Source organism: Dietzia aerolata, assembly GCF_014144865.1.
Classification (GTDB): domain Bacteria; phylum Actinomycetota; class Actinomycetes; order Mycobacteriales; family Mycobacteriaceae; genus Dietzia; species Dietzia aerolata.
Genome location: NZ_JAALDM010000222.1, coordinates 1 through 57,671 on the forward strand (window position 1 = coordinate 1; position 57,671 = coordinate 57,671).

A 57,671-nucleotide genomic window follows, 5' to 3' on the forward strand; every position below is an offset into this window, starting at 1 on the left:
CCGAACACCCACCCGCCGGTCAGCGGGAACAGCAGCCGACGCCGCAGCGCTCGCCGTCGCGGGTGCGGCCGAGCGCCGGCACCGCCCCGGGTCGTGGCTGCGCGGTGCCTGTCTCGATCTCCTCGATCAAGTCCACGACCATCCGCGCGAACTCCGCGCTGGGGCCGGGCGTCGCGCACCTGGTCACGGTCACTCCGAGCTCGCGGACCTCGTCCACCAGCTCGGTGTCGAGGTCCCAGATCACCTCGACGTGGTCGGAGATAAAACCAATGGGGACTACGACGACATCGGTGATGCCCCGTTCCTCTGCGAGGGCGCTGACATGGTCCACGACATCGGGTTCGAGCCACGGCACACTCGGCGGACCCGAACGCGACTGCCACACCACGTCGTAGTCCCCCACACCGGCGGCCTCGGCGACGAGACGCGACGCCTCATGCACTTGACGGCTGTAGAGGTGCCCGCCGAGGTCGGGTGGACCGGCTGCCGCATCAGCGGCGTCGGGGACGGAATGCGCGGTGAAGACCACCCGGGCACCCGGAGCGGCGGCGTCGACCGCCGTACGTAGGTCGGCGGCGAAGCGCTCCACGAACAACGGGTGGTCATAGAACTGGCGCAGGCGCAGCATCGCCGGTGCGTCGGCGACCTGATCCCGGACGCGCGCGATGTCCTCGTTGTACTGCGCACAGCCCGAGTAGCCGCCCCAGGCCGAGGTGGCGAAGACGGCCGCGGTGCGGACGCCGTCGGCCACCATCTGACGCACGGTGTCCTCGGCCATCGGCGTCCAGTTCCGGTTGCCGAAGTACACGGGCAGATCGCGACCACGCCCGGCCAGCTCTGCTCTGACGTTGGCGATTATCTCGCGGTTGAGGTCGTTGATGGGACTGCGGCCACCGAGGTGGCGGTAATGGGTCGCGACCTCCTCCAGCCGCTCCCTCGGGATGCCCCGACCACGGGTGACGTTCTCCAGGAACGGGATAACGTCCTCCTGCCCCTCGGGTCCGCCGAAGGACAGCACCAGAAGTGCATCCACCGGGCTGTCGGTGGAAGTCTGGTCGGACACGTCAGCTCCCCTGTTCGCTGAAGGACACCGTGCCGGCGCCACCGTCTGCGTAGATCACGGTGCCGGTGGTGGCGGTCATGAGATCCGAGAGCAGTGCCACCGCGGTGGTCGCCACCGACGTCGGGTCGTCGACGTCCCAGCCGAGCGGAGCGCGGCGATCCCATTCGGCCTGCATCTGATCGAGCTCACCACCGGGGCCGAGGGCGTCGCCGGCGATCGCCTTGGCGGCCAGCGTCTTGATCGGTCCGGCCGCGATGAGATTGGACCGCACCTGGTCCGGGCCGAGCTCCCGCGCCACGTAGCGGTTGACCGACTCGAGGGCGTTCTTGGCCACCGACATCCAGTTGTAGAACGGCATCGAGAACCGGGGGTCGAAATCCAGCCCGATGATCGAGGCACCCTCGTTCAGCAGCGGCCGGGCGGCCTTGGCGAGCGAGGCGTACGAGTAGGCGGAGACCTCCAACGCCACCGCGACGTCCTTCCACGGTGCATCGAGGAAGGGGTCGCCGAGGCAGCTCGGCGGGGCGAAGCCGATCGAATGGACGACGCCGTCCAGCGAATCCGTGTGCTCACGCACCCGGTCGGCCAGTGCTGCGAGGTCTTCCTCGCTCTGGACGTCGAGTTCGATCACCGGCGGACGCTCGGGCAGACGCTTGGCGATCGCCTTGACCAGTGAGGGTCGGCCGAACGCGGTGAGGATGACCTTCGCCCCGTGGAGCTGGCAATGCTTGGCGATGTGGAAGGCGATCGAGGCGTCGGTGATGACACCGGTGATGAGGATCGTCTTGCCCGCCAGAAGGCCGGAGCCCGTCGATTCCGTGGTGGTGTCGGTGCTGTTCTGGTTCATGTCAGTGTCCCATTCCCATTCCGCCGTCGACCGGGATCACGGCCCCGGAGATGTAGCCGGCATCGTCACCGGCGAGGAAGCTCACGGCCCCGGCCACGTCGGCGGACGAGCCCTTGCGTCCGAGCGGGATGGCCGCCACCGCCAGTTCCTGCGTTTTCTCGTCGAGCCCTGCCGTCATGTCGGTGTCGATGAATCCGGGCGCCACGACGTTCGAGGTGATGTTGCGCGACCCGAGTTCGCGGGTCAACGATCTCGCCATACCGATCAATCCGGCCTTCGAGGACGCGTAGTTGATCTGCCCGGCGGTGCCCGATTGTCCGACCACCGATCCGATGAATATCATCCGACCGAACTTCGCTCGGAGCATGCCGCGTGACGCGCGCTTGGCTACCCGGAACGCCCCGGCGAGGTTGGCCTCGACCACGCGGGTGAACTGCTCGTCTTTCATGCGCATCAGCAGGGTGTCGTCGGTGATTCCCGCGTTGGAAACCACCACTTCGACGGGACCGAACTCTTCCTCGACGGCGGCGAATGCCGCGTCCACGGACTCGGGATCAGTGACGTCGCACACAACTCCGAACAATCCTTCCGGGGCGCCGGAGCCGCGGTGGGTGACCGCCACTCGGTGTCCGTCCGCCAGGAGTCGTTCGGCGACAGCCTTGCCGATCCCGCGGTTGCCGCCGGTGACGAGGACTGTTCGTGGGGTGGTGTCGCGCCTGCTCTCGGAAGACATGCGCCCAGCCTAGCGAGCGGCCCCGCGGGTCCCGAGAACACCTGTGGGGTGTCGCCGACGATCGACGTCAGGGGATGCGTCGGTGGGCGGCTAGGGAGCCGGCGGCGGCCAGCATCGCCAGGAGGGATCCGATGATCAACCACGGACGGGAGGCGTCGGCCTTCTTCCATTCGTAGCCGATCTGCTCCTCGAGCGTGCGGTAGACCGAGTCCAGTTCCTCGAGGCTGGAGGCGGTGAAGAAGTCCCCTCCGGACAGTTCGGCGATCGTCTTGAGCGAGGCGTCGTCGACCGGCACCGGCTGAGGCTGGCCCTGGATGTCGACGGTGCCGTACGTTGTTCCGAACGAGATGGTGGACACCGGTATCCCGGCCTCGGCTGCGCGCTCGGCCGCGGTGAAGGCACCGCGCTCCTCGGTCGGGTCGGACGGCACGGTTTCCTTGCCGTCCGACAACAGGACGATGCGAGCCGGCGGCGCCTGGTCGGGGCCGCCGAGGCTGTCGGTGAACGTGGTGATCGCCTGGGTGGCGGTGTAGATCGCCTCGCCCGTGGCGGTGCGCTCGTCCAGTTTCAACCGGTCCACCGCGCGTACAACGGGGCCGCGGTCGGTGGTGGGTGCCACGAGCATCGATGCGGTGCCGGCGTAGGAGACCAGCCCCAGGTTGACGCCGGGGGTGAGGTTGTTGGCGAAGGTCGTCGCGGCCTGTTGCGCCGCCTCGAGGCGCGACGGTGCGACGTCGGTGGCCTCCATGGAGAGAGACACGTCGACGACGAGCATCACCGTGGCCCGGTTTCGGGGTACCTTCTGCTCTTTCTGCGGCCCGGCCAGGGCGATCACGAGGCAGACCATCGACACGAGGAGGAGCACTGCGGGCACATGCGTGAACCAACGCTTGCGCCCGGTGTCCATTGATCGGAGGACGCCGAAATTGCCGAACCGCACCGTCCGCCGCTTCTTGGACCGCAGGGCGATGACGTAGCCGACGGCTATCGCCACCGGCACCAGGAGCAGGAGAAGCCACAGCGGGTGTTGGAATTCGGACAGGCTCATCGGTTCACCTCCGCGGCCGGGTCGTCGTCGGGCAGGTCACGCTCGAGGTTCTCCCCGGTGGGTAACCCTCCCTGTCGCCGAACGCCGACGAAGTCGATCACGTCCCGGATCCAGTCGCGGTCGGTGCGCAATGCCAGGACGGGGGCGCCACTACGGCGCAGCGCGGTATGGACCACCGCGCGGTGGTCGGCGGCGGCGCGGCGGTAGTCCGCGGCCAGGGCGTCGTCGACCTCCAACTCGAGGACCTCGCCCGTCGCCGGATCCTGCAGCAGCGCTGCGCCGACGGTGGGCAGTGCGATGTCGAGCGGGTCGGCGACATGGACGGCCAGGAACTCGTGGCGGGTGCCGAGGACCCGCAGGGGTCGTTCCCAGTTCACCTCGGAGAGGAAATCTGAGATCACCACGACGAGGCCGTGTCGTTTGGCGGCGTTGCGGACGGCCCGGAGACAGTCGACGAGCGCTCCACCCGGAGCGACCTCGGACGTGGAATGCGCTACTTCTTCGAGCAGTCTGCGAACGTGGTCCCGGCCCCCGGTTGCGCGTAGCACCCGGGGTCGACCATTGCCGGTGATGACCATTCCCACGCGGCTACCACCGCTGGCGGAGAGGAACCCGACGGTCGCGACCGCTGCTTCCACCAGCCGGCGCTTGACCCCGTACCGCCCCTGGACGTCGAGGGATGGGGACAGGTCGACCACGAGCCAGGTCTCGAGTTCACGGTCAGCGATGGTCTGCCGGATATGCGGAACTGTCGTTCGTGCGGTGACGGACCAGTCCATCGTGCGGACGTCATCGCCGGGCTCGTACGCCCGGGCCTCCCCGGGTTCGGTGCCGGGCCCGGGGAGCAGCCCTCGGTGGTCACCGTTGAGAACTCCGTCGAGCCTGCGGGTGACGAGGAGTTCGAGTTGGTTGAGGGCGGCCCGGGATGGTGCGTCGACCGGATCGTCGCGCCGCTCCTCCCCCGCAGCGGTCACTGCGACGGGCCGGCCTGGGCCGGGACCGCGCTGATCTGCGGCAGCGGGACCGCCTCGAGGACCCGGCGGACCACGGTGTCGGCGGTGACCTCGTCAGCGAGGGCGTCGTAGGTCAGGACGAGGCGGTGACGCAGCACCGACGGAAGGACGTCGACGACATCCTGCGGCACCACGTAGTCGCGCCCCCGGACGAGAGCCAGGGCGCGCGCCGCGGTGACGGTACCGAGAGTGGCGCGCGGCGAGGCGCCGTAGGCCAGCCAGGTGGCCACGTCCTGCAGACCGTGCCGGGCGGGCTCGCGGGTCGCGACGGTCACGCGCACGACGTAGTCGACGAGGGCGTGGTGGACGAAGACCTCGCGGACCGCGCTCTGAAGACGCTGGAGCGCGTCCACCCCGAGGATCTGCGTGGGCTCCGGCGGGGTCGACCCCATCCGGTAGACGATCTCCCGCTCCTCTTCCGGGCTCGGGTAGTCGACCACGAGCTTGAACAGGAAGCGATCTCGCTGGGCCTCGGGGAGCTGGTAGACGCCTTCACTCTCGATCGGGTTCTGTGTGGCCATAACCAGGAATGGCGACGGCATCGGGAACGTCTGGCCGCCGATCGACACATGCCCCTCGGCCATGACCTCCAGCAGTGCCGACTGGACCTTGGCCGGTGCACGGTTGATCTCGTCTGCGAGCACGAAGTTGGCCAGGATGGGCCCGAGTTCGACCTCGAACTCCTCGCGTCCCTGACGGTAGATCCGAGTACCCACGATGTCGGCGGGGACGAGATCAGGGGTGAACTGGAGTCGATGGAAGCTACCGCCGACGACCTTGGCGAACGTCTCGACCGTGAGGGTCTTGGCGACGCCGGGCACGCCCTCGAGCAGGATGTGTCCGCGCGACAGGAGCCCGACAAGGATCATCTCGATGAGCCGGTCCTGGCCCACGACGACCTTCTTGACCTCGTACACGGCCCGTTCCAGGAGTCGTGCATCCTCCGCAGTGGATGGCGCGCTTGTGCCGGCGGGCGTGCCCTGAGAGGTCAGAGGGGCGGAGTGGGGATCGCTCACCGCGACGAGCTCCTTCGCGTGGTCGGGATTCCCGGGCAACCGTCGTTGGCGTACTCGGGCGGACTGGGGACGACAGTACCGGGATACCTACGAAACCGGCCCGACCACCGTCGGTGACGGTGGTCGGGCACCCGAGCACGGGAGCCCGGTGCCCGAGTGTACGAAGTCGATCGGATGGGGCATCGGAATCGGGGCGGGCGAATCAGACGAGACGCACCGCGTACGGCATGATCCCCGCCATCCGCACGGGCGAGATCTTGACGACATCACCCGACTGCGGCGCCTCGACCATTTTGCCGTCGCCTAGGTAGAGGGCGACGTGACCCGGCCAGAACAGCATGTCGCCACGCTTGCGATTGGCGACCGGCACTTGGGTGCCCTCCTGGTACTGGTAGCCCGTGTAGTGCGGAAGTGCCTTGCCGATGCCCGCGAAGGCGTAGATCATCAGCCCTGAGCAGTCGAAGCCGATCTTGTTGTAGTCGCCATAGCTGTCGGCCACACCGCCGTCACGGATGCCCCTGGTCGGACCGTTGGCGTCGCCGCCTCCCCACGCGTACGGCACGCCGAGCTGCGAGATCGCGCGGTTGACGACCGTCTCGACCTTTGCCGAGTTGGACGGGGTCCCGGAGTCGGCGCCGCCCCCACCCTGGCCCGGTGCTGCCGGCGCTGCGGGTCCGTCGGCCAGCGAGCCGAAATCGGCGGCAGCGATGGCGTCGCTGAATTGCTGGATGATCGCTTCGGTGTCGCCGTTGATCCCGGCGTCAACCGCAGCTCCGACGCTGCCTGCATCGATATTTCCGGCGATCGCGTCTGTCACGTCGCCCGTTGAGCCGGTGTAGTTTCTGATCGCGCCGAGGTCGAGGTGCGAGGGCAACGCAGACGCGATGTCGGCCGCCTGTTGTCCCGCCTCCGGGTTATCGGCGAGTGCGCGCACGGCTTCGGAGCGCATCGCCTCGTTGTCGACGGTGATCTCCGGTTCGTCACCCACACCCGGACCTGCCGGGGTCGCCCCGGCGGCAGCGAGCGCAGTCTTCTGCTCCTGCAACTCGCGGGTGAGCTCCTCGACTTCAGTCTCGAGCGAGGCGACCTCGGCCGACACGGTCGCGATCTCGGCTTCGGCACCATCCCGACGCGCAGATGCGTCCGAGTAGCGCTGCTCTGCGGTCTCGCGGGCCCCGAGCGCAGCGTTCTCCCGGTCCGTGGCGGCCTCGGCGGCGGCCGTCATGTCGCCCACGACGCTGCGTTGGTCGGCGGCGGCGCGCTTCAGATATTCCTGGCGGAGTCCTGCGTCCGCGGGCCCTCCCGGGTCGAGGAGCGCCGACGCGGCACCCGGGGCGGTGCCCTGGCGATGCAGCAGCCGGGAGTAGTCCTCGAGGGTCCCGCGCGCCGAATCCGCGTCGGTCTCCGCCTGCTGGCGTTCCCGGGCGGTCCGGTCGACGTCGGCGATCGCGCGGTCGAGTTCGATCCGTGCCAACTGAAGGTCGACGAGAGTCTTGTTCACCTCATCCCGTGCGACGGCGATCCCCTCGCGCTTGGCATCGAGGCGGGCGGTGGCATCCGCCACAGCGCGAATGAGGCCGCTGATGTCATCTGGTGCGACCTGCGCGGTGTCCTGTGCCGCGGCTATCGGGACCTGGACAACGGCTGAGCCGGTGGCCATAACGATGGCCGCGGCGAGAGCGGCACGCCCGGGCGCTCGGCCGAGGCTTCTACGATTGCGCACCCCACGGGTGCGGCGCGACGAATGGTCGGGCTCCACGTTTCACCTTCCGCTGACCGCATCCAGATGCGGCATCTCGCACGGCGCCGACAAGGCGCCGTGTGGCCGAGCCGGTGGAGGAACTCTCGTGATGCCTTCCCCTGCGCCACTAGAGCCTCAATCCTGCACGACAGAACCGTTGGTTCCTTAAGCACCGTAGGTCACAAATGGCACATGTGAAACATTGGGAGGCAAAATACACTGCTGTAACTTGTGTTACCGCAGGAGCGGCGGCGTGTCGCGATCGCGGCCGGACGCCGTCTGGGGACCCGCGTTCGTTGCCGGAAGCGCGGCATGTGCCGCACGTTCAGGGGTGGACGCACGATTCGACGGTGCGTGCGGAGTGTGAGGTCGGACGGATCGCCCGGGAATCAGCCCTGTCGGCGTCGGCGGAGAAGGAAGATGAAGGCGACGACGGCCACGACTGCCAGCGCGAGGGTGATCGCGGTCAATGCGCCCCACGGCGGACCGGGAGCCGTCACCTTGTTGACGAAGACGGTGGCGGAGGTGACGGGGTCGAATTCTTCCCAGGCGTCGTCCTGGCCGGCCTCGAGGCGGTGGCGCGGGATCGTGTCGCTGGAGCTGCCCACGAACACCGGCGTGCGGACGAAAATAGTGCCCTCGTACTCCTCGTTGAGGAGGGTGGCGACATCACGGGCGTCGGTATAGACGGCCGCTGGGGCTTCGGTGTAGACGATCTTGAGGTCCAGTCCACGGTCGGCGGCGTCTGAGACCACCGAACGAAGGCCGTCGACGAACTGTTCCGGCGCGGCGACCCCGTCGTCCGCCAGGTCGTCGACGACCGCCTGGTAGTCGAGCCAGGTCGGGACCTCGCCCAGTTGCAACGACATCAAGGGCTCGTCCTGGTAGGCGAGCGTCGTCACGGAGTCATCTGGGGCGTCCACGTCGGACATCGTGCCACCTCGTCATCGCCGACCGGGAACATACGCGCCGGACGGCGCGGGATCGGCTCCCCCATCCCCACTTTCGGGCGTGCCGGATACTAAACAGAACGGACGTACTGGTAAATTGGCGAACGCAAACGAGGGACAGGGTCCACAATGGATTCTGTGTCCGACCCGGCGTCGCCGTAGCACGACACGCGGTGACTTCGGGAGGGATGACTAACCGACATTCACACCACGAGTGGAGCTGACGTGACAGCAAGCATTGACAGCTTTGGCGCCAAGGGGACCCTTGAGGTCGGCGGCGAGGCTTACGAGATCTACCGCCTTTCGGCGGTCAAGGGAGCCGAGAAGCTCCCCTACTCCCTCAAGGTCCTCACGGAGAACCTGCTCCGTACCGAGGACGGCGCCAACGTCACCAAGGCGCACATCGACGCCCTGGCCAACTGGGATCCCAATGCCGAGCCCGACACCGAGATCCAGTTCACGCCGGCGCGCGTGATCATGCAGGACTTCACCGGAGTTCCCTGCATTGTCGACCTGGCCACCATGCGCGAGGCCGTCGCGACCCTCGGTGGCGACCCGAACAAAGTCAACCCGCTGGCGCCCGCCGAGATGGTCATCGACCACTCGGTCATCATCGAGTCCTTCGGTGGTCCGGACTCCTTCGAGAAGAACGTCGAGATCGAGTACCAGCGCAACGAGGAGCGTTACCAGTTCCTCCGTTGGGGCCAGGGCGCGTTCGACGACTTCAAGGTCGTCCCCCCGGGCACCGGCATCGTCCACCAGGTCAACATCGAGTACCTGGCCCGAAGCGTGATGGTCCGTAACGGTCAGGCCTACCCCGACACCTGTGTCGGTACCGACTCGCACACCACCATGGAGAACGGTCTCGGCGTGCTCGGCTGGGGCGTCGGCGGCATCGAGGCCGAGGCCGCGATGCTCGGCCAGCCCATCTCGATGCTCATCCCGCGCGTCGTGGGCTTCAAGCTCACCGGCTCCATCCAGCCGGGTGTGACCGCGACCGACGTCGTGCTCACCATCACCGAGATGCTTCGTCAGCACGGTGTGGTCGGCAAGTTCGTCGAGTTCTACGGTGCCGGCGTCGCCGCCGTGCCGCTGGCCAACCGCGCCACCATCGGCAACATGAGCCCCGAGTTCGGCTCGACCTGTGCCATGTTCCCGATCGATGGCGAGACCATCGATTACCTGCGACTGACCGGCCGCGACGAGGAGCAGCTCGCTCTGGTCGAGGCCTACGCCAAGGAGCAGGGGATGTGGCTCGACCCGGAGGGCCCCGAGCCGAGCTTCTCCGAGTACCTCGAGTTGGACCTCGGTGACGTCGTCCCGTCGATCGCCGGCCCCAAGCGTCCGCAGGATCGCATCGAGCTCGCCGACGCCAAGAGCGCCTTCCGTAAGGACATCCACAACTACGTCCACAACGGCAGCGGCGACGACGGCGTTCGCGACATGGTCGCCGAGGGTGGCGCCACCCCGCCGGTGCCGCATGGTGCGAAGCTCGCCTTCGCCGAGGAGGGTGCGATTGTCGCCGACGCCTCCGCCAGTGCCGAGGGCCGCCCGTCCCTGCCAGTCGCGGTCGAGTCGCGCGGCGAAGGCATGATCCTCGACCACGGCATCGTGACGATCGCCTCGATCACCTCCTGCACGAACACGTCCAACCCGTCGGTCATGATCGGCGCGGGTCTGCTCGCCCGTAAGGCCGCGGAGAAGGGACTCAAGGCCAAGCCGTGGGTCAAGACCTCCATGGCCCCGGGCTCGCAGGTCGTCACCGAGTACTACGAGCGCGCCGGCCTGTGGCCGGACCTGGAGGCCCTCGGCTTCTACCTCGTGGGCTACGGCTGCACCACGTGCATCGGCAACTCCGGTCCGCTGCCGGAGGAGATCTCCTCCGCCATCCAGGAGTACGACCTCACCGCCACCGCGGTGCTGTCCGGTAACCGCAACTTCGAGGGCCGGATCAACCAGGACGTCAAGATGAACTACCTGGCGTCCCCGCCGCTGGTCATCGCCTACGCGATCGCCGGCACGATGGACTTCGACTTCGAGAACGACGCGCTCGGCCAGGACCAGGACGGCAACGACGTCTTCCTCAAGGACATCTGGCCCTCCGGCGAGGAGATCGAGTCCACGATCAAGGCCTCCATCTCCTCCAAGGAGTACAAGGAGAAGTATGCCGACGTGTTCGCCGGTGACGACCGCTGGCGTGGTCTGAGCACCCCGGACGGCAAGACGTTCGAGTGGGACGACAAGTCCACCTACGTGCGCAAGGCGCCGTACTTCGACGGCATGGAGATGGAGCCGGCCCCGGTCGCCGACGTCAAGGGCGCCCGCGTCCTGGCCAAGCTCGGTGACTCGGTCACCACCGACCACATCTCGCCGGCCTCGACCATCAAGCCGGGCACCCCGGCGGCGCAGTACCTCGACGCCAACGGTGTGGAGCGCAAGGACTACAACTCGTTCGGCTCGCGTCGCGGCAACCACGAGGTGATGATCCGCGGTACGTTCGCCAACATCCGCCTGCAGAACCAGTTGCTGGACGGTGTGTCGGGCGGCTACACCCGCGACTTCACCCAGGAGGGTGCACCGCAGGCGTTCATCTACGACGCCGCGCAGAACTACGCTGCGCAGAACACGCCGCTCGTCGTCATCGCTGGCAAGGAGTACGGCACCGGCTCCTCGCGTGACTGGGCCGCCAAGGGCACCCGACTGCTGGGTGTCAAGGCCGTCATCGCCGAGTCGTTTGAGCGCATCCACCGCTCCAACCTCATCGGCATGGGCGTCATCCCGCTGCAGTTCCCCGAGGGCGAGTCCCACGAGACCCTCGGTCTGGACGGGACCGAGTCCTTCGATATCACCGGTATCGAGGAGCTCAACAACGGCACCACCCCGAAGACGGTCAAGGTCGTCGCCACCAAGCAGGACGGTGGCACCGTGGAGTTCGATGCCACCGTGCGTATCGATACCCCCGGCGAGGCGGACTACTACCGCAACGACGGCATCCTGCAGTTCGTGCTGCGCAACATGATCAAGGGCTGATCCCCTAATCACATCGACGGCGGTGTGCGGTTCCCCTGCTCCCTGCGGGGCAACCGCGCACCGCCGAGGTGTATCCGGACGAAAGGGTTGACGGATGCCCAGGGTCAGCCAAGACCACATGGATGCCCGGCGCTACCAAATTCTCACGGGGACACGTGACTGCTTTGCCGAGTACGGCTTCGAGGGCGCAACTGTTCGTAGGCTCGAGGAAGCAACCGGTCTGAGTCGCGGCGCGATCTTCCACCACTTCGACGACAAGGATGCGCTTTTCCTGGCGTTGGCACACGAGGACGCCGCTGCGATGGCGCAGACCGTCTCCGAACAAGGTCTCGTGCAGGTGATGCGGGAGATCCTCGCGGATCCACAGGAGTTCTCCTGGCTCGGAACCCGACTGGAGATCGCTCGTCGGATCCGAACGGATCCAGCGTTCCGTGAGCGGTGGACTGATCGACAGACCGAACTCGACGAGGCCGTGATCGCGCGTGTACGAGAGCAGCAGGAGTCTGGTCGCATGCGGACCGATATCCCAGAAGATGTCCTCCGCGTGTACCTGAACATCGTCCTGGACGGACTCATCACGCACCTGGCCACCGGACGCGGTACCGAACACGTCAATGCGATGCTCGATCTGGTGGAGGCATCGCTACGCACCGCGTAAATGCATTCCGGGCCCATCTCTGCGAGATGGGCCCGGATGTCTCTGTGACCGGTAGCCGTTACCCGGCTGTTTCCGTTAGGGGCAGTGGACGGTGAAGTTCCATTCAGTGCCTGGTTCGTTGGCCACGACTTCGACCTGAACCGCGGTGGAGGCCCCCGGCGGTACGTGGATGTCCACCCACTTGTCACCGTGGGTGCTCCGATAGTGATCGGCGAAGATTTCCCGTCCCTCGTAGCGGACGGTGATGGTGTCCGGAATGCGGTATGTCTCATACCGCAAACGGAAGAAAGTGGGCCCGGGTCGTCCTAGCTCGATTCGACGATGAACCCCGCCATATCCGCCAGCGTCACTGGTCTCATTGCAGTGCTCGAGGGGCGCACCAATCGCATTGAACTGACGCCAGACATCCTCGATGGTGGCCTCGCCCGCGATTGCGCGAAGACACGTCTGAACGAAATCGTGCATACCCCCCGGGATGCCTGCGATCACCGCGAACGCTCCGTTGTCCAGTCCACTGGACATCGCGTCGACCATCTGCGTCGCTGTCATGTCGCCCTCGGCCACCCCCGAGAGGCTTCCGAGTAGAGCGGCGATGTTGCCTAGATTGCCGTCCCCTCCCTGCAGTTCAACGCTCGTGTCGAGCAGCGTCATGCTCGTATCGAGTGAAATACCTTCTTCGTCCTGAGCCTGTGCCGGAGCACCGACCATGGTGAGCGCCAGGGCGGACGCCGCGCCGACCGCGATGGTCCTTGCTGCGATGATCTTCATCTTCTTCATGTTGAGTGACCTCGTTCCCCTCTACGGACTAGTCGGCCGAAACAATTGTTCACATTCGATCGTATGAAGACAGTGTGGGAATCCGCTGTCGCCCGAACGCATGATTTGGTCCGAGTAGGTTGGCCACATGACTTCTCCAGCACCACAGGTTCCAGCTGTCTCCCTGTCCGACGGTCGAGTGATACCGCAGCTCGGATTCGGCACGTTTCGCGTCCCGCCGGAAGATGCCGAAAGGGTCGTCTCAGACGCGCTCGAAGCTGGCTACCGCCATCTGGACACCGCGCAGATGTACGGAAACGAAGAAGGCGTGGGCCGAGCCATCGCCTCGTCAGGTATCCCCGGCGACGAACTCTGGGTGACGACGAAACTCAACAACACGTTTCACGACCGCGATGCCGCACTGGCGGCTACTGAGCGTTCCCTTGCGGCGCTGGGTGGGCGGATCGACCTCTACCTCGTCCACTGGCCGCTGGCGATGTACGCAGATGTCGCCCGCGTCTGGGCGGTCATGGAAGAAATTCACGCTGAAATGGAAGTGGGGTCCATCGGAGTGTCGAACTTCACCGCAGCGAATCTCGATCGGCTTGCCGAGGCCGGCGGGCCGACCCCCGTTGTGAACCAGATCGAATCGAACCCCTACTTCGTCAACGACGACCTTCGCAGTAACTGCAACGACAAGGGCATCGCCGTCGAGGCATGGAGCCCCCTCGCCCAGGGGAAGGTGTTCGACGATCCACAATTAATTGCACTGGCGGATCAGATCGGGCGGACGGTGTCACAGGTCGTTCTTCGCTGGACTGTGCAGCGCGGCGACATCGTTTTTCCCAAGTCGTCCAAACCGGCACGCATGCGCGACAACCTCGAGGTATTCGATTTCGAGTTGACCGACGAACAGATGGCCGCGATCTCTGCTCTGCATGACGGAACCCGCTCCGGCCCGGATCCGGATCTGTTCGATCGACGCGGGTGAATCCTGCGTCGTGTCTGCGGGACGAAGGTCGACGCCGTCCACGATCACCGTGTCGCGGCCAGGCAGTCGAGCCGGTGTCTGCCAAGTGGACCGGGTCCGGGCGAAATAAGGTGAACGCACGACCTTCCTGGTCCGAGGGGACCTAGAGTCTGGCCATGTCCACCATCGATGCGGCGGATGGGTCCGATCACGCGACACCCGACCGCTCTACGACTGCGCCCGTGTTGGCCTCGTATGCGGCGGGCAGTCTGGGAACGGGTGCGTTCGGCACACTCCCGGGCCTGGTGCTCGCCTACTACCTGACCGATTCGATCGGGGTCACCGCAGCGCTCGCGTCGATCCTGGTGCTGGTCCCCAAGGTGATCGACGTCCTCGCCTATCCGCTCATCGGCGCCCTGTCCGACCGTGCCTCCCATCGCACCGGATACCGAACCGGGTTGATGCTTCTCGGTGCGCTGGCGCTACCGCTGCTGTTCGTCGCCACTTTCTCTGCGCCCACGGACTGGAGCACCGGCGCAGCCGGAATCTGGGTCATGGGCTTCTTCCTGGCGGCGTCCCTGGCGTACTCGTGCTTCCAGGTGCCATATCTGGCCCTGCCTGCCGAACTCACCGACAATGCCGATCGCCGTGTGACGCTGCTGGCCTGGAGAGTGGCCGTATTGGCCGCGGCGATCCTCGTCTCCGGTGGCGGCGGGCCCGCCCTGCGAGACGCTGCGGGTGGCGGAGCCCGCGGCTATGTGGTGATGGCGGTAGGTGTCGCGGCGCTGATGCTCGTCGGGATGCTGTGGTCCACCTACATTGCCGGGCGTCGAACGATCCTGCGGGCCGATGCCCCGGTCGGGAGTCTTCTCGACCAGTATCGCGACGGCATCGACGCACTGCGCGTGACCCGCCCCTTCCGACTGCTGGTGCTGGTTTTCTGTCTCCAGGCGGTGGCGACCGCGGTGATGCTTGCCGGAGGCCAGTACGTCGCGACCTATGTTCTGAGGAACGAGGCCGCGCTGACCGGTCTGTTCCTGGCGTTGGTCGGCCCGGCACTGGTGGTGATGCCACTGTGGACCCGGCTGGCGCACACGCAGGGGAAGGTGAGGGCGCTCGCGGCCGCCACCACCCTGTTCACGGTCGCGGCACTGCTGCTGATCCCCGCCGGAGTCGCGCCCGGGGCGTGGGTGCATATCCCCGTTGCGATGGCGGGCGTCGCCTATGCGGGAATGCAGGCTCTACCGATGTCGATGCTGCCTGACACGACAGACCTCGACCGGGTTGTCGGGGGACGACGACGAAGTGGCGCGATGAGCGGATTGTGGACGGCCTCGGAGACCGGCGCGATGGCCCTCGGCCCGGTGGTGGTCCTCGCTCTGTTGGCCATCGGCGGGTTCCGCTCCGGCGGGGTTTCCGACCAGCCCGGCTCGGCGGTATGGGCGATCGTCCTCGCGTTCTCATTGGTGCCGGCGTTGCTGGCCGGGGCGAGCCTGCTCGTGGTGCGCGGCCTGGGTGCTTCCTATCCCCGATGGACGGAGAGAACATGACAGTCGATCCACTGACGACGCGGATTCTCGACCGCGGGGAGCACGCCCTGGCGAGGCTCGCGGCGATGCGGGAGGCAGATCCACCCACCACCGGAGGGAGAGTCCTGTCGTACGTGTACGACTCCGGATTGTCCGAACTCGACCAGCTCGCCATGCGGGCGGCTCGTCTCGCCCACGGTGTGAACGGACTGGACCCGACGGTGTTCGCCTCAGTGGCGCAGATCCACGGAGGGATCATCTCCCGGACCCGATCGATCCTCGGTGCCGGTGCCGGTGCCGGTGCCAGCGCTGGAGTTGGGGCCCAAGCCGTGGCCGGTGTCGACGCCGGAACCGCGGTAGACGGCGACGTATTCGGCAGCGTCACCTCCGGCGGAACGGAGAGCTGCATCCTGGCGTGCCTCGCCGCACGGGAAGTCCGTGGCCGCTCCCCCGGCGACGGTGGGACGATCGTCGCACCGGTGAGCGCGCATGCCGCGTTCCGCAAAGCCGCGCACCTGCTCGGCCTGCGGTTCGACGGTGTCGAGGTGGATCCGGTCACAGGTCGGGTGGCCGCAGCCGACCTCCTCGCCGCGGTCGATGAGAACACCGTCCTGGTGGTGTGCTCTGCACCGTCCTACCCGACCGGGGTGATCGACCCGGTCGCCGAGGTAGCGGCGGGACTCGAGGCGGGGCACGACCCGCGAATCGGCCTGCACGTGGATGCCTGCCTGGGTGGATTGGTACTGCCCTTCTGGCCGGACACTCCCGCCGGGCCGACGATGCCGGAGTGGGATCTGCGCGTGGCCAGGGTCACCAGCATCTCGGCCGACCTGCACAAGTACGGGTTCGCGCCCAAGGGGACGTCGGTGCTGCTCTCCCGGGGGCGGACACGACATCGTGCCGCGTGGTTCGCCACCGTCGACTGGCCCGGCTATCCCGTGGTCAACCCCACCCTCGCCGGATCCAAACCGCTCGAACCCGCAGCCGCGGCATGGGTGGTACTGGAAGCGCTTGGCGAGGACGGCCAGCGTGAACTCGTCAGCCGAACGGCCGGGGCGACCCAGGCACTCGTCGAGGGACTGTCCGCAATCGAAGGAATGACACTCCTGGATCGTGATCCTGGGCCGCTCATCGCGGTGGCGGTGGACGAGCACGCCCCTCGTGAACAGCGGGTGCACCCACACCGGTGGGCCGATGCCTGCGGACGACGAGGGATAGCCGTGCAGGCACAACCTGCATACGGTCAAGCCGGGCGGTCCGCGTTGTCGTCGTCGTCCCATCTGACCGTCACCCCGGTGACACACACCATGGTCGACGAGATCCTCCGCGTCGCGACCGACGCCGCGGACGAGGTCCGCGGCCTGCCCGCGCCCCGCCCACCGGCCGGGTTCTCCGACGTCCTGGACGCACTGGCCGCCGGGACCCTCACCCCCGACGACATCCTGGCCCTGCCCGAGGACGACATCCACACCATGGTTACAGGCGTCCTCGGCGGCGACCACGAGCCCGGTGAGGCGACAGGAATGGCGTCACTGATCGCAGCGATCGAGGCGTTGCCCGACGCGGTCGGCGCCCGGCTCGTGCGGGCCTACCTCGCGGCCGTCACCGAGGTGTGACGGCCGTGGATCAGCGGAAGCCGATCGCGGCGAGGACGAGCGAGAGCACGCCGATTACCATCATCACCGCGCTCGCCACCACCCTGGAATCCCACGCCAGAGCGCGGTCGTACAGTGCGGTGACCTTCTGCGTTGTCGCGGGGAACCTGGACCACACCCACGCCAGGAGCACGAACGGCGCGACCAGCGCCGCGAGGAAGACGGCGTAGAGGACCGCCATGAACACGACATCACCACTGGCCGACTCGACGGTCCGGCCGGTGAGATAGGCGATCGGCAGTGTCGTGAAACCCACGACCGTCGACGTGGCACCCAGGACGTACAGCCCGGTCCGCGACTTGGACTCCCCCGCCTCGTCGCCGTCCGCCGGGGCTGGCTCGGGACCGGCCGGCGCCCGCGGAGCCGAGCGTGACCACACCGCGAACGCCCCGGCCACCACCAGCAGAACGATGCCCACCACCAGATCGATGATCCGGTCCTCGACCACGGCGTCAGCGCGATGCTGCACCCGCGCGACCAGATTCGCCGGATTGAACCCGTGCACGACGACCACCAACACAGTCGCCCCGGTCATCATCCCGGCCGACAACGCGGTGAGCCTGGACGTGACGTTCACGCCCCGCGCAAGGGTGTCGGCCGTGGAACCGTAGAGCACCGGATTCATCCCCAGGGCCAACCCCAGGCCGATCAGGGTGGGTAGGGCGGCGAACACCGCGACCACACTCGTCATCTGTAGTGGCCTCCTCGGGGGTGGAGTGTCTCAAGGTGTGGGTCAGACCACACGTGCACGGTTAGCATGTGCTTATCACCCCCCTCGAGAGGACGGTAGTGCGCGTACTCGTCACCAGTTCCAGGAACACCTTCGCCCTGGACATCATTCGCAAGCTCGGGAGTCTCGGACACACGGTCGTGGCCGCGGACACTTACGCGGGCTCGTCCGGCAATCACTCCAAGTACCTGGCCGGTCACGCGGTCACCGCCTCACCACGCTACGACACCGATCAGTTCATCGCGGACGTGAACACGATCATCGCGAAGTACGACATCGACCTCATCATCCCCACCTTCGAGGAAGCCTTCTACCTTTCGGCGCGACGGGCCGACCTGCCCGACACCGTCACGCTGTTCGCCGGTCCGTTCGCGAAGCTGGCGCAACTGCACGACAAGGCGAGCTTCCAGCGTCTGGTGGAGAAGGCCGGTGTTCCGATCCCCGAGACGATCGTCGCCACCGACGAGGAATCGCTGCGCGCCGCGATCGACAAGTACCCCAGGTACTTCGCGCGGGCCGCGTTCTCGCGCGGAGGAGTCGCACTGCTGACCAATACCGGACCCCTGGCCGGGAAGATGGCGGTCGAGGACTGCCATCCCACCGAGGACCAACCCTGGTTGGTCCAGCCTTTCGTCGATGGCCCGATGGTCTGCACCTACAGCACCGTCGTCAACGGCAGAGTGACCTCGCAGTGCACCTACTGTGCACCCGAACAGTGGGCGCACAGCACCGGTATCGCCTTCCTAGCCGTGGACAGCACCGACACCCTCGACTACACCCAGCGCATCATCGACGCCTTGGACCCCACCTTCACCGGGCAGCTCTCGTTCGACTTCGTGGACAACGACGGTCAGCTGTATGCGATCGAGTGCAACCCGCGTCCCACCAACGGTGTGATCCTGCTCGAGGCGGAACAGCTCGAGCAGGCCTTGACCGGGGCCAATGCCGAGCCGTTCGTGGTGGAGCCCGGCGTCGAGAGACAGATCAGCGTCGCGGTCCTCGCCGATGCCTTTGCCGAGCCGCTCAAGCACCTGCCCACCACTCTCCATGACCTGACACACGTGAAGAACGTCGGGTCCGGCTGGCACGACTCCTTCGCGATGATGTGGAGCCCGGCGACCCTGGTCCACGGGGCCAAACTCAGTCGCGGCAAGCACGTGGCGATCCTCGAAGCACTCGGCGATGACATCGTGTGGAACGGCGAGCCGATCAATGGGATGACCGCTGAGGATGCCGCCGTACTCGAGGATGTCCACGAACAGAGGATCTGACGATCGGGCCGGGAGTGAACCGACTCCGCCGCCCCTCCGGCGGGGATTGCCCCGAGTTCGATCTGACCTACGTCCGCACAGGTCCACGGACCAGTTCTCCACCGCTCGTCGTGATCCCCGGCGGGCCGGGCCTCGCATCGGTCGTGCCCTACATCGGCTTCCGTCGACGGGCCGCCCGGCTCGGTCATGACGTGATCATGATCGAGCACCGCGGGGTGGGTAGGTCACGGACCGACATCCACAGCCGTGACCTGCCGCCGTCCGCGATGTGGATCAGCGAGGTCGTGGACGATATCGCGGCCGTGCTCGACCACGAATCGGTGGAGACCGCCCTTTTCGTCGGGTCGTCCTACGGCAGCTACCTAGCCGCCACCTTCGGGGCCCGACATTCCGGGCGGGTGGCCGGGATGCTGCTGGACTCGGCACTGCAGTCGGCCGAGGACGGGGACCTCGAACGTCACGCCGTGCGCTCTTTGTTCTGGGAGGCGGACACAGCACTCGCCGCCGACGTCAGACAGCTCTACCGGGACGGCGTGGACGAGCGGATCCTCCTCGACGTGGTGCGCGCAGCCTATGAACTCGGGGGCGCTGAACTCACAGCTCCCCTGGTGCGGGCCCGGGTAGGCGGCCGCGGAACGCTGGCCTGGCGACTGATGGAGGCATACGCGACCCGGGGCGAATCGCTCATGTCGGTGCCGGGGGTCTACGAGTTCGAACTCGCCGGCGTGATCGGCTTCCGTGAACTCGGATACGGCGGCCGGCCCGACGGGCTCCCCCTGGACCCCGCACTCACCTACGCCCCCCTTGCGCGGCGCTTCCCCAATTTCGTCGCCGAGCCCACGGATCTGCACCGCGCTGCGGCGAAATTCGACTGGCCCATGGTGCTACTCAGCGGGAGCAGAGATCTACGCACACCGCCCGCGATCGCCGAGCGGGTCGCAGCGGCTGCCCCCGATGCAACTCTCGTGCGCATCACCAACGGGCACAGCGCGCTGGAGTCGCACCCGGAAGCGCTTCTCGTGGCCGCGTCCGCGCTGGCGTCCGGAAGCCACGACCTCCTTCCCAGCAGAGAGAATGACCTAGACCGACTCCCGCGCCGAGGCCTTGCCGCGCGCGTCCCCGACCACCTCGCAGCACTGGTGCGACTGGGACAGATCAGCCCGGGTCGCCTCCCACCGAACTGGTAAGAGGTGACCCGGGCCGAAACCAGGTATGGGGTGGGTCAGACGAAGACCGCGATGATGACGTTGACGATCGCCAGCAGCCCCGCCGCCAGAGCCAGGTTTCCGGTGGTGCCGGGCGCCTTCGACTCCTTCTTGGTGCCGACGATCGCGAGAACCAGGATGATGATCGCGATCACCAGCTTGATGCCGATCTTCATGTGGTTCACCTCGCCGTCGTTCATCTCCTGGAGTCCGACGAGGAGAAGTCCGGTGACCACCTGGAGGATGGAGCCGTGAAGGATGGCCTTGTTTACCGCGGGCGCCTTGACGGTGGCGATCCAACCGCCGATGATCCCGGCGAGACCGATGAAGTGCAGGACGAGGACGATCTTGATGGCGATATCCATGGCGCCATGGTCTCAGGCGAACACCCGACCACCGCGACTAAGGGTCTGCTAACCAGAGATTCAGGCACGGTAAGTGTGAACACCGCTCATCCGAACATCGCGTGCCCTCGCTGCGCTCGGCTACGCGAGTTCGACGGCCACATGCGCGACCTGGCGTTCGCAGGCTCACGCCAGTTCGACGATCTCCATGTACTCCTGGCTCCACAAGTCCTCGGTGCCATCGGGCAGGATGATGACCCGCTCCGGCTCTAGGGCCTCGACGGCGCCCGGATCGTGTGTCACCAACACCACCGCGCCCTCGTAGGTACGCAGTGCGTCGAGAACCTGCTCGCGCGAGATCGGATCGAGGTTGTTCGTCGGCTCATCGAGGAGCAGAACGTTTGCGGCCGAGGACACCAGCCCGGCCAAGGCCAGACGGGTTCGTTCACCACCGGACAGCGTGCCGGTGGGCTGCTCGAGCTGCGGGCCCGAGAACATGAACGCCCCCAGTAGCCCGCGCAGGTCCTGCTCCCCCGCGTCCGGCGCGGCGTGGCGGATGTTCTCCCACACCGAGGCGTCCATGTCGAGGGTGTCGTGCTCCTGCGCGAAGTAGCCGACCTTCAGACCATGACCGGAGACCACACCGCCTTCGCCATCCGTGCGCTCCACCCCGGCGAGCAGTTTGAGCAGGGTCGTCTTACCCGCGCCGTTGTAGCCCAGCACCACCACGCGGCTGCCCTTGTCGATCGCCAGGTCGACCCCGGCGAACACCTCGAGCGAGCCGTACATCTTGGTCAGACCCTTGGCGAACAGCGGCGTTTTACCGCACGCGGCCGGGGTGGGGAACTTGATGTGTGCGACCTTGTCGGCCACGCGCACCTCGTCGAGCTCGTTCATCATCGCATCGGCGCGCCGCACCATCTGCTTGGCGGCCGCGGCCTTGGTGGCCTTGGCACCGAGCTTGGCGGCCTGTGCCTTGAGCGCGGACGCCTTCTTCTCGGCATTGGCGCGCTCGCGCCTACGCCGGGCCTCGTCGGTGGCCCGCGCGTCGAGGTACTTCTGCCACCCCATGTTGTAGGCGTCGATCTCACCCCGCACGGCGTCGAGGAACCACACCTTGTTCACCACGGCCTCGAGCAGCTCGACATCGTGGGAGATGATGATCAATCCGCCCTCGTGCTTCTCCAGGAACTGGCGCAGCCAGGTGATGGAGTCGGCGTCGAGGTGGTTGGTCGGCTCGTCGAGGAGCAGCATCGTCCGCGACTTGCCGGCGCCGTCGGACGCAGCGAACAGGATCCGCGCCAACTCCACGCGTCGACGCTGACCACCGGACAGGGTCCCGAGATTCTGGGTGAGAATCCGGTCCTCGAGCCCCAGGCTGCTGCAGATCCGGGCGGCCTCACTCTCGGCCTCGTAGCCACCGCGGGCGGAGAACTCATCCTCGAGCCGCCCGTACCGACGCACGGCCTTGTCCATCGCGGCATCGTCCGGAGCGTCGGTCATCTGGGCCTGCGCCGTGGCCATGTCCGCCATGAGGACGTCCAGGCCGCGGGCGGACAGGACGCGCGACCGGGCAAGCTGGTCCATGTTGCCCTCGCGCGGGTCCTGCGGCAGGTACCCCAGCTCGCCGGACCTCGTGACGGCCCCGGCGTAGGGCTCACCCTCACCGGCCAGGATCCTCATCGTCGTCGTCTTACCCGCGCCGTTACGTCCCACCAGGCCGATCCGGTCGCCGGGCTGGACCCGCAACGAGGACCCGTCCATGTGGAGCAGGGTGCGCACGCCGGCGCGCACCTCCAGGTCGTCGATCGTGATCACGTGCGCGGGTACCTCGTTCGTTCTCGGATGGTCGTCCCCCAGGAGCATGGGGTTTTCGGGCCGACCAGCAACTCTACCGGCGGGCCGTCCCGGGTGACGAGTCCGGTGACCGGGGTCTCCCGTCGCCGGAACCCCCGCGGTGCCCGATCAGTCCCCGCGGTCCCGGATCACCCCACTCGACGCCCGTAGAGGTTCTGCACGCTCCGGCCGAGCCGCCCACGATCATCGGAGATGAGAGTGTCGGTGAGGACCCCCTGCCCGGGCTCACCGATCGTCTCGCTGTCCAGGTGCACCCAGCCGGGCTGGGGATCGCGGTGCAGCGACACCACGAGGTCGCAGTTGATCGCGGGGGTGGTGAGCGGATCGCTGGCCATCGCCACCCCGCTGGCGGAATCGGCCACGGTGACGGCGTGCTGCCACCCGGTCATTGTCTCCCCCTCGACGAGCGCGGCGCGGGAGCGCCCCCACGCCTGCGCCGGCCCGAGCTCGTCGCCGCTACCGGAGATGAAGGAGAAGTCCACGACGGACAGGTAGCCGTCTTGGTGGGCGTAGGTCATCATTTCGCCCCGGTTCCGCTCGTCCGGGACCGGCGGCCCCGCGTGCTCGCCGACGGTCGGGAAATCGTCGGGGGTTCGCCGCATGCGCCAGCCCCGCGCGACCAGTGCGGTCCGCCCGTCGACGGTGGCGGTCGCCTCGAGCAGTTCCACGCTGCGCCCGGGCCGGATTCGGTGCACCTCGATGTCCAGGGGCTCGATGGGCACAGGGCCGAGCACGTCCACGGACAGCCTTGCCAGCCGCACGTCGGGAGCCGGGGCGAACTGCTCCAACGCCCGAACGAGCAACGCGCTCGGCGGCCCGGCGTGCTGCGATTCGGCCGACCACGGCCCGGCCGTCAGATGTGTCGACTCGAATCGGCTCTCGTCGAGCTGGCGGTAGAACGATCCGGTCATGGTGCTCCTTCGGACGGCGGTAGGGTCAATCCCCATGGATGCTACGGATGGCGGGTTGTTCGACGTCGCTGTCGTGGGCCTGGGCCCTGCGGGCCGGGCATTGGCGTCGCGCAGTGCTGCCGCGGGACTGTCGGTGCTCGCGGTCGATCCTGCGCCAGAGGCCGAGTGGAGCCAGACGTTGTCGCTGTGGTCCGACCAGGTGCCGCCGTGGCTGCACGAGGACGCCTGCGGCACCGATGTGCTGGCGCACCGCGTCCACGGGCCGACCCTGTTCGCGCCCGAGCGAACGGTCCTGCCGCGCGAGTACGCGGTGGTGGATACCGGCGAGTTGCGGGCGGCGTTACCGCTCGGAGCCGGGGTGACCGTGGAGCGCGCCGCGCTCGATGACGCCGCGGTGCTCGCCCTGACCTCCCGGGCGCACCGTGTCGTCGATTGTCGGGGGGCCGGTGGTCACCGCAATCGAGGCCCGGTGCAGACCGCCTACGGGATCGTCGTTGAATCCGGCGCCGCGGTGCCCGCCCTGGGTGGCGAATCGGCACTGTTCATGGACTGGCGTGAAGACCACGACGACGACGACGTCGGCCCCACCTTCCTGTACGCGATTCCTCTGGGGCCGGACAGAGTCCTCCTCGAGGAGACCTGCCTGGCGGGGTGGCCGGCGCCGACTCCGGACAGCCTGGCCAGACGGCTGCGGTCGAGGTTGCGTCGCCGGGGTGTGGCGCAGGAGGCCATCGATTCGGCGCTCGCGGTGGAGCATGTCCGAATCCCGTTGCTGCCGAGGTTCCGGAGTGCGTCGAATCCGCGGGTCGCGGCGTTCGGCACCGCTGGCGGCCACGGGCATGCGGCGACGGGGTATTCGGTCGCGGCGATGCTCGAGTCCGTCCCGGCGGCAGTGGTGGCGCTGGAGTCGGGTAGACCGCTTCCCGCTCCTCGGTCGCCGTTGAGTTCCGGCCTGCATTCGGTGGGGTTGCGCGCGCTGCTGCGTGCGGAGGACGAGACGCTGCGCGCATTGTTCGCCGCGTTCGGCCGGCTCGAGGCGCGTCAGCAGCGGTGGTTCCTCGACTCCGCGAGCCCGTCGTACCAGGTCGGTGGTGCGATGCTGGCCATGTGGTCCTCCATGCCGGCAAAGCACAAGGCCGGCATGGTGGCGGCGGTCCTGGCCAAGGATCCGCGCGACCATGCCGGCCGGGGTGCTATCAATCGGACGGGGAGCTCGTGAGTCCGATCAGACCGTGCGCCCGATCAGACCGTGAGTCCGGTCAGACCGTGTGCCTGATCAGACCGTGAATCCGATGGCGCGGAGCTGCTCGCGACCATCGTCGGTGATCATCTGGGGGCCCCACGGCGGCATCCAGACCCAGTTGAGCTCCAGCTCGTTGACCAGGTCCGACCCGATGGTGGCGCTGCGGGCCTGGTCCTCGATCACGTCGGTGAGCGGGCATGCGGCGGAGGTCAGGGTCATGTCGACGCGAGCGATCGTGGATCCCTCGGTCTCTCCGGGGCGGACCCAGATGTCATAGACCAGGCCGAGGTCCACGACGTTGATCCCGAGTTCGGGGTCCACGACGTCGCGCATGGCCTCCTCGAGATCCGCGACCAGGGCGAGATCCTCTTCGGACTGTTCCGGACGATTGGGGTCGGGCCGGAACTCACCGTTATAGGCGGTTCCGGGTGCCGTCTCGTTCTCGGCCGCCGAGTTGGGGTCGTCCACGGACGGGTCGTTGGCAGGTGTCATCTGCTCGGTCATGTCACATCACTCCTGGTGTTCGGTCTGTTGTGCGAGAGCGTCCTTGAACGCCATCCAGCCCAGTAGGGCGCACTTGACGCGCGCCGGGTAGCGGGACACTCCGGCCAGTGCCACCGCATCGTCCAGTAGTTCCTCGTCACCTTCGTCCTGGCCGCGGGACGAGATCATGGTGTGGAAGCCTTCGAATACCTCGAGGGATTCCGACACGGGCCGACCGACCAGGAGTTCCGCCATCATCGAGGTGGAGGCCTGGCTGATCGAGCAGCCCTGGGCGTCGTAGGAGATGTCCTCGATCGTGCTCTGGTCGTCGGAGAGCTGCAGTCGCAGCGTCAGCTCGTCGCCACACGTCGGGTTGACGTGGTGGACCTCAGCGCCGAACGGATCCCGCAGGCCGCTGTGGTGGGGCCGGCGGTAATGATCCAGGATGACTTCCTGGTACATCTGCTCGAGTTTCATCTAGCGCACGCCCTCCACTCCGAAGAATTCCTGCGCACGGCGCAACGACCGTGCCAGCGCATCAACCTCGTCGACGGTGTTGTACAACGCGAACGAGGCCCGCACTGTCGACTGCACACCGAGACGCCGATGCAGCGGCCACGCGCAGTGGTGACCGACCCGCACCGCGACTCCGTCATCGTCGAGCACCTGGCTCACGTCGTGCGCATGGATCCCGTCCACCACGAACGACACTGCGCCACCGCGGTCGACGGTGTCGGTGGGGCCGATGATCCGGATGCCGGGGATGTCCCCGAGCGCCTCGAGCGCCGCGGCGGTCAGTGTCTCTTCATGCCGGGCGACGGTGTCCATCCCGACTGCTTCCAGGTAGCGCACAGCCGCGGCAAGCCCGACCGCCTGGGACACCATCGGCACCCCGGCCTCGAACCGCTGCGGCGGATCGGCATAGGTGGACTCTTCCATCGTCACCGTGGCGATCATCGATCCCCCGGTGAGCACCGGCGGCATCGCACGCAGAAGCCCTCGACGCCCGTAGAGGACTCCGATCCCGGTGGGGCCGAGCATCTTGTGGCCGGAGAACGCCGCGAAGTCGACTCCGAGTGCGTGGAAGTCCACCGCCATGTGCGGCACGGACTGGCAGGCGTCCAGGACCACCAGCGCACCGACTGAATGAGCCGAATCCACGACGCGGGCGACGTCGGTGACCGCACCGGTGACGTTCGACTGGTGGGTGAGTGCCACGACCTTCACCGAATCGGTGAGCTCGATCGAGTCGAGGTCGATACGGCCGTCGTCGGTGAGCCCGTACCAGCGCAGGGTCGCCCCGGTACGTCGGCACAGTTCCTGCCAGGGCACCAGGTTTGCGTGGTGCTCCAGCTCGGAGATCACGATCTCGTCCCCGGGACCGACGGTGTACTCGCCGAAGCGGGGGTCTCCGAGGGCGAACGCGACGAGGTTCAGGGCCTCGGTGGCGTTCTTGGTGAACACCAACTCGTCTACATCGGCACCCACGAAGCGGCCGATGTCGGCCCGGGCGCCCTCGTAGGCGTCCGTGGCCTCCTCGGCGAGCTGATGCGCGCCCCGATGCACTGCCGCGTTGGAGTGCATGAGGAAATCCCGCTCCGCATCCAGTACCTGGACCGGTCGCTGCGAGGTGGCCCCGGAGTCGAGGTACACCAAGGGCTTTCCGTCACGGACGGTCCGGCTCAGGATGGGAAAATCCGCGCGGACGGTCGTGAGATCGAGAGTCGAGGTCATGGTCTCCCAGCTGTCTGGTCAGGCGTTCGCCGGCGTCAGGTACTTCTCGTACCCGTTCGCCTCGAGCTCGTCGGCCAGTTCGGCACCACCGGAGGCGGCGATGCGGCCGTCGACGAACACGTGAACCGTGTCGGGCTTGATGTACTGCAGGATCCGCGTGTAGTGCGTGATCAGCAGGATTCCGCCGTTCTCTTCCGCCTTGTAGCGGTTGACTCCCTCGGAGACGACGCGCAGGGCGTCGACGTCCAAGCCGGAGTCCGTCTCGTCGAGAACCGCGATCTTCGGCTTGAGCAGGTCGAGCTGCAGGATCTCGTGGCGCTTCTTCTCGCCGCCCGAGAAGCCCTCGTTGACACTGCGCTCGGAGAACGCCGGGTCGAAGTCGAGGTCAGACATGGCCTCCTTGACCTCCTTGACCCAGTGACGGAGCTTGGGTGCCTCACCACGCACGGCGGTCGCCGCGCTCCGCAGGAAGTTCGCGGTGGAGACACCGGGGATCTCGGTCGGGTACTGCATCGCCAGGAACAGTCCGGCGCGCGCACGCTCGTCGACCTCCATCGCCAGGACGTCCTCGCCGTCGAGGGTCACGGTGCCACCGGTGACCTCGTACTTGGGGTGGCCGGCGATGACGTAGGCAAGCGTGGACTTGCCGGAGCCGTTGGGGCCCATGATGGCGTGGGTCTTACCGGACTCGATGGTCAGGTCGACGCCCTTGAGGATCTCGACGGTCTCCGGGGAGTCCTCGGTGGCGGCGACGCGGGCCGTCAGGCCCTTGATCTCGAGAGTGGTCATTTCAGTGCTCGCAATCTTCGGTGTTCAGGTCTTAGGGGTGATGACTGAAGTGCTGGACGTCAGATGCCGGAGGACTGCAGCTCTAGCTCGACGGCCTCGGTGATCCGCTCGCGAACCTCGGGCACACCGATGCGGTTGATCACCTCGCCGAAGAAGCCACGGACCACCAGACGCCGCGCGACGTCCTCGGCGATGCCGCGGGACATGAGGTAGAACAGGTGCTCCTCGTCGAAACGGCCGACGGCGCTGGCGTGACCGGCACCGGCGATCTCGCCGGTCTCGATCTCGAGGTTGGGCACGGAGTCGGCCCGCGCACCGTCGGTGAGAACGAGGTTGCGGTTCATCTCGTAGGTGTCCGTGCCCTGGGCTTCCGCCCGGATGAGGACGTCACCGATCCACACGGTATGGGCGTCCGGCAGATTCGACTTCGCGTCGCCCTGCAATGCGCCCTTGTAGAGGATCCGCGAGGTGCAGTGCGGAACCGCGTGGTCCACGAGCAGGCGATGCTCGATGTGCTGACCGTCGTCGGCGTAGTACAGGCCGTTGAGGTGGGCGGTGCCGCCGGGGCCCGCGTACCGAACGGACGGCGCGATGCGGACGATCTCGCCGCCGAAGGTCACGACGGTGTACGTCACCGTGGCGTCGCGGCCGACGAGGAGATGGTGCGCGGCGAGATGCAGGGCGTCGTCATCCCAGTCCTGGATGAGCACGACCTCCAGATGCGCGGAGTCGCCGACGACGAACTCGGCGTTCTCTGCGATGGTGCCGCCGCCGCGCTGATCCACCACGAAAGTGGCATTGGCGAAGGGCTCCAGTCGGACCTGGGTATGGCCGAAGGCGATGTTGCCCTCGCCGGGACCGTCGACGGTGACGTAGACGGGTTCGGCGATGACCTTCTCCTTGGCCACCGTGATGATGGTGGCCTCGTCAGCCGAGGTGAAGGCCTGGGCCGCGACGCGGTCCCGGGGTGCACCGGCTTCGCCGATCCGCTTGTCCTTCGAGTCAACGGTCTCGGCACGGAGCCCGTCCTGCTCGGCGACGGTCACGGCGATGCGACCCGATGCGGTGACGTTGGATCCGTCATGGATGCCGCGGAGACGACGCAGCGGGGTGAACCGCCAGATCTCGTCCTTGTGGCTCGGCACCTCGAAGGCGTCAACGTCGAAGGAGGAGAACTGGTCGCCCTTGGTGGCGCCGACGGGAACGCCGTAGCGGTCGGTAACCGGCGCGGCGGCGGTCTCCGTGGTGGGGGTGGTGGTGTCGGTCATGGTGGTCAGCCCACCGATCCTTCCATCTGCAATTCGATCAGGCGGTTGAGCTCGAGCGCGTACTCCATCGGGAGCTCCTTGGCGATGGGCTCGACGAACCCACGGACGATCATCGCCATGGCCTCGTCCTCTTCCAGCCCACGGCTCATGAGGTAGAACAGCTGGTCCTGGCTCACCTTGGAGACCGTGGCCTCATGCCCCAGCGTGACGTCATCCTCACGAATGTCGATGTAGGGGTAGGTGTCGGAGCGGCTGATGTTGTCCACGAGCAGCGCGTCGCACTCGACGTTGGACTTGGAGCCCTTGGCGCCGGGGTTGATCTGGATCAAACCGCGGTAGGCAGAACGCCCGCCGCCGCGTGCCACGGACTTGGAGACGATGTTCGACGACGTGTTGGGCGCCAGGTGAAGCATCTTGGAACCAGTGTCCTGATGCTGGCCCTCGCCGGCGAAGGCCACCGAGAGCACCTCGCCCTTGGCGTGCTCGCCGGTCAGCCACACGGCCGGGTACTTCATGGTGACCTTGGAACCGATGTTGCCGTCGATCCACTCCATGGTCGCGCCCTCTTCGGCACGAGCACGCTTGGTCACCAGGTTGTAGACGTTGTTCGACCAGTTCTGGATGGTCGTGTAGCGGCAACGGCCGCCCTTCTTGACGACGATCTCCACGACGGCGGAGTGCAGCGAGTCCGACTTGTAGATCGGCGCGGTGCAGCCCTCGACGTAGTGCACGTAGGCGTCCTCGTCGACGATGATCAGGGTCCGCTCGAACTGGCCCATGTTCTCGGTGTTGATCCGGAAGTAGGCCTGCAGGGGGATGTCGACGTGCACACCCTTGGGGACGTAGATGAACGAGCCGCCCGACCAGACGGCGGTGTTCAGCGCGGAGAACTTGTTGTCACCAGAGGGGATGACCGAACCGAAGTACTCCTCGAAGTACTCGGGGTGCTCCTTGAGCGCGGTGTCGGTGTCCATGAAGATGACACCCTGGCTCTCCAGGTCCTCGCGAATCTGGTGGTAGACCACCTCGGACTCGTACTGCGCGGCCACACCGGCCACGAGGCGCTGCTTCTCAGCCTCGGGAATGCCCAGCTTGTCGTAGGTGTTCTTGATGTCCTCGGGCAGGTCCTCCCAGCTGGTGGCCTGCTTCTCCGTGGAACGGACGAAGTACTTGATGTTGTCGAAATCAATACCCGACAGGTCCGAGCCCCACGCGGGCATCGGCTTCTTGTCGAAAATCTGCAGCGCCTTGAGTCGCTTGTCGAGCATCCAGTCGGACTCGTTCTTCTTGGCGGAGATGTCGCGCACGACCGCCTCGGAGAGTCCACGCTGTGCGGTGGCACCGGCGTCGTCCGAGTCGTGCCAGCCGTAGTTGTACTGGCCGATGGAAGCGATCCGCTCCTCGTCGGTGGTCGGCTCGGTGACGTCGGCCGTCACCTGGTCTGGGGTGATGGTCATCGCACTGTCCTTTCGGCGGTCGAAACCGACGCGGGTGCGCCGGCCGGTGCGGGGATCGTGGCAGCGAGATCTTCTGCTGCCAGAGTCCCGGTCGGGATGTTGGTGGTACAGGCGCAATTTCCGCCTGCGATGGTGGCGAGGCGCTGGACGTGTGTGCCCACGATCTCGGACACCACCTCCTGCTCGGCCTCACACAGTTCGGGGAACCGCGAAGCGACATTCCATACCGGGCAATGATGCTGACAGATCTGCAGCCCTGTGCCCACTTCCTCTACCGAGGAGGCATAGCCTGCATCCGACAGTGCGGTCGCAATGTCCGCGGCGGCGCGTTCCACGTCATCCGGCCCCTCGGCCGGGCGGATGTGGCCGATGACCGAACGGACGCGCTCCCTGGCGAAGTCGATGACCGCTTCGGAGCCACCCACGCGCTGCAGCGCTGACAGTGCCTCAACAGCGAGGTGATCGTACCCGTGGCGGGCGGTGCTTCGGCCGGTGGCCGTCACCTGGAACGTCTTTGCCGGCCGACCGCGGGTCCCGGCCGGCCGGGTGTGGGCTGGCTCCACCTCGCCGGCATCGGCGAGGTTGTCCAGATGCCGCCTGACCCCGGCCGGGGTCAGGCCGAGTTCGTTACCGATCTCGGTCGCGGTGAGGGCTCCTCGTTCCAAGAGGAGTTCCCGGATCGCCGAGCGGGTATCCGGGCGGGCGCTGGTGTCATAGACGTGCTGCACGCTCATTCGCCACTCCCTTCCGGTTATGCTCGTTGCGCCCCAAGTGAGACGCACCACCTGATATTACGCAACAAACTTGTGTCGGAAATATTCCCCTACCCCCGAGCGCGTCGCAAGGCGCGGCCGTGAGGGTGTTCGCGAGTGAGGTCCGACTGTCGCTCGAGGGGTGAGGAAGGTCGGGATCGTGGCACGAGAATTCCCCAGGCGTGGCGCCGGTGCGGTGACCGCCAGGCTGCACACGGAGGAGCTGTCCACCGGCTCCCCCATGTCGGCGGAGATAGCCCGCCTGGATCGGATTCGACTGATCGGGACCACGTCCGCGGTCGCCATGGCGGTCGGTGCGCTCGGCGCGGGCGCACTGCCGGTCCTCCAGAATCCCGCGGCCGGTGAGCGACTGTTCGGACTGTGGCTTCGACTCCAGCAGTCGTCGATGACGATCGTCATGGCGGGCATGGTCATGGTGACCATCTGCTGGCTGCTGTTGGCTCCCTACGTGCTCGGACGAGATCGGCGCGGACGACTCAGCGGCCGGATCGATCGAGCGACGCTCGACCGCATCATCGCCTCGTGGGCGCTGCCGCTGGCATTTGCGCCACCGATGTTCAGCAAGGACGTCTACAGCTATCTGGCGCAGGGGGCCATCGGCAATTCGCTTGACGACCCCTATTCGCTGGGCCCCGTCTCCGCCCTGGGAACCGCGCATCCCCTGACGGTGAACGTTCCGGACATCTGGCGTGACACGCCCAACCAATACGGACCCTTGTACCTGGGTGTACAGAAACTCATCCACACGATCACCGGTGACGACGTGGTGGCGGGAACGGTCCTGCACCGGGTGGTGGCGGTGATCGGCATCCTCATGCTCGGGTGGGCGGTTCCTCGGCTCGCCGAGTACTGCGGTGTCTCCGACGTGGCCGCGTTGTGGCTGGCCGTGGCGAATCCGCTGGTGCTGTTCCACCTGGTCTCCGGAATCCACTCCGAGGCGTTCATGATGGGCCTGCTCGCCATCGGGCTGGTCGTGGCCCTGCGAGCCATTGAGGCGCCACCCGGTACTCGGACTACGGGGTTGTTCATCCTCGGCACCGTGTTGGTGACCGGTTCGGCTCTGGTGAAGCTGCCGACCGTCGTGGCGTTGGGATTCATCGGTATGGCACTCGCGCGCAGGTGGGGAGCCGGATGGCTGGCGACCCTCAAGGCGACCGTGGTGATGCTCATCCTGGCCGGCACCACCACAGGCGTGGCGATGCTGATCACCTCATCGGGTCTCGGATGGATCACCAAGCTCGGCGCGGCGACATCGCTTCGGAGCTGGCTGTCGCCGCCGACGGCCCTCGGCGTCATCGCCGGAGGCATAGGGCAGTATCTCGGTCTCGGTGACCACACTGAACAGATCCTCGTGATGGTGCAGACCGCAGCACTGATCGCCGCGGCGGCGTTCACCGTGCGCATGCTGTTCGCCGTCCAGGCCGGACGCATCAACCCTGTGGGAGGCCTCGGAGTCTCGATGGCCGCCATCGTGCTGTGCTTCCCGGTGGTTCATCCCTGGTACGTGCTCTGGGCCCTCGTGCCCCTGGCGGCGTGGGCGTCGCGCGTGGAGTTCCGGCTCCCGGTGGTCGCGGTCAGCGCGATCCTCGCGTGTTTCACCCTTCCTCCCGGCGCCGGGCTACCACCGTTTGTCACCATTCAGGCATGGGCTGCAACCGTGGTCGTGGTGTTGATCGTTTTCATCGCGATGTTCCGCTGGCCAGGGCTGTTGCGTTACCGCTGACGGTGTCGGCATACAATCGGCAGCCGTGACTCCATCGACCGACTCCCCCGCACTGCAGGTCGACGGACTTGTCAAGACTTTTGGCGACACGACCGCCGTCGCAGGCCTGGATCTGACTCTCGAGAGAGGTCAGGTCATGGCACTGCTGGGGCCCAATGGTGCCGGCAAGACCACGACAGTCGAGATCTGTGAGGGCTTTCAGCGGCCGGATGACGGCACGGTGCGCGTTCTCGGCATGGACCCGGTGACCGACCGACAGGCAGTACGCAGTCGCATCGGCATGATGCTGCAGGGCGGCGGCGCCTACCCGGGGGTCCGGGTAGGCGAAATGCTCCGTCTGGTCGCCTCCTATTACGAGGATCCCCTCGACCCGGAATGGCTCCTGACAGAACTGGGTCTCAGCGAACACGTCTCGACCACTTATCGACGGCTGTCCGGCGGGCAACAGCAACGACTGTCCCTCGCGATCGCCGTGATCGGCCGACCGGAACTGGTGTTCCTCGACGAGCCGACCGCCGGTCTCGACGCGCAGGCCCGCCTCGCGGTGTGGGATCTGGTCCGTGCGCTCCGCCGCGACGGTGCCTCTGTCCTGCTCACGACTCACCTCATGGACGAGGCCTCGACTCTGGCCGACGAGGTGGTGATCGTCGACCGCGGCAGGCAGGTGGCCTCCGGCACTCCTGCCGAACTCGAACGAGCCGGCGCCACCGAGGGGGTGACCCTTGTCGTCGACGGAGACATCGCCCCGGCTCTCCTCGACGGCGCGGTAGGGCCGGGACACACTGTCACCACCGGGTCCGGGACAGGAGTACTGGAGGTCGACGGCCCGGTCTCCCCCGCACTCATGACCGCGCTGTGCGCCGAACTCGAGCGGCACGGGGTCCAACTCACCTCATTGGCCACTAGGTCCAGGAGTCTCGAGGAGGTCTTCCTCGACCTGACCGGACGGGACCTGCGATGAACCACCCCAGTACGGATACCAACCGCTTCGCGCCCGGCACGTTCGCCCGGCCGTCGAGGCCGGCCACCCTTCGCCGGATGACGGGCGCGCAGACCCGGATAGAACTGACGCTGTTCCTGCGCAACGGTGAGCAGTTGCTGGTGGCGCTTATCATTCCGCTGGCCGCACTCATCGCTCTCGTCGCGATCGATTTCGGTGCCGTCCCGGAGCCCCGGGTCGATCACGCGATCGCGGCTGTCCTCGCCATGTCCGTGATGGGGACATCGTTCACCGGACAGGCGATAGCTGTGGCCTTCGACCGCCGCTACGACGCACTGAAACGGCTCGGTGGCACCCCGCTTCCGCCCATCGTCATCATTGCCGGAAAAATCCTGGCCACGCTCATCCTGGTGGCCGGCCAGACGGTCATTCTCGGTGCCATCGCGGTGGCCATGGGGTGGCGCCCGGAGCCGCTGGGGATCCTGGTGGGGGCCCTGATGATCGCGCTGGGGTCGGCCGCATTCTCGTCGATTGGCCTGCTGCTGGGCGGCACGATGCGTGCCGAGATCGTCCTGGGACTGGCAAACCTGATCTGGTTTGTCCTCATCGGAGCCGCGGGACTCGCCATCGGAGTGGCGGAACTCCCCTCCCGGGTGGCTGACCTCCTCGTCGTCGTCCCCTCTTACGCACTGACCGAGGCGCTCCTCGCCGCCGACACCGGAGGTCTCCCCGTGCTTCCGGCGCTTGTCCTGTTGTGCTGGACCGGCGTCTGCGGCGGCTTTGCCGTACGTCACTTCTCGTTCACCTGATAGCAGACCGTCGCGACCCGCGGCCTAGAATCGGGCACGTGACCTCGACATCGCGCGCCACGTCCTCCGGAACCCCGGCCGAGACCACACCGAAGGCAGACGGCGGACCACTGTCCAGGCTCCCGATGCCGTCGTTGCGAGCCCAGAAGGGTATCGCGCTCGCGAACGTCATCGCCCAGATCGGCATCATGACCACCGGTGTCACCGTCCGGGTCACCGCGTCCGGACTCGGCTGCGAAAGCTGGCCGCGATGCAACCAGGACAGTTTCGTCCCCGTGCCCGGCGCCGCTCCCGCGCTACACCAGGCCGTCGAGTTCGGAAACCGGCTCCTGACGTTCGTGCTCGTGGCCGTGGCCGTCGCGTTGATCCTGGCGCTCCACCGTGCCGGACGGCGAAAGCAACTGCTCGTCCTCGCCTGGATGATGCCGCTCGGGATCGTCGCGCAGGCCGTGATCGGTGGTATCACCGTGCTGGCGGGGCTGGCCTGGTGGACCGTGGCGCTCCACCTACTCCCGTCGATGGTTCTCGCCTGGGTGGCCGCGATTCTCTTCGTGCGGATAGGCGAGGACGACGCCGCGGCCCCGCGCCGCGTCATCCCCACTCCGCTGCGGTGGCTGACGGTCCTGTCAGCCGTTCTCCTCGCCTGCGTGCTGGTTTCGGGCACGATGGTCACCGGTGCCGGGCCGCACGCCGGTGACGCCCGGATCGGGGTAGCCGACCGCCTCCAGTTGCCCATCCAGTGGCTCGTGCACTTCCATGCCGAACTGATGGTCGGTTACGTCTGTCTTCTCATCGGGCTCGTCGCCGGTCTCATGGCGCTCAAGACGCCCGGGCCCGCAATCCGACGCGGCGCGATCCTGATCGGACTCATCGCCCTCCAGGCGGTTGTCGGTATCACCCAGTACCAGCTCGGTGTCCCCGAGCTTCTCGTGGTGATTCACGTGACGCTCGCCGGCACCATCACCGCGGTCACCGGTGCACTGTGGGCGGCGGGAACGATTCGCGACCGCATCCGGTCCTGAACTTCGGGCTCGGATCACGCGCTCGGCACAGGCGTCGAGCACCAGCGTTTCCGTCACGTCGGTGGACGGTCGTTCCCCACGACTAGGGCAGAGTGCGTTGCACCTGGGACATCGGGCAAAAATGACGGCCCCGCCTTTGGCGGGGCCGTCATTGTGTCGCTGATCAGGTCACAGAAGTGAGCCGGAGCCGGCCATCCTCTTCCAATGCCCCGCGGGGACATCAGTCCGCGAGATGAGCTCGCGAGTCCAGTCCGAGCCCGTAAGCCCCTCGATTCCGTCTCGAACGGCCTCGGCCTGGGACAATGAGTCCACCATCAGGTCGTCCATGACCCCGTCGGCACCAACGAACGTCATACGGACCCCGCGGCGGCCGGTCGGCTGCAGGACGACGTCGGCCGAACCACCGTGGCGCGACAGGAACTTGGTCACGAACTTCGAGGCTCGCGAGGGCACGGTCGGTGCAGCGGGGACCGGGGCGGCCTCGATCTTCTCCGCAGGGGCCTTCTCTGCAGGCGCAGAAGCGGCGGGCTCCTTCTTCTCCGCTGCCGGAGCCTCGGTCGTCGCGGCGGAATCGTCGGCAGCGGACTCTGCCGCCTTGTCGTCCTTCGACCCGGCCACCGCGGCGGTACCGGCTGCCGCAGCACCTGCAGCAGCTGCGGCGCCACCGAGCTTGAGTCCGCCGGAACTACCGCCACCGGGTGCCTTGGCTCCCCCGCCGCCGAGCTTGAGTCCACCGGACTTCTGGACAGCGGGCTTGTCCTCCGCGCCCGCCTTCTCGGACTTCGCAGCATCTTCCGTGGTCTCGGCCGTAGCACCGGCGTCCAGTTCTGCGGCCTTGCCTCCGGGGGCCTTGGCGGAGGACCCGCCGAGGGTGAGTCCGCCACCCTTGCCGCCAGGGGCCTTGGCTCCCCCGCCGCCGAGCTTGAGTCCACCGGACTTCTGAGCTGCCGGCTTGTCCTCCGTGCCAGCCTCCTCAGCTGGCGTGGACTTTTCAGCTTTCGCCTCGTCGGCAGGAGCCTCGGATGCGGAGGCGCCACCGAGACCACTCGGCTTGCCGCCGGGAGCCTTGGCCGAAGACCCACCCAGGGAGAGTCCGCCGCCCTTGCCGCCGGGCGCCTTTGCGGACGAGCCGCCGAGAGTGAGCGCACCGGGTTTGGCACTGCCGGAGGCCGGCGTGTCGGCCGGCTTCTCTGCAGAGCTGTCAGGGCTTGCCTGCTGTGCGGGAGCTGCGTCGGTGGAGGGCGCATCTGCACTATCAGCGGACTTGTCGGCCGTAGCCGGGCCGTTGCTGGTGTTTGAGGCGGCGACCGCACCGGCAGCAGCCGCTGCGGCACCGCCGCCCAGTACGAGCTTGCTCGCCGACCCCCCACCTGGGGCCTTGGCGCTGGAGGCTCCGCCCAGGGTGATCTTCCCCTTGGCTGCGGTCCCCGCCGGCTTCTCGGGCGCGGTGCTCTCAGCCGCCGCTGGCTCATCCGGAGCTGTGGTCTCAGCCGCCGCGGCACCCTGCGGCTCTGGCGTTGCATTCCCGGCGGTGCCGGACACAGGCTCAGGTGTATCGGTGGGGGCCGATTCTGCCGTGTTCTGGGGCGCCTCACCGGACCGGGTCAGGGTCAGGGCGGGCCAGCCGGTCGTCCGCGCACGCGGTCCCCCGGCGTACTGGGGAAGAATCTGCAGGCTCATGTGCCGTACCTTATCGCCTCGGTCCGACTCCACCGACCGCCACTCCCGTCGACAGTGAACGGCACGGCAAATCTGGTACTGCACGAATGAGCTCAGACGCGGATACTGGGCGGCATGCGAGCGATACAGATCACCCAGCACGGCGGACCCGACGTTCTCACCCCAGTCGATATCGAGCATCCCAAGCCGGGGCCGGGTGAGGTTCTGATCCGCACCACCGCGGTGGGCGTCAACTACATCGACACCTACTTTCGTGAGGGAATCTATCCGCGTGACCTGCCGTTCGTTCCCGGGAGTGAGGGAGCCGGTGTGATCGAGGCGGTCGGTCAGGGCACGAAGGACCTTGTTGTCGGGGACCGTGTCGCTTGGTGCCAGGCCCCTGGGTCGTACGCGGAGTACGTCGTGGCACCGGTGGAGTCACTGGTCGCCGTGCCTGAAGGGGTCGACGACGACATCGCCGCGTCGATGCTCCTCCAAGGCCTGACTGCGCACTATCTCATCACCGATACGCATCGAGCGATGGAAGGCGACACAATCCTGATCACCGCCGGTGCCGGAGGGGTCGGCCAACTCCTCATTCAACTCGCGGTGGCTCGTGGATTCCGCGTCATCACCACAACCTCGACGGAAGAAAAGGCGGAAAAGTGCCGGGCACTCGGCGCGCACCACGTCCTGCTCTACCCGCAGGCGACCCCAGAACGAGTGCGAGAACTTTCTGACGGTGGAGTGGCCACCGTGTTCGACGGTGTCGGCAAGGACACGTTCGACTCGAGTCTTTCTTCCCTTGCACGTCGGGGGTCGATGGTGCTTTTCGGTGCCGCCAGTGGGCCGGTTCCACCGGTTGACCCGCAGCGCCTCAACTCGGCTGGTTCGGTGTTCCTAACCAGACCCACCCTGGCCGATTTCATCGCCACCACCGAGGAATTCCGTGACCGAGCTTCGGAAGTTCTCGAAGGCATCGTCGACGGCACGCTACGCCTCCAGGTGGGGGCGACCTACGGTCTGTCACAGGCCGCTGACGCGCATCGGGCACTGCAAGCTCGCGGAACCACCGGATCCATCGTTCTGGATCCCCTGCGCTGACTCCAGTGGACGGAACCCGGTGGGTCCAGCACTGGTCAGAGTGCGGACACCATCTCGGACACGGTCTGCAGACCCAGAACCGCGTCGACGGACAGTGCGACGAAGACACCGGCGAGGTAGTTATTGGACAGGATGAACAGCTTGAGTGGCTTGACCTCGATACCGCGACGAACGCCAGCCTCGAGCCGGTGCGCCATCACGATGAACCACACGCCGAAGCCGATGGCACCGATTGCGTAGATCCATCCGGCGGCCGGCACCAGGGCGAGGGTGCACACCACTGTCACCCAGGTATAGATGGTGATCCGCCGGGTAACGCCCTCCTCGGACATGACCACCGGCAGCATCGGCACTCCAGCCGCCTTGTAGTCCTCCTTGTAGCGCATCGCCAAGGCCCATGTGTGTGGGGGCGTCCAGAAGAAGATGACCAGGAACAGCACGACCGCCTGCCACCAGTTGTGGGGCTGCCCTTCCGGCAGGTTGTCGGTGATGACCGCCCAGGAGACGAACACGGGCATACAACCTGCAGCACCACCCCAGACCACGTTCTGGGCTGTGCGCCGCTTGAGGATCATCGAGTAGACGATCACGTAGAACAGGATCGTGATGAGGATGAAGAACGCGGCAAGCCAACTGTTCGCGAGAAGTCCCAACCACAGCATGCTGGCGACGCCCAGGACGAGACCGAAGATCAGCGCTGCACGTCGCGTGATCGCGTGCCGAGCGAGCGGTCGCCGCTCAGTGCGCTTCATCACCTGGTCGATGTCATAGTCGACCACCATGTTGAGCGAGTTCGCACTCGCTGCGCCCATCCAACCGCCGACGAGGGTCAGAAGAACCAGCGACAGGTGAATGTGACCGCGGTCAGCCTGGAGTAGAGCCGGGATCGCTGCGACGAGAAGGAGTTCGATCACCCTGGGCTTGGTGAGAGCGATGTAAGCCATCACCACATCAATCGCGCGGGTGGGCCCGCTGGATGGCGCCGGACGCCCCGAAGACGCGGGAGGAGAGACGGACGGCCCCCCACTCCGGGTCGGGGTGGAATCTTGCACCGTATCTCCTTGCCGCAGACGTGAACGCACTACTTTGCTGATACTACGTGCCGCCCTCGGCGTCCGCGAAAGAGCGGGGGCGGGGACCCGACCACCTCCTGCGCCGTCGACCATTAGGGTGGTGGACGACATATGCGCGGATCCGCGCCGCACCCTCGACCCGGGAGTACCACAAGTGACCAGCGCGTCGGAGATCACCGAGCTCACCACCGCCCGCCACCCGTCCGACTGGACCGACCTGGACACCCGCGCCGTGGACACCGCTCGTGTCCTCGCTGCGGAGGCCGTCCAGAACTGCGGTAGCGGGCACCCCGGCACCGCGATGAGCCTCGCTCCCCTGGCATACACCCTCTACCAGCGTGTGATGCGGCACGATCCGACTGATCCGAAGTGGATCGGTCGTGACCGTTTCGTCCTGTCCTGCGGACACACGTCGCTGACCCAATACGTGCAGTTGTATCTCGCGGGCTTCGGACTCGAGCTCGAGGATCTGAAGGCACTGCGCACGTGGGGATCCCTGACTCCCGGACATCCCGAGTGGAACCACACCGACGGTGTCGAGATCACAACCGGTCCCCTCGGGCAGGGGCTGGCCTCCGCGGTAGGAATGGCGATGGCCGCCCGGTACGAGCGCGGCCTCCTGGACCCGGATGCCCCCGCCGGCAAGAGCCCGTTTGACCACTTCATCTACGTGGTCGCTTCGGACGGGGACCTTCAGGAAGGTGTCACGGCCGAGGCATCGTCGCTGGCCGGGACACAGAAGCTCGGCAACCTGATCGCGGTGTACGACGACAATGAGATCTCGATCGAGGACGACACGAAGATCGCGTTCACCGAGGACGTCGCAGCCCGGTACGAGGCCTATGGCTGGCACGTGCAGACCGTGAACGGGGGCGAGGATGTCGCGGCGATCGAGGAGGCAATCGCAGATGCGCGCGCGGTGACTGACAAGCCTTCGCTGATCGTGCTGCGCACCGTCATCGCCTACCCCGCTCCGAACCTGATGAACACCGGTGCCTCGCACGGTGCGGCCCTCGGCCAGGACGAGGTCGACGCGGTCAAGACCGCGCTCGGCATGGGGGGAACCGAGCCGTTCACCGTCGCTGACGAGGTGATCGCGCATACTCGTGGGGCCCGCGATCGCGGTGCTCGGGTCCACGCCCAGTGGAGCGACATGTTCCATGCCTGGGCCGAGGCGAACCCCGAGCGCAAGGCACTCTTCGACCGCCTCTACTCGGGTTCGCTGCCCGATGGGTGGGACGCAGATCTGCCCACTTGGGAGGCCGATCTCAAGGGCGTGGCAACCCGCAAGGCATCGGCCGCGGCAATTCAGGCTCTCGCGGCCAAGTTGCCCGAGCTGTGGGGTGGATCGGCGGACCTGGCGGGATCCAACAACACCCCCATCAAGGGTGCGGATTCGTTCGGCCCGAGCACCATCTCCACTGACACGTGGACGGCGTCTCCCTACGGGCGCAATCTCCACTTCGGTATCCGGGAGCACGCGATGGGCGCGATTCTCAATGGGATCGCCCTGCACGGCCCGACGCGCCCCTACGGGGGTACCTTCCTCATCTTCAGCGAGTACATGCGACCGGCGGTTCGGCTGGCGGCACTCCAGGGAAGCAATGCGTACTACGTGTGGACCCACGACTCGATCGGGCTCGGCGAGGACGGTCCCACGCACCAGCCGGTCGAGCAGTTGGCAGCGCTTCGCGCAATTCCGGGACTCGCGATCCTGCGTCCGGCGGACGCCAACGAGACGGCTGCCGCCTGGCGCGCGATGCTCATGGCCCTCGATGGGCCGAAGGGGCTGTGCTTGACCCGCCAGGACGTGCCGGTGCTGGAAGGTTCCGCAGAGTTGGCCCGCGAAGGTGTCGAGCGGGGTGGCTACGTCCTCGCCGAGGCGTCGACCGGAAAGCCCGAGCTGATCCTCATCGGAACCGGCTCAGAGGTACAGCTCGCCGTTGCGGCCCGGGAGACCCTGGAGGCCGAGGGAATCGCGACCCGCGTCGTCTCGATGCCCTGTGTCGAGTTCTTCGACCAGCAGGACGCCGAGTACCGCGAATCAGTTCTCCCGCGGGCCGTGAAGGCACGCGTTTCGGTGGAGGCCGGAATCGCGATGCCGTGGCACCGGTTCATCGGTGACGCGGGACGCGCGGTCTCCCTTGAGCACTTCGGCGCATCTGCGCCGTACCAGACACTGTTCAACGAGTTTGGGATCACCGCAGACGCAGTGGTCTCCGCCGCTCGCGACTCACTCGCGGCCGTTGCCGAGGAGGCATGATGACCAACGCGAATCTCGCTGCACTCAGCGCCGCTGGCGTGTCCGTCTGGCTTGACGACCTGTCACGTCAACTCCTCACATCCGGCGAGCTCGCCGCACGCATGTCAGCGTTGTCCGTTGTTGGAGTCACCACCAATCCGGCGATATTCCAGTCAGCTTTGTCCGACTCGTCAGCCTACGAATCTGCGCTCACCGCTGCAGTTTCCGCGGACCGCGACGTCGATGCAGTTGTTCGCGAGTTGACGACCGCTGACGTGAGGGATGCCTGCGATGTCCTCGCCGACACCTACGCGTCGACCGATGGCGTCGACGGTCGGGTGTCCCTCGAGGTCGATCCGCGATTGGCGGACAAGACCGAGGAGACGGTCTCCCAGGCGGTAGAGCTTCGAGCCGCGGTCGACCGTCCCAACGTCATGATCAAGATCCCCGCCACCGCGGCCGGACTCCCTGCCATCACGGAGGTCATCGGCAAGGGTATCGACGTGAACGTGACGCTGATTTTTTCCGTCGACCAGTACCGAAAGGTGGCCGAGGCGTACATCGACGGTCTTGAGCGCGCGGCTGAGGCCGGTCACGACCTGTCCACCATTCATTCCGTCGCCTCGGTCTTCGTCTCTCGCCTCGATACCGAGGTCGATTCGCGACTCTCCGGCGATTCTGAGCTTCGGGGTCAAGCCGGACTTGCCAACGCGCGGCTCTGCCAGGAGGTCTACGACGAGGTCTTCGACACGAGCGGTCGTTTCGGTGCACTGGCCGATCGAGGCGCGCGCCCGCAGCGTTTGCTCTGGGCTTCGACCGGAGTCAAGGATCCGGCGTACCCCGACACGCTCTACGTGACCGGTCTGGTTACGCACGGGACCGTCAACACGATGCCCTTCGCAACCATGGAAGCCTTCGCCGATCACGGCGTCTTGGAAGGTGACACCGTACGTGGGAGCGCAGCTGCGTCTCACGCGACCCTTGAGGCGCTGCGTGCTGAGGGGGTCGATCTCGACGAGGTCTTCACCCTCCTGGAGAAGCAGGGCGTAGACAAGTTCGTCGCAGCATGGGACGACCTCCTTGGTACCGTCACCGCGCGTATCGACGAGATCCCGTCAAGTTCGTGAAAAGTACGCACCGGGAAAACGACCCGGTTGAGGACGGCGTCGGCACGCTGGCGCCGTCCAACCCGCTCCGTGACCCGCGAGATCGCCGGCTCCCGCGAATCGCCGGACCATCTGGACTGGTGATTTTCGGGGTCACTGGTGACCTGTCGAAGAAGAAGCTGATCCCCGCGATCTACGACCTCGCCAATCGCGGACTCCTTCCACCCAGCTTCTCGCTGATCGGATTCGGTCGCCGGAAGTGGACTCACGAACAATTTGCAGAATTCGCACGAGAGTGTGCAAAAGAACGATGTCGAACCCCGTTCCGTGAGGACGTCTGGGAGCAACTCGCCGTCGGACTGCGTTTTGTCACGGGCACGTTCGATGATGATGCGGGATTCGACCGTTTAGCGGAGCAGTTGACCGCATTGGAGGCTGAGCGCGGCACCGCCGGCAACTACGGGTTCTATCTGTCGATCCCACCGGACGACTTCCCCACCGTATGTCGACACCTGGATCGGACGGGGGCGACCAAGGGACCAGAGGGCGCGTGGCGCCGCGTGGTGATCGAGAAGCCGTTCGGGCACGACCTCGCCAGTGCCAAAGAACTCAACAATGTCGTGGGCGCGGTGTTCCCCGAGGACTCCGTCTTTCGTATCGACCATTATCTGGGCAAAGAAACCGTCCAGAACATTCTTGCGCTCCGCTTCGCGAACCAATTGTTCGAGCCAGTCTGGAATGCCAATCACGTTGACCATGTCCAGATCACGATGGCTGAGGACATCGGCCTCGGCGGGCGCGCGGGCTACTACGACGGCATCGGTGCCGCACGCGACGTCATTCAGAACCACCTCATCCAGTTGATGGCGCTGGTCGCGATGGAAGAACCGACCGACTTTTCTGCATCTGCACTGAGGGCGGAAAAGACCAAAGTGCTCGAGTCGACGTCGTTGGCGCTGCCGATTTCCGAGACCGCTGCCCGCGGACAGTACTCGGCCGGGTGGCAGGGCTCGGAGCACGTGGTGGGACTCAAGGAGGAGGAAGGGTACGACCCCTCGTCCACGACGGAGACCTACGCCGCCATCACGCTGGAGGTGCACAATCGTCGCTGGGCTGGCGTGCCCTTCTACCTTCGGACCGGTAAGCGCCTGGGCCGCAGGGTAACCGAGATCGCGGTGGTATTCCGTCGTGCTCCGCACCTCCCCTTTGACGCGACGATGACCCAGGAACTGGGCCAGAACGCCCTGGTCATCCGAGTACAGCCGGACGAGGGTGTCACTCTGCGGTTCGGGTCGAAGGTGCCGGGAACCGCGATGGAGGTCCGCGACGTCAATATGGACTTCGCCTATGGCGAGGCGTTCACCGAGTCGTCGCCCGAGGCCTATGAGCGGCTGATTCTCGATGTTCTTCTCGGCGAGCCCTCCCTGTTTCCTGTCTCGAGGGAAGTGGAATTGAGTTGGATGCTCCTCGATCCCGTGCTGCGGGAGTGGGCAGCGCAGGGCGTCCCCGAGCAGTACCAAGCCGGCACCTGGGGGCCCAAGGGCGCCGATGAGATCTTGGCACGCAGTGGCCGGGCATGGAGGCGACCATGATCATCGATCTTCCCGATACCTCCACCAGAGACATTGCGAAGAAGCTCGTGCAGATTCGCGAAGAAGCCGGCCTCAGTACGATCGGGCGGGTACTCACACTCATCGTGCTCACCGACCACGTCCGTGGAAGCGAGGCCGCGATCGACGCCGCGAACGAGGCGAGTCGCGAACATCCTTGTCGTGTGATCGTGGTCATCCGTGGCCGGCGCGCCGACCCTGACCGACTCGACGGACAGATCCGAGTAGGTGGGGATGCGGGCGCGGCAGAGGTCGTTGTTCTCCGCACCTCCGGCGGCCTGGCGTCCCAGTCAGCCTCGATAGTGACTCCGCTCCTTCTCCCCGACACGCCACTCGCAGTCTGGTGGCCTCGGCATTCCCCGACTCTGCTCTCCGCTGACAAAGTCGGACGTCTCGCACGTCGTCGAATTGTCGATTCCGATACCGAAGGTCATCCGACAGACGCTTTGGCAAAACGTGTTGCCGGTTATTCCCCGGGCGATACGGACCTGGCTTGGGCGAGAATTACCCATTGGCGGTCGATCCTCGCAGCAACGCTGGACAGTCCGCCGTATGAACCGATCACCGGCGCGACGGTATGCGGGCCCGAAAGAGCAGCATCTGTCGACTTGGCGGGAGGTTGGCTGGCATCCAGGCTGGGGATAGACGTCCAACGAGCAGTCGGCCCCTCCATGGTCGTTCTCGAGCGCGAATCAGGATCAATCGTGCTCACTCAGATCAGCTCCACCGCGGCAGAGCTACGCATAACCGGACAACCCACTACCCGCGTTGCAATCGTGGGACGCAGTGTCGCCGACTGTCTCTCGGAAGAGTTGCGGCGCATGGACACCGATGGGGTCTATGCGGATGCACTCGACAACATCGATCGGGTCATCTACACCTCAGCCTCGGTCCGCTGACGCCAAGCGGCTCACCAGCAGAACCCAGCCCATCCCAGGAGTTTCGATGTCAGACATCCGCCATCACGTTCATCCCGACCTCGACAGTCTCGCCACATCCGCAGCAATGGAAGTCACCACGCATCTCAACGAGCGCATCGCAGAGTCCGGTCGGGCGGTGTTATCGCTCACCGGTGGTAGCGCGGGAGTGAAGACCGCTGCCGCGCTCGCTACGGCCGAGATCGAATGGGAGCGTGTGACCATCTACTTCGGCGATGAACGTTTCGTGGCCGCCGGAGATCCCGAGCGAAATGACGGGCAGCTAGATGAAGTCCTGCTGGATATTCTTGGTGAAAGACCAACAATTCACCGATGGCCGACCCTCAGTGCCGAGAACACTGATGTCTTCGCTGCCGCGAAGGAGTTCCGGGAGGCGCAGTCACTTCCCCCAGGAGATGCGCCACTGTTTGACGTGACCCTTCTAGGCATGGGACCGGAAGGGCATATCGACTCGATTTTTCCCGATACTCCGGCCGTGTCCGAGACAGAAGAACTCATTATGGGCGTCAGAGACTGCCCCAAGCCCCCACCCGAGAGGCTCACCTTCACCCTTCCCGCGATCCGGCGTTCGCGCCATGTGATCGTTGTGGCCACTGGCGACGGCAAGGCGGAGGCGGTAGCCAGGGGAATTGAAGGAACGGATCCGCAACAGTGGCCAGTCGCCGGAGCGCGGGGCTTGGAGTCGACCACCTTTCACCTCGACGGTCCCGCAGCGTCGATGATGTAGTGCCGGCAGGCACCCAGCACAAAGTTGAACGGGGTGCGCGTCGTCCGCGAGGACGAGGCGCACCCCGTGTCTTGTGCGCGAAGAACGCGCACCAAAAGTTGCGGGATGAGGGTCAGCCGAAGCGGACCACCAAGCCAACTGCCACGATTCCGATCAGCCACAGCACCGACACGATTACTGTGACGCGGTCGAGGTTGCGCTCCACGACGCTCGAGCCGGACAGGCTCGACTGAACGCCGCCGCCGAACAGCGAGGACAGACCGCCACCCTTGCCGCGGTGCAGCAGGATGAACAGCATCAACAGCAGGCTGGAGATGATGAGGAACAGGTCCAGGGCGAGCTTCATGTAGAGATCGTGCCTCACGTCGGGTCGGGCGGTCGGATGTCGACCGCTACAGACTACCTGGTTGGCAGTCTGTGGCTAATCCGGGCACGCGCATACCCACAGGACTGCGCGTGCCCGGCTGTAGGAATCAGGGCAGCGGCCCACCGGCGGCGATCGCAGACAGCTGTGCGAACTCGTCCGGCTTAAGTGATGCGCCGCCAACGAGGCCGCCGTCAACGTCCGGCTGCTCGAGGAGCTCACCGACGTTGGAAGCATTGACACTTCCGCCGTACAGCACTCTCATCGACTCCGCGGTCTCATCGTCCGCGAGATCGGCCAACGCTCCACGGATCGCCGAACACACCTCCTGGGCGTCCGCTGCCGATGCGGTCTTGCCGGTTCCGATCGCCCAGACCGGCTCATATGCGATGACGGTCTCGGCGAGCTGAGCCTTGGAGAGTCCGGCAAGCGAGCCCTTGAGCTGCTCGACCACGAAGGACACGTGATCGCCGGCCTCCCGGACATCGAGCTTCTCCCCAACGCAGACGATCGGGGTGAGTCCATGCTTGTGGCTTGCGGCAGCCTTGGCAGCCACCAGTTCGTCAGACTCAGCGTGGTAATCGCGACGCTCGGAGTGGCCCACGACCACATAGGTGCAGCCGAGCTTGGCGAGCATCGCCGCCGAGATCTCGCCGGTGTAGGCGCCGGATTCGTGAACCGATACGTCCTGAGCGCCATAGGCGAATCCGAGCTTGTCGCCCTCGATGACGATCTGGACACCGCGGATATCGGTGAACGGCGGGATGAACGCCACATCCACCTTCTCGAGGTACTTCTCTGGCAATGCGAAGGCGACCTTCTGCACGAGAGCGATGGCCTCAAGGTGATTGAGGTTCATCTTCCAGTTGCCGGCGATGAGCGGTGTGCGTGCCATGTTCTCTCCTGTTGTCGACGATCCGAGTCAGTTACCGCGCTCGAGCGCGGTGACGCCCGGAAGTTCCTTGCCCTCGAGGTACTCCAACGAGGCACCACCGCCGGTGGAGATGTGAGAGAAGTTCTCCTCCCCCAATCCCAGAGTCCGCACCGCCGCGGCGGAGTCGCCGCCACCGACGACGGAGAATGCGCCATCCTTGGTGGCGGTGATGATGGCCTCGGCCACCCCACGAGTGCCGGCGGAGAACGCCTCGAACTCGAACACGCCCATGGGGCCGTTCCAGAACACAGTCTTGGCGGCAGAGAGTTTCTCGGCGAATGCGGCCACGGAGTCCGGGCCGATGTCCAGGCCCATCTTGCCGTCGGGGATCGCTTCAGCAGAGACCGTGGCGTGTGGGGCATCTGCGGAAAAGCTATCGGCGGCCACCACGTCGACGGGCAGCGTGATCACATCGCCGAATTTGGCCAGGAGGTCCTTGCAGGTGTCGATCATCTCCTCCTGTAGGAGGGATGATCCGACCGAGTGCCCCTGTGCGGCGAGGAAGGTGAAGCACATGCCACCCCCGATGACGAGCGTGTCGACCTTCGGTGCCAGGGCCTCGATCACGGCGAGCTTGTCGGAAACCTTCGAGCCGCCGAGCACTACGGCGTACGGCCGCTTCGGGTCGCCGGTCAGGTCGGCGAGGACGTCCACCTCGCTCTGGACGAGATCGCCGGCGTACGCGGGCAGTACCTTGGCCACGTCGTACACCGATGCCTGCGCACGGTGAACCACACCGAAACCGTTGGAGACGAACGCGCCGTCCTCTCCGACCAGCTTCGCCAGTTCAGCTGCGAACTCCGAACGCTCCGCCTCGTTCTTGCTCGTCTCACGCGGATCGAAGCGCACGTTCTCGACGAGCAGGACGTCGCCGTCGGTTAGTCCGTTGGCGCGCTCACGGGCGTCGGACCCCACCACGTCACCGGCGAGCTGCACGTAGCGGCCGAGTTCGTCGCCGAGCTTCTCGGCCACAGGAGCCAGAGAGTATTCCGAGTCCACCTTGCCGCCGGGTCGACCGAGGTGAGCGGTGATCACCAGGGCTGCCCCGGCGTCCAGCAGGGCATTGAGTGTGGGCAGTGAGGCCGTGATGCGACCTGCGTCCGTGATCGTCGTCCCGTCGAGCGGGACGTTGAGGTCACAGCGGACGAGGATCTTGCGACCCTCAACGCCGGCCTCAAGCAGGTCGGAGAGCGTGCTCACTGCCATGGGGTGGACTCCTGTGGGGATGTGCTGTGGTGATGGATGAGTGCTGATGCCCGACCGGGCCCGGTCGGAACGCACCTGAGTGCGTCCGCGGACCGGGCCCGGTGGTGGAACTGGTGTTGTCAGGCCCCTGAAAAGATCAGAGGGACTTGCCGACGAGGCCGATCAGGTCGGCGAGGCGGTTGGAGTAGCCCCACTCATTGTCGTACCAGGAGGCGATCTTGATCTGGCCGTCGATGGCCTTGGTCAGCGGCGCGTCAAAGATCGACGAGTGCGGATCGGTGACGATGTCGGAGGACACGATCGGATCCTCGGTGTACTTGAGGATGCCCTTCATCGGCCCCTCGGCGGCGGCCTTGACCGCCGCGTTGACCTCGTCGACCGACGCCTTCTTCTCGAGCTCGACCGTGAGGTCGGTCAGCGAGCCGGTGGGCAGCGGGACACGCACGGCGTAGCCGTCGAACTTGCCCTTGAGCTCCGGCAGGACCAGGGCGACGGCCTTGGCGGCACCGGTGGAGGTCGGAACCATGTTCAGCGCGGCAGCGCGGGCACGGCGCGGATCCTTGTGCGGCGCGTCGAGCAGGTTCTGATCGGCCGTGTACGCGTGAACAGTGGTCATCAGGCCCTTGATGATGCCGAACTCGTCGGACAGGACCTTGGCGACCGGCGCGAGGCAGTTGGTCGTGCAGGATGCGTTAGAGATGATCGTCTGCGAGCCGTCGTACTGATCGTCATTGACGCCCATGACCACGGTGAGGTCCTCACCGGAGGCGGGGGCCGAGATGATTACCTTCTTGGCCCCACCCTCCAGGTGACCGCGTGCCTTGTCGGCGTTCGTGAAGATGCCGGTGGACTCGACGACGACGTCCACTCCGTAGTCACCCCACGGCACGGAGGCAGGGCCCTCCTTGATCGCCAGGGCGCCGATCTTGGTGCCACCGACGGTCAGAGAGTTGTCGTCGAAGGTGACGTCCTTGCCCAGGCGACCGAGCGTCGAGTCGTACTTCAGGAGGTGGGCGAGCATGTCGTTCGTGGTGAGATCGTTGACGGCGACAATCTCGATGTCAGTCTCGCCCTGGGCCTTGAGAGCCTCCACCGCGCGGTAGAAGTTGCGGCCGATACGTCCGAATCCGTTGATGCCTACGCGCACGGTCACTTCGATGTCTCCTTATTGATGCTGCGAGATTGATGGTGCGAGAACGTTCAGCGCCATAACGGCCACACGTGGCCGATGACGTGACTCAGACTACCCGCAGCGGCGAACACCCGTGCAGGGTCCCGCCGCCATTTAGGCGTCGTCGAGCATGTCCTCTGTGACCACGGACTCCGTGTCCGGGATACCGAGCTCTGATGCCTTTCGGTCCGCCATCGACAGCAGGCGACGAATCCGGCCCGCCACGGCGTCCTTTGTCATGGGCGGATCGGCGAGCTGCCCGAGTTCTTCGAGCGAGGACTGCCGGTGCTGTACCCGGAGTTCGCCGGCCGAAAGTAGGTGATCCGGGACGTCCTCGCCCAGGATCTCCAGAGCACGCTGGACCCGGGCCGCGGCGGCCACCGCGGCCCGGGCGGAACGTCGGAGATTCGCGTCATCGAAGTTGGCGAGTCGGTTCGCGGTGGCGCGGACCTCGCCCCGGGACCGGCGCTCCTCCCACAGGTCTCGCGTGTCGCTGGCGCCCATGCGAGCGAGCAGCACCCCGATCGCCTCGCCGTCGCGAATGACCACACGGTCCCCGCCACGAACTTCGCGCGCCTTGGCGGTGACCCCGAGTCGACGGGCGGCTCCGACGAGCGCCATCGCTGCTTCTGCGCCGGGGGCGGTGACTTCGAGAGCCGACGAGCGACCAGGCTTGGTGAGTGACCCATGAGCCAGGAACGCGCCACGCCACGCTGCTTCTGCGGAAGTGACGGGGCCGCCCACGACAGCTGCAGGAAGGCCGCGGACGCTGCGGCCCGAGCTGTCGACCAGTCCCAACTGTCTCGCCAGGTCGGCACCGCGGTCGATGAGACGAATGACGAACTTCCGGGCTGTGCGTCCTCCGGATCCCCCGATCGGGTGAATCTCGCAGGACATGCCGAATAGTGAGTCGAGTTCCCCCGCGAGACGATCGGCGATGTCGCCCGAATCCACCTCTGCCTCGATGACGAGGCGGCCGGACAGGACCTGCAGGGTTCCGGCGAACCGCAGGAGGGCGGCGACCTCCGCTTTCCTGGTGTCGGAGTTCCCCACGGGGACCCTCACCAGTTCGGACTTGACCTGTGCGGTCAGCGACACTCCCTGCTCCTTCTACTCACGTGGTCTACTCGCCCGCGGGCGCGGGCGTCGAGGTTGCCAACACCGAGGCCAGCAGGACCGGATCATGGACGGCCATCATGTTCCCATCGGCCCCGGTGCGTGCGATCTCGGCGGTCACCACTCGTGCACCGAGGCCGGCGGCGGCACGCTCGAGGTGCTCCCGCTCGGTCGCGCTCAACGGCATCCGGGAATCGACCAGAACCGAGTCGAACTCGATCTCCGGGGTGTGTTGGCGCAACACGTGCAAGTGTTGTTCGGCTGAGAACCCCGCGGTCTCCCCAGGTTGCGGCGCGAGGTTCAACACCAGCACCTTAGTCGCGTCTGTGCGAGCGAGCGCATCAGCGATCTCACGGATAAGGACATTGGGGATGACACTGGTGAACCAGGATCCGGGACCGAGTACCACCAGATCGGCGTTCTCGATGGCGTCGACGACGCCGGCAGCGGCCGGCGGGTCGGGTGGGATGAGGCGCACACGCCTGACCCGTCCCGGAGTGGTGGCCACGGCGACCTGGCCAATGATGGTGCGCACGACACGCGGATCCGCTTCGAGTCCCACGACCTCCGCGGCGATGTCCAGCGCCACCGGCGACATCGGCAGTACTCGTCCGGTGACCCCGAGGATGGAGCCTGCGGCATCGAGTGCTTCGATCGGATCTCCGAGAAGTTCCCACAGGCCTGCGAAGACCAGGTTTCCCACGGCATGGCCGGCTAGCGCGCCGGTGCCTCCGTACCGGTGTTGGAACAAGCGGGTCAGACGGTCGTGATCGTCGTCGTCGGCTGCCAGGGCGCACAGTGCCATCCGCAGGTCGCCGGGTGGCAGGATTCCCATCTCTCGACGCAATCGCCCCGAGGATCCACCGTCGTCGGCGACGGTGACGACGGCCGTGACCTTCTCGGCGACCAGTCGGGCCGCCCGCAGAGTGGCGGAGAGTCCGTGGCCACCGCCGAGAGCCACTACAGACCCGATGGGCGGAGTGTTGTCCGATGTCATCGTGGACTCATTCCCGACCCAGATCGCGATGGCGTACGTGGACATTGACCGAGTCCAGGTCGTTGAGGCGCCCGGCGAGCGATTCGGAGATCGCCACGGAGCGATGCTTACCTCCGGTACAGCCGACCGCGATGGTCATGTATCGCTTGCCCTCGCGCCTGTAGCCGGTCATCGCCAGACGAATCATCGTCTCCGCTGATGTGAGGTATTCCTCGATCGACTGATCGGCGAGGACGTAGTCCTGCACGGGTTTGTCCCTACCGGTATGCGGTTGGAGTTCGGGGATCCAATGTGGATTCGGCAGGAATCGCATGTCGAGAAGCATGTCTACATCAACAGGTACGCCGTATTTGAACCCGAACGACTCGACGGTGAGGTGGAAGTCGAAACCGAGATCACCGAAGGGGGTTTCCAGGCGATGTCGCAGGTCGTGGACGCTGAGGTTCGAGGTGTCGACGACGACATCGGCACGGCCCCGCAGTCCCTCCAGGACCCGCCGTTCGCGGACGATTCCGTCGATGAGACCGCCTCCGGACTGCAGCGGATGGGAGCGGCGGACGTTGTTGAACCTGCTCACGAGCGCTTCGTCGGACGCCTCGAGGAACAGGATGCGGGCTCCGGTTGAACTGGCGAAGTGCTCGAGGAGGTCTTCCAGGTATTCGTCAAAGCCGATGCTGCGGGTGTCGACAACCATCGCCAGCCGTTGCGGACCGGACTCCGACTCGCCGATCTGGGTCAGGAAGTCACCAACGAACTCCAGGGGGAGATTGTCTACGACGTACCAGCCGAACTCCTCGAGCACCTTCGAGGCCGTGCCCTTTCCTGCGCCGGACATCCCGCTGATCAGGAGTAGCTCACGCTGCTGATCGCTGTCGACCATCAACTCACCTCGCATCGTCGGTCCTGTTCCTATCCTGTGCGTTCGAGTCTGTCATGTCGCGCGCGGACTCGCCGGTCGCCTTGGAATCAGATTCGAGGACTGTTTGGATGGCCGCCGCGACCCCGGGACCGATCCCGGGGATTGCACAGAGGTCTTCTGCGGTCGCCTTGCGTAGCGCAGACACGGTCGGAAAGGCTTCGGTGAGGGCGGCACGCCGTGAGGGGCCGAGGCCGGGGACATCGTCGAGAACCGAAGTGGTCATGCGCTTTGAGCGTGCTCCCCGATGAGCTCGAATCGCGAAGCGGTGTGCCTCGTCACGAAGACGTTGGAGGAGGAACAACCCTTCACCGTGGCGGGGGAAGATCACCGGGTAGTCCTCCCCGGGAAGCCAGATCTCCTCGAGCCTTTTGGCGATCCCGATGACCGGTACGTCCGTGATGCCGAGCTCCGCCAGCACCTCCGCCGCCGCCTCGACCTGCGGTCGGCCCCCGTCCACCACGAAGAGCTGCGGCGGATAGGCGAAGCGACGGGAGGCCGTGGACTTGGCGTCGGAGTCCGATTCGTCGTCGACCGGACCGTCCGTCTCGTCCGGGGTGTGTGCGGGGTCCTCGTGGTGGCGACGAAACCTGCGGCGTGTGACTTCGGCGATGCTGCCGACGTCGTCGGACCGCCCGTCTCCCGCCGCCTCCCGGATCCGGTACACGCGGTAATCGCTCTTGCGGGGGATACCGTCCTCGAACACGACGAGTGAGGCCATGACGTCGGTGCCCTGAATGTGGGAGATGTCGACGCACTCGATGCGCAGGGGTGCGGCGTCGAGTTCGAGGGTCTCCTGGATTTCCTGCAGGGCGGCGGAGCGCGCGGTGAGATCACCACTGCGTCGGAGTTTGTGCTGTGTAAGGGTCTCGACCGCATTGCGGTGCACGGTCTCGGCAAGAGCCCTCTTGTCTCCGCGTTGCGGAATCCGGAGGGACACGCGTGATCCGCGCAGACCGGACAACCAGTCGGCCAATTCGTGGGAGTCCTCCGGCAGGGCCGGCACGAGGACCTCACGCGGCACCGCGGCAGCGATGTCGCTGGTCTCGGCAGCTTCGGCGAGGTCCGCCTCGCCGCCGTAGAACTGCGCGAGATAGTCACTGACGATGCCCGGAACGGCCCGGGTGGCGTCGAAGTTGCCCTCATCGTCGATACCGTGGGTGTGCTCGACGACCCACCCGCGCTGGCCGCGTATGCGCCCGCCCCGGACGTGGAAGACGTGTACGGAGGCCTGCAACTCGTCGGCCTCGACCGCCACCACGTCCGCATCGGTGCCGTCGCCGAGGACCACCGCTTGTTTCTCCATCGCGCGGCGCATCGCCTCGAGATCGTCACGAAGTCGGGCGGCGCGTTCGAAATCCAGATCCGCGGATGCCTCGAGCATCTGCTTTTCGATCCGACGCATGATCGCGTCCGTGCGGCCGGCCAGAAAATCGATGAGCTCGTTAACGATCGCCCGGTGCTCGTCCGGGGTCACCCGTCCCACGCACGGTGCGGAGCATTTGTCGATGTATCCCAGTAGGCACGGACGACCGAGTTGGGCTTGACGTTTGTAGACGCCCGCAGAGCAGGACCGAACCGGGAAGACGCGTTGCAGGGTGTCGAGGGTGTCCCGGATTGCCCAGGCGTGGGAGTACGGGCCGAAGTAGCGGGTGCCGGGCCGTCTCGGGCCCCGGTAGACGAAAGCGCGGGGGATGTCCTCCCCCACGGTCACGGCGAGCAACGGATAGGTCTTGTCGTCGCGGTAGCGAACGTTGAATCGTGGGTCGTACTTCTTGATCCAGGTGTACTCGAGCTGAAGCGCTTCTACTTCTGTGGAGACAACGGTCCACTGAACTCCGGCGGCAGAGGTGACCATCTGCCGGGTCCGCGGATGCAGCAGAGTCAGGTCGGCGAAGTACGAGCTGAGCCGACTTCGGAGGTTCTTGGCCTTGCCCACATAGATGACCCGACCGTGCTCATCGCGAAAGCGGTAGACCCCCGGCTCCGTGGGGATGGAACCGGGGGCCGGACGATAGGTGCGTGGATCAGCCACAACAGATCAGCGGTCGGCGACGGTCTCTGGATCGGCGGCCGAGGGCTTGTGCTCGCGCACCACATCGCGGAGGCGGGCCATCGCCTCGACCCCGTCGGCGCCATCGAACGTCTGGATCGCCCAGATCCCCACGTGCTCATACGCGGGCAATTCGAGTCTCGGCCAGAAGCTGGACCGCGGGAACGTGAGACCCACAACGTCCTCCCAGGGCCAGACGCGCGAGCGCATCGGCCCGGTGATCTCCACGCCCGCCGACCCGGCCCGGACACGGATCCGGAGGAGGGTGAGCAGTACGCCGGCGAAGATGAGGCCGGTGACCACGAACGCGAGCTGATCGGGAACCCCGATCGTTACGCCGGTGTCCCCGCGGACGAGGATGATCGCCCACACGATGTGGACGAGCACGATCACCACCGCCAGCACGGTCACGACCCGTCGCATGCGGGTCGGCCGGTGTTCGAACTCCCAACCGGGTTCGGTGGCGCTCGGAGAACCGGTGGCGCGAGCGGCACCGTCGGGCTCTGCGCTCATCGTCCGCTCCTGAGGTCACGTAGGACGACGGCCGCGCCAAGGGCTGCCGCAGCGGCCTCACCGCCCTTGTCCTCCGTGGCGCCGTCGTGTCCGTCGCGGTCCAGGGCCTGCTGTTCGTCATTGGTGGTGAGTACGCCGTGCGCGACCGGGACCGATTCGTCGAGGGCCACACGCGTGAGCCCGGCGGTCACAGAATCGCAGACGTAGTCGAAATGCGGTGTTCCGCCGCGGATGACCACGCCGAGAGCCACCACGGCATCGTGAGTGCGGGCGAGTTCCTGCGCCACCACGGGCAACTCCACCGCGCCGGTGACGCGGACGACGGTCACCGCTGCACCGGCGGTATCCGCCACCGCCACCGCGCGATCGAGCAGTTGTGTGCAGATCGCGTCGTGCCACGTCGACGCCACGATCCCGAGCCGCAGGCCCCGGGCGTCGGGAATCACCAGCTCCGGCCTTCCGCTGCCGCTCATCGCTGTCCCTCTCCGTCATCGTCGTTGCCGGGTGCACCGTTGGCCGATCGTGCCGCCTGGTCGTCGGCCGCATCGTCGAGACCCTCGAGCAGGTGCCCCATCCGGTCACGTTTGGTTCGCAGGTAGCGGAGATTCTCCGGGGTGACCACGGTCGGTGTGGGCACCCGCTCCGCCACTTCGACGCCACCGGCGCGCAGCGCGTCAGCCTTGGCCGGGTTGTTGGTCATCAGGCGCACCCTGCTCACCCCGAGGTTACGCAGCATCTGGGCGGCGAGGCTGAAGTCGCGCGCGTCGGCGGGCAGCCCGAGGTCCAGGTTCGCGTCGACAGTGTCGCGGCCGGAGTCCTGGAGTTCATAGGCGCGGAGCTTCTGGACCAGGCCGATGCCCCGTCCTTCGTGGCCGCGCATGTACAGCACCACTCCCCTGCCCTCCTCGCAGACGGCGGCGACCGCGGCGTCGAGTTGGGGTCCGCAGTCGCAGCGCAGTGAGTGGAAGACGTCGCCGGTCAGGCACTCCGAGTGGATCCGTACCGTCACCGGCTCGTCGCCCGAGATGTCACCGGCGACCATCGCGATGTGCTCGACGCCGTCGAGGACGTCACGGTAGCCGTGGGCGGTCATGGTGCCGGTCGGGGTCGGGATCCGGGCGGCGGCTTCATGGACGATCTGGACCTCGTGCGCCCGGCGCCACGCCTGAAGGTCTTCGATGGTGATCAACGCCAGCCCGTGCTCGTCGGCGAACCGCCGGAGCTCGGGGGTACGGGCCATGGTCGTGGGATCGTCCTCGGAGACGATCTCGCAGATCACGCCCGCCGGTCGTAGGCCGGCCAGTCGGGCCAGGTCAACGGCGGACTCGGTGTGCCCGGGGCGGGTCAGGACGCCGCCGGGACGGGCCCGCAGTGGCACGACGTGGCCCGGCCGGGTGAAGTCACCGGGCACGGTCTCGTCGGAGGCGAGCAGTCGCGCCGTGCGGGCACGGTCCGCTGCGGAGATGCCGGTGGTCACGCCGGTCCGCGCGTCCACGGTCACGGTGTAGGCGGTATCGTGCCGGTCCTCGTTGATGGCCCGCATCGGCGGGAGATCGAGTCGCAGGCAGTCCTCGGCCTCGAGCGCCACGCATACGTATCCGGAGGAGTACCGGACGAGGAACCCCATGAGCTCCGGGGTGGCGAGTTCGGCGGCGAAGATCAGATCGCCCTCGTTCTCACGGTCCTCGCTGTCAACGACGACCACCGCCTTGCCCGCCGCGATGTCGGCGATGGCGCGATCTATGCCGTCGAAGGTGGTCACTGCTACGGATACTCCTGTGTCTCATCATGTCCGGGGCGTCGGCCGCGGGCGCGGGCTCAAGTATGGCGCATCAGGTCAGCGGGTCGAACCACCGCGTCCGCCCAGCAGCCGCTCGACGTACTTCGCGAGCACGTCGACTTCCAGATTCACCGCGTCCCCGTCGGCCAGAGTCCCCAGCACGGTCGCGTCGCGGGTCGTGGGGATGAGGGACACCTCGAGCCAGGGCTCGGCCGCTCCGGTCTCGCTGACCGCCGAGACGGTCAGGGACGTGCCGGAAACCGTGATGGAGCCCTTCTCCACCACGTACCGCTCCAGGTCCGTGGGGACCGAGACCCGCATGACCTGCCAGTGCTCGTGCTCCTCTCGACCGAGGACGCGCCCGGTGCCGTCGACGTGCCCCTGCACGATGTGTCCCCCGAACCTGGCGTCCGCGCGCATCGCCCGCTCGAGATTCACCGCGGAACCGACGGCGAGTTCGGCCAGCGCTGTGCGATCCAGGGTCTCGGCCATGACGTCCGCGTCAAAGGTCTCGCCGGGGGTGTATTCGGTGACGGTGAGACAGACGCCGTTGACGGAGATCGAGTCCCCGTGCCCGGCGTCGGAGGTGACGAG

52 protein-coding genes (1 of these 52 running past the window's edge) are annotated in these 57,671 nt (G+C 66.5%); 18 read left to right on the forward strand and 34 right to left on the reverse strand.

All coding sequences use genetic code 11. From position 1 onward, the window contains the following. Positions 1 to 19: 19 nt before the first annotated feature. The 8 genes from G6016_RS12620 to G6016_RS12655 all read right to left on the reverse strand — a co-directional run bounded on the left by G6016_RS12620 (position 20) and on the right by G6016_RS12655 (position 8,393). Positions 20 to 1,063: a ferrochelatase gene (locus G6016_RS12620; RefSeq protein ID WP_182632990.1), complete on the reverse strand. Its 1,044-nt coding sequence runs from the start codon at positions 1,061 to 1,063 to the stop codon at positions 20 to 22. Between the two features lies 1 nt (position 1,064). Next, positions 1,065 to 1,910, reverse strand: a complete 846-nt coding sequence (gene inhA / locus G6016_RS12625) for an NADH-dependent enoyl-ACP reductase InhA (protein ID WP_182632991.1) — start codon at positions 1,908 to 1,910, stop codon at positions 1,065 to 1,067. Between the two features lies 1 nt (position 1,911). Beyond that, positions 1,912 to 2,643, reverse strand: a complete 732-nt coding sequence (gene fabG1 / locus G6016_RS12630; protein ID WP_182632992.1) for a 3-oxoacyl-ACP reductase FabG1 — start codon at positions 2,641 to 2,643, stop codon at positions 1,912 to 1,914. Between the two features lie 67 nt (positions 2,644 to 2,710). After that, on the reverse strand, positions 2,711 to 3,691 hold the full coding sequence (locus tag G6016_RS12635; protein ID WP_182632993.1) for a VWA domain-containing protein: 981 nt from the start codon (positions 3,689 to 3,691) through the stop codon (positions 2,711 to 2,713). Beyond that, positions 3,688 to 4,665 carry a DUF58 domain-containing protein gene (locus G6016_RS12640; RefSeq protein WP_182632994.1) on the reverse strand — a complete coding sequence of 326 codons (978 nt, stop codon included), beginning with the start codon at positions 4,663 to 4,665 and terminating at the stop codon, positions 3,688 to 3,690. Before G6016_RS12640 ends, G6016_RS12635 begins: the two co-directional genes overlap by 4 nt. Then, positions 4,662 to 5,720 (reverse strand): AAA family ATPase, encoded by a 1,059-nt coding sequence (locus G6016_RS12645; protein WP_380024183.1) that lies wholly within the window; start codon positions 5,718 to 5,720, stop codon positions 4,662 to 4,664. The genes G6016_RS12640 and G6016_RS12645 overlap by 4 nt, the downstream gene beginning before the upstream one ends. 202 nt (positions 5,721 to 5,922) lie before the next feature. After that, positions 5,923 to 7,380: an NlpC/P60 family protein gene (locus G6016_RS12650; protein ID WP_182632995.1), complete on the reverse strand. Its 1,458-nt coding sequence runs from the start codon at positions 7,378 to 7,380 to the stop codon at positions 5,923 to 5,925. 470 nt (positions 7,381 to 7,850) lie between these two features. Next, positions 7,851 to 8,393: an Rv1476 family membrane protein gene (locus G6016_RS12655; RefSeq protein WP_187354565.1), complete on the reverse strand. Its 543-nt coding sequence runs from the start codon at positions 8,391 to 8,393 to the stop codon at positions 7,851 to 7,853. A gap of 243 nt (positions 8,394 to 8,636) precedes the next feature. On the opposite strand from G6016_RS12655, the gene acnA reads away from it, so the two are divergent. Then, positions 8,637 to 11,441, forward strand: coding sequence for an aconitate hydratase AcnA (gene acnA, locus G6016_RS12660; protein WP_182632996.1), 2,805 nt, complete (start codon positions 8,637 to 8,639; stop codon positions 11,439 to 11,441). A 94-nt stretch (positions 11,442 to 11,535) separates the two neighbouring features. Further along, positions 11,536 to 12,099, forward strand: coding sequence for a TetR/AcrR family transcriptional regulator (locus tag G6016_RS12665; protein WP_182632997.1), 564 nt, complete (start codon positions 11,536 to 11,538; stop codon positions 12,097 to 12,099). A gap of 75 nt (positions 12,100 to 12,174) precedes the next feature. On the opposite strand, the gene G6016_RS12670 is transcribed toward G6016_RS12665, so the two are convergent. Continuing rightward, positions 12,175 to 12,876 (reverse strand): hypothetical protein, encoded by a 702-nt coding sequence (locus G6016_RS12670; protein WP_182632998.1) that lies wholly within the window; start codon positions 12,874 to 12,876, stop codon positions 12,175 to 12,177. Positions 12,877 to 13,003: 127 nt separating this feature from the next. Here G6016_RS12670 and G6016_RS12675 point away from each other — a divergent pair, with 127 nt between their 5' ends. The 3 genes from G6016_RS12675 (at position 13,004) to G6016_RS12685 (ending at position 16,970) form a co-directional block, all read left to right on the forward strand. Next, positions 13,004 to 13,846 carry an aldo/keto reductase gene (locus tag G6016_RS12675; protein ID WP_182632999.1) on the forward strand — a complete coding sequence of 281 codons (843 nt, stop codon included), beginning with the start codon at positions 13,004 to 13,006 and terminating at the stop codon, positions 13,844 to 13,846. Positions 13,847 to 14,001: 155 nt separating this feature from the next. After that, entirely contained in the window at positions 14,002 to 15,375 is a 1,374-nt protein-coding gene (locus G6016_RS12680) for an MFS transporter (protein ID WP_182633000.1), read from the forward strand. Next, positions 15,372 to 16,970: a pyridoxal phosphate-dependent decarboxylase family protein gene (locus G6016_RS12685; RefSeq protein WP_182633001.1), complete on the forward strand. Its 1,599-nt coding sequence runs from the start codon at positions 15,372 to 15,374 to the stop codon at positions 16,968 to 16,970. The genes G6016_RS12680 and G6016_RS12685 overlap by 4 nt, the downstream gene beginning before the upstream one ends. Before the next feature lie 10 nt (positions 16,971 to 16,980). Here the strand turns inward: G6016_RS12685 and G6016_RS12690 are convergent, their stop codons facing one another. After that, the gene (locus G6016_RS12690; protein WP_182633002.1) at positions 16,981 to 17,700 is read right to left on the reverse strand and encodes a hypothetical protein; all 720 of its coding nucleotides are present in this window, start codon (positions 17,698 to 17,700) and stop codon (positions 16,981 to 16,983) included. Between the two features lie 68 nt (positions 17,701 to 17,768). On the opposite strand from G6016_RS12690, the gene G6016_RS12695 reads away from it, so the two are divergent. Both G6016_RS12695 and G6016_RS12700 read left to right on the forward strand, forming a co-directional pair. Next, positions 17,769 to 19,010, forward strand: a complete 1,242-nt coding sequence (locus tag G6016_RS12695) for an ATP-grasp domain-containing protein (RefSeq protein WP_338403603.1) — start codon at positions 17,769 to 17,771, stop codon at positions 19,008 to 19,010. A 14-nt stretch (positions 19,011 to 19,024) separates the two neighbouring features. Continuing rightward, the gene (locus G6016_RS12700; protein WP_338403604.1) at positions 19,025 to 20,197 is read left to right on the forward strand and encodes an alpha/beta fold hydrolase; all 1,173 of its coding nucleotides are present in this window, start codon (positions 19,025 to 19,027) and stop codon (positions 20,195 to 20,197) included. 35 nt (positions 20,198 to 20,232) lie between these two features. Here the strand turns inward: G6016_RS12700 and G6016_RS12705 are convergent, their stop codons facing one another. The 3 genes from G6016_RS12705 to G6016_RS12715 all read right to left on the reverse strand — a co-directional run bounded on the left by G6016_RS12705 (position 20,233) and on the right by G6016_RS12715 (position 23,327). Next, positions 20,233 to 20,580 (reverse strand): hypothetical protein, encoded by a 348-nt coding sequence (locus G6016_RS12705; RefSeq protein WP_182633003.1) that lies wholly within the window; start codon positions 20,578 to 20,580, stop codon positions 20,233 to 20,235. Positions 20,581 to 20,745: 165 nt separating this feature from the next. Further along, positions 20,746 to 22,377 (reverse strand): ATP-binding cassette domain-containing protein, encoded by a 1,632-nt coding sequence (locus tag G6016_RS12710; protein ID WP_182633004.1) that lies wholly within the window; start codon positions 22,375 to 22,377, stop codon positions 20,746 to 20,748. A gap of 167 nt (positions 22,378 to 22,544) precedes the next feature. Further along, entirely contained in the window at positions 22,545 to 23,327 is a 783-nt protein-coding gene (locus G6016_RS12715) for a thioesterase family protein (RefSeq protein ID WP_182633005.1), read from the reverse strand. 34 nt (positions 23,328 to 23,361) lie between these two features. Between G6016_RS12715 and G6016_RS12720 the strand changes: the two genes are divergently transcribed. After that, positions 23,362 to 24,546: a lycopene cyclase family protein gene (locus G6016_RS12720; RefSeq protein WP_182633006.1), complete on the forward strand. Its 1,185-nt coding sequence runs from the start codon at positions 23,362 to 23,364 to the stop codon at positions 24,544 to 24,546. Between the two features lie 57 nt (positions 24,547 to 24,603). Here the strand turns inward: G6016_RS12720 and G6016_RS12725 are convergent, their stop codons facing one another. The 7 genes from G6016_RS12725 to G6016_RS12755 are packed head-to-tail and all read right to left on the reverse strand — an operon-like array spanning position 24,604 to position 31,035. Next, positions 24,604 to 25,074: a metal-sulfur cluster assembly factor gene (locus tag G6016_RS12725; protein WP_182633007.1), complete on the reverse strand. Its 471-nt coding sequence runs from the start codon at positions 25,072 to 25,074 to the stop codon at positions 24,604 to 24,606. A gap of 6 nt (positions 25,075 to 25,080) precedes the next feature. Continuing rightward, positions 25,081 to 25,530, reverse strand: a complete 450-nt coding sequence (gene sufU / locus G6016_RS12730) for a Fe-S cluster assembly sulfur transfer protein SufU (RefSeq protein WP_182633008.1) — start codon at positions 25,528 to 25,530, stop codon at positions 25,081 to 25,083. Beyond that, on the reverse strand, positions 25,531 to 26,787 hold the full coding sequence (locus G6016_RS12735) for a cysteine desulfurase (RefSeq protein WP_182633009.1): 1,257 nt from the start codon (positions 26,785 to 26,787) through the stop codon (positions 25,531 to 25,533). Positions 26,788 to 26,805: 18 nt separating this feature from the next. Continuing rightward, positions 26,806 to 27,576 carry a Fe-S cluster assembly ATPase SufC gene (sufC, locus tag G6016_RS12740; RefSeq protein WP_182633010.1) on the reverse strand — a complete coding sequence of 257 codons (771 nt, stop codon included), beginning with the start codon at positions 27,574 to 27,576 and terminating at the stop codon, positions 26,806 to 26,808. Positions 27,577 to 27,635: 59 nt separating this feature from the next. After that, positions 27,636 to 28,844 (reverse strand): Fe-S cluster assembly protein SufD, encoded by a 1,209-nt coding sequence (sufD, locus tag G6016_RS12745; RefSeq protein ID WP_182633011.1) that lies wholly within the window; start codon positions 28,842 to 28,844, stop codon positions 27,636 to 27,638. A 5-nt stretch (positions 28,845 to 28,849) separates the two neighbouring features. Beyond that, complete coding sequence (gene sufB, locus G6016_RS12750; protein ID WP_182633012.1) at positions 28,850 to 30,301, reverse strand: Fe-S cluster assembly protein SufB; 1,452 nt, start codon at positions 30,299 to 30,301, stop codon at positions 28,850 to 28,852. Continuing rightward, positions 30,298 to 31,035: a helix-turn-helix transcriptional regulator gene (locus tag G6016_RS12755; protein WP_182633013.1), complete on the reverse strand. Its 738-nt coding sequence runs from the start codon at positions 31,033 to 31,035 to the stop codon at positions 30,298 to 30,300. Before G6016_RS12755 ends, sufB begins: the two co-directional genes overlap by 4 nt. 178 nt (positions 31,036 to 31,213) lie before the next feature. Between G6016_RS12755 and mptB the strand changes: the two genes are divergently transcribed. From mptB to G6016_RS12775, 4 genes are all read left to right on the forward strand, one after another. Further along, positions 31,214 to 32,797 (forward strand): polyprenol phosphomannose-dependent alpha 1,6 mannosyltransferase MptB, encoded by a 1,584-nt coding sequence (gene mptB, locus G6016_RS12760; protein ID WP_182633014.1) that lies wholly within the window; start codon positions 31,214 to 31,216, stop codon positions 32,795 to 32,797. A gap of 25 nt (positions 32,798 to 32,822) precedes the next feature. Beyond that, positions 32,823 to 33,758 (forward strand): ATP-binding cassette domain-containing protein, encoded by a 936-nt coding sequence (locus G6016_RS12765; protein WP_182633015.1) that lies wholly within the window; start codon positions 32,823 to 32,825, stop codon positions 33,756 to 33,758. Between the two features lie 77 nt (positions 33,759 to 33,835). Further along, the gene (locus tag G6016_RS12770) at positions 33,836 to 34,546 is read left to right on the forward strand and encodes an ABC transporter permease (RefSeq protein ID WP_241730284.1); all 711 of its coding nucleotides are present in this window, start codon (positions 33,836 to 33,838) and stop codon (positions 34,544 to 34,546) included. 38 nt (positions 34,547 to 34,584) lie between these two features. Beyond that, positions 34,585 to 35,568, forward strand: a complete 984-nt coding sequence (locus G6016_RS12775) for a COX15/CtaA family protein (RefSeq protein ID WP_338403605.1) — start codon at positions 34,585 to 34,587, stop codon at positions 35,566 to 35,568. Positions 35,569 to 35,736: 168 nt separating this feature from the next. Here the strand turns inward: G6016_RS12775 and G6016_RS16910 are convergent, their stop codons facing one another. Beyond that, positions 35,737 to 37,248 (reverse strand): hypothetical protein, encoded by a 1,512-nt coding sequence (locus G6016_RS16910; RefSeq protein WP_187354567.1) that lies wholly within the window; start codon positions 37,246 to 37,248, stop codon positions 35,737 to 35,739. Positions 37,249 to 37,362: 114 nt separating this feature from the next. Between G6016_RS16910 and G6016_RS12785 the strand changes: the two genes are divergently transcribed. Continuing rightward, positions 37,363 to 38,331 carry a quinone oxidoreductase family protein gene (locus G6016_RS12785; RefSeq protein WP_182633017.1) on the forward strand — a complete coding sequence of 323 codons (969 nt, stop codon included), beginning with the start codon at positions 37,363 to 37,365 and terminating at the stop codon, positions 38,329 to 38,331. Between the two features lie 35 nt (positions 38,332 to 38,366). Here G6016_RS12785 and G6016_RS12790 read toward each other — a convergent pair whose 3' ends face one another. Then, complete coding sequence (locus tag G6016_RS12790; RefSeq protein WP_187354568.1) at positions 38,367 to 39,275, reverse strand: heme o synthase; 909 nt, start codon at positions 39,273 to 39,275, stop codon at positions 38,367 to 38,369. 283 nt (positions 39,276 to 39,558) lie between these two features. Here G6016_RS12790 and tkt point away from each other — a divergent pair, with 283 nt between their 5' ends. The 5 genes from tkt to pgl are packed head-to-tail and all read left to right on the forward strand — an operon-like array spanning position 39,559 to position 46,027. Then, a complete protein-coding gene (tkt, locus tag G6016_RS12795; protein WP_182633018.1) occupies positions 39,559 to 41,667 on the forward strand; it encodes a transketolase in 2,109 nt (702 codons plus the stop codon). Beyond that, entirely contained in the window at positions 41,664 to 42,773 is a 1,110-nt protein-coding gene (gene tal, locus G6016_RS12800) for a transaldolase (RefSeq protein ID WP_241730285.1), read from the forward strand. The genes tkt and tal overlap by 4 nt, the downstream gene beginning before the upstream one ends. After that, positions 42,770 to 44,344 carry a glucose-6-phosphate dehydrogenase gene (gene zwf, locus G6016_RS12805; protein ID WP_422110481.1) on the forward strand — a complete coding sequence of 525 codons (1,575 nt, stop codon included), beginning with the start codon at positions 42,770 to 42,772 and terminating at the stop codon, positions 44,342 to 44,344. The genes tal and zwf overlap by 4 nt, the downstream gene beginning before the upstream one ends. Then, positions 44,341 to 45,261, forward strand: a complete 921-nt coding sequence (locus tag G6016_RS12810; protein WP_338403607.1) for a glucose-6-phosphate dehydrogenase assembly protein OpcA — start codon at positions 44,341 to 44,343, stop codon at positions 45,259 to 45,261. Before zwf ends, G6016_RS12810 begins: the two co-directional genes overlap by 4 nt. Positions 45,262 to 45,307: 46 nt before the next feature. Beyond that, the gene (gene pgl, locus G6016_RS12815) at positions 45,308 to 46,027 is read left to right on the forward strand and encodes a 6-phosphogluconolactonase (RefSeq protein WP_182633021.1); all 720 of its coding nucleotides are present in this window, start codon (positions 45,308 to 45,310) and stop codon (positions 46,025 to 46,027) included. Between the two features lie 112 nt (positions 46,028 to 46,139). On the opposite strand, the gene secG is transcribed toward pgl, so the two are convergent. From secG to G6016_RS12875, 12 genes are all read right to left on the reverse strand, one after another. Then, complete coding sequence (gene secG / locus G6016_RS12820; RefSeq protein WP_182633022.1) at positions 46,140 to 46,373, reverse strand: preprotein translocase subunit SecG; 234 nt, start codon at positions 46,371 to 46,373, stop codon at positions 46,140 to 46,142. Between the two features lie 127 nt (positions 46,374 to 46,500). Beyond that, positions 46,501 to 47,286: a triose-phosphate isomerase gene (tpiA, locus tag G6016_RS12825; RefSeq protein WP_182633023.1), complete on the reverse strand. Its 786-nt coding sequence runs from the start codon at positions 47,284 to 47,286 to the stop codon at positions 46,501 to 46,503. A 27-nt stretch (positions 47,287 to 47,313) separates the two neighbouring features. Beyond that, positions 47,314 to 48,531: a phosphoglycerate kinase gene (locus tag G6016_RS12830; RefSeq protein WP_182633024.1), complete on the reverse strand. Its 1,218-nt coding sequence runs from the start codon at positions 48,529 to 48,531 to the stop codon at positions 47,314 to 47,316. 136 nt (positions 48,532 to 48,667) lie between these two features. Continuing rightward, entirely contained in the window at positions 48,668 to 49,684 is a 1,017-nt protein-coding gene (gene gap, locus G6016_RS12835; RefSeq protein ID WP_182633025.1) for a type I glyceraldehyde-3-phosphate dehydrogenase, read from the reverse strand. 132 nt (positions 49,685 to 49,816) lie between these two features. Next, the gene (whiA, locus tag G6016_RS12840) at positions 49,817 to 50,800 is read right to left on the reverse strand and encodes a DNA-binding protein WhiA (protein ID WP_182633026.1); all 984 of its coding nucleotides are present in this window, start codon (positions 50,798 to 50,800) and stop codon (positions 49,817 to 49,819) included. A 25-nt stretch (positions 50,801 to 50,825) separates the two neighbouring features. Continuing rightward, positions 50,826 to 51,815: a gluconeogenesis factor YvcK family protein gene (locus G6016_RS12845; RefSeq protein WP_182633090.1), complete on the reverse strand. Its 990-nt coding sequence runs from the start codon at positions 51,813 to 51,815 to the stop codon at positions 50,826 to 50,828. Positions 51,816 to 51,822: 7 nt separating this feature from the next. Further along, positions 51,823 to 52,695, reverse strand: a complete 873-nt coding sequence (gene rapZ / locus G6016_RS12850) for an RNase adapter RapZ (protein ID WP_182633027.1) — start codon at positions 52,693 to 52,695, stop codon at positions 51,823 to 51,825. 4 nt (positions 52,696 to 52,699) lie between these two features. Further along, positions 52,700 to 54,766, reverse strand: a complete 2,067-nt coding sequence (gene uvrC / locus G6016_RS12855; RefSeq protein ID WP_182633028.1) for an excinuclease ABC subunit UvrC — start codon at positions 54,764 to 54,766, stop codon at positions 52,700 to 52,702. Between the two features lie 6 nt (positions 54,767 to 54,772). Further along, positions 54,773 to 55,297, reverse strand: a complete 525-nt coding sequence (locus tag G6016_RS12860; protein ID WP_182633029.1) for a PH domain-containing protein — start codon at positions 55,295 to 55,297, stop codon at positions 54,773 to 54,775. Next, a complete protein-coding gene (gene ribH, locus G6016_RS12865) occupies positions 55,294 to 55,770 on the reverse strand; it encodes a 6,7-dimethyl-8-ribityllumazine synthase (RefSeq protein WP_182633030.1) in 477 nt (158 codons plus the stop codon). The genes G6016_RS12860 and ribH overlap by 4 nt, the downstream gene beginning before the upstream one ends. Continuing rightward, positions 55,767 to 57,059 carry a bifunctional 3,4-dihydroxy-2-butanone-4-phosphate synthase/GTP cyclohydrolase II gene (locus G6016_RS12870; RefSeq protein ID WP_182633031.1) on the reverse strand — a complete coding sequence of 431 codons (1,293 nt, stop codon included), beginning with the start codon at positions 57,057 to 57,059 and terminating at the stop codon, positions 55,767 to 55,769. Before G6016_RS12870 ends, ribH begins: the two co-directional genes overlap by 4 nt. 75 nt (positions 57,060 to 57,134) lie before the next feature. Further along, positions 57,135 to 57,671 carry the 3' portion of a riboflavin synthase gene (locus G6016_RS12875; protein WP_182633032.1) on the reverse strand. Its footprint extends 87 nt past the window's final position, so 537 of the gene's 624 nt are visible here — the last part of the coding sequence; its start codon lies off the right edge, out of view — the gene reads right to left on this strand; its stop codon occupies positions 57,135 to 57,137.

Coding starts and splice junctions, on each gene's coding strand:
- inhA (WP_182632991.1), bottom strand. CDS start 1,910: ATGAACCAGAACAGCACCGACACCACCACGGAATCGACGGGCTCCGGC.
- fabG1 (WP_182632992.1), bottom strand. CDS start 2,643: ATGTCTTCCGAGAGCAGGCGCGACACCACCCCACGAACAGTCCTCGTC.
- G6016_RS12635 (WP_182632993.1), bottom strand. CDS start 3,691: ATGAGCCTGTCCGAATTCCAACACCCGCTGTGGCTTCTCCTGCTCCTG.
- G6016_RS12650 (WP_182632995.1), bottom strand. CDS start 7,380: ATGGCCACCGGCTCAGCCGTTGTCCAGGTCCCGATAGCCGCGGCACAG.
- G6016_RS12655 (WP_187354565.1), bottom strand. CDS start 8,393: ATGTCCGACGTGGACGCCCCAGATGACTCCGTGACGACGCTCGCCTAC.
- G6016_RS12665 (WP_182632997.1), top strand. CDS start 11,536: ATGCCCAGGGTCAGCCAAGACCACATGGATGCCCGGCGCTACCAAATT.
- G6016_RS12670 (WP_182632998.1), bottom strand. CDS start 12,876: ATGAAGAAGATGAAGATCATCGCAGCAAGGACCATCGCGGTCGGCGCG.
- G6016_RS12675 (WP_182632999.1), top strand. CDS start 13,004: ATGACTTCTCCAGCACCACAGGTTCCAGCTGTCTCCCTGTCCGACGGT.
- G6016_RS12680 (WP_182633000.1), top strand. CDS start 14,002: ATGTCCACCATCGATGCGGCGGATGGGTCCGATCACGCGACACCCGAC.
- G6016_RS12685 (WP_182633001.1), top strand. CDS start 15,372: ATGACAGTCGATCCACTGACGACGCGGATTCTCGACCGCGGGGAGCAC.
- G6016_RS12690 (WP_182633002.1), bottom strand. CDS start 17,700: ATGACGAGTGTGGTCGCGGTGTTCGCCGCCCTACCCACCCTGATCGGC.
- G6016_RS12705 (WP_182633003.1), bottom strand. CDS start 20,580: ATGGATATCGCCATCAAGATCGTCCTCGTCCTGCACTTCATCGGTCTC.
- G6016_RS12715 (WP_182633005.1), bottom strand. CDS start 23,327: ATGACCGGATCGTTCTACCGCCAGCTCGACGAGAGCCGATTCGAGTCG.
- G6016_RS12720 (WP_182633006.1), top strand. CDS start 23,362: ATGGATGCTACGGATGGCGGGTTGTTCGACGTCGCTGTCGTGGGCCTG.
- G6016_RS12725 (WP_182633007.1), bottom strand. CDS start 25,074: ATGACCGAGCAGATGACACCTGCCAACGACCCGTCCGTGGACGACCCC.
- sufU (WP_182633008.1), bottom strand. CDS start 25,530: ATGAAACTCGAGCAGATGTACCAGGAAGTCATCCTGGATCATTACCGC.
- G6016_RS12735 (WP_182633009.1), bottom strand. CDS start 26,787: ATGACCTCGACTCTCGATCTCACGACCGTCCGCGCGGATTTTCCCATC.
- sufC (WP_182633010.1), bottom strand. CDS start 27,576: ATGACCACTCTCGAGATCAAGGGCCTGACGGCCCGCGTCGCCGCCACC.
- sufD (WP_182633011.1), bottom strand. CDS start 28,844: ATGACCGACACCACCACCCCCACCACGGAGACCGCCGCCGCGCCGGTT.
- sufB (WP_182633012.1), bottom strand. CDS start 30,301: ATGACCATCACCCCAGACCAGGTGACGGCCGACGTCACCGAGCCGACC.
- G6016_RS12755 (WP_182633013.1), bottom strand. CDS start 31,035: ATGAGCGTGCAGCACGTCTATGACACCAGCGCCCGCCCGGATACCCGC.
- G6016_RS12770 (WP_241730284.1), top strand. CDS start 33,836: ATGACGGGCGCGCAGACCCGGATAGAACTGACGCTGTTCCTGCGCAAC.
- G6016_RS16910 (WP_187354567.1), bottom strand. CDS start 37,248: ATGAGCCTGCAGATTCTTCCCCAGTACGCCGGGGGACCGCGTGCGCGG.
- G6016_RS12785 (WP_182633017.1), top strand. CDS start 37,363: ATGCGAGCGATACAGATCACCCAGCACGGCGGACCCGACGTTCTCACC.
- G6016_RS12790 (WP_187354568.1), bottom strand. CDS start 39,275: ATGGCTTACATCGCTCTCACCAAGCCCAGGGTGATCGAACTCCTTCTC.
- tal (WP_241730285.1), top strand. CDS start 41,664: ATGATGACCAACGCGAATCTCGCTGCACTCAGCGCCGCTGGCGTGTCC.
- G6016_RS12810 (WP_338403607.1), top strand. CDS start 44,341: ATGATCATCGATCTTCCCGATACCTCCACCAGAGACATTGCGAAGAAG.
- pgl (WP_182633021.1), top strand. CDS start 45,308: ATGTCAGACATCCGCCATCACGTTCATCCCGACCTCGACAGTCTCGCC.
- secG (WP_182633022.1), bottom strand. CDS start 46,373: ATGAAGCTCGCCCTGGACCTGTTCCTCATCATCTCCAGCCTGCTGTTG.
- tpiA (WP_182633023.1), bottom strand. CDS start 47,286: ATGGCACGCACACCGCTCATCGCCGGCAACTGGAAGATGAACCTCAAT.
- G6016_RS12830 (WP_182633024.1), bottom strand. CDS start 48,531: ATGGCAGTGAGCACGCTCTCCGACCTGCTTGAGGCCGGCGTTGAGGGT.
- G6016_RS12845 (WP_182633090.1), bottom strand. CDS start 51,815: ATGACATCGGACAACACTCCGCCCATCGGGTCTGTAGTGGCTCTCGGC.
- rapZ (WP_182633027.1), bottom strand. CDS start 52,695: ATGGTCGACAGCGATCAGCAGCGTGAGCTACTCCTGATCAGCGGGATG.
- G6016_RS12860 (WP_182633029.1), bottom strand. CDS start 55,297: ATGAGCGCAGAGCCCGACGGTGCCGCTCGCGCCACCGGTTCTCCGAGC.
- ribH (WP_182633030.1), bottom strand. CDS start 55,770: ATGAGCGGCAGCGGAAGGCCGGAGCTGGTGATTCCCGACGCCCGGGGC.